Below are 57,671 nucleotides of genomic sequence, written 5' to 3' on the forward strand. Positions count from 1 at the left end.
ATGAAATCCGATTATTGCCAGCTTTACCCGATGCATGGGAAAGCGGTTCGGTAAGAGGAATATGTGCCAGAGGAGGTTTTGAAATCTCGATGGAATGGAATAATAAAAATCTGCAAAAAGTAACTGTTTATTCCAAAAATGGAGGAAAAACAATGCTTATTTGCGGAGGCAAAAAACAAAATGTTACTTTGAAAAAAGGTCAGAAATCTGAAATTGTCTGGTAAAATAGTTAACACGAATTTCTCAAATCTGCACGGAAAATAATTTGTGATAATTTGTGAAATTCGTGTTTGATTTTTATTGTATAATCGGGTTTCCAATAATCTGATCCATCACCCAGCTGGTGTGTGCAGCTGTAAATGCGTTTGACGGATGTTTATGATTTCCTAAAAGCTGATCCCGCATCTGTTCTGCATGATGCAGCTGAATATTTTCGGGATGAGGTATGTTATGAGCAGTTTCTCCTGTGACAGTTTTTAGGATTAATGGATCGTTTTCAAATATCGAAAAAGTAATTTTTCCTTCACTGCCATAAATTTCGACTACATCTTCTCGTTCGAATGTGCCAAAATTCCAGCTTCCGCTCCCTGTTATTCCCGATTCGTGAATCCAGTTTGCCACACAGGCATCTTTTGAAGTGTACAATCCCTGCTGATTTAAGCTAATGCCTGAAACTTCTTTTATGTCACCAAAATAGTGAATGAATAAATCCAGTCCGTGGCTGGCTAAATCATCAAAATAGCCTGCTGGTGCTACTTTTATGTCAGTTCTCCAATTGTATTCGCCAGAACGGTCCTGATCGCTTGCAGGTTTGCTCAGGTGCCATCTGATGTGTCTGATGTCTCCAATGGTTTTAGAATCAATCCATTTTTTCACTTGCTCAAATCTTGGCAGAGTTCTTCTGTAATAAGCGACAAATACTGGAATATTTTTTGCTTCAAACGCTTCGGCAATTTCCAGACAGTCTTGATAACTCGGTGCCAATGGTTTTTCTATACAGCATGGTTTTCCTGCTTCGGCAACTTTCAAGCCATAATATTTATGAGTATCGGGCGGTGTTGCAATATATACAGCATCAATTTCGGGATCGTTAATTAAGGCATCGGCATCCGTATAAAATTTTGAGATACCATGCCTTTTCGCGTAATCTGCAGCTTTTTCAGGATTTCTGCGCATTACTGCACCAATAGTAAAACCAGCTGTTTTTTGATAGGCGGGACCACTTTTTACTTCAGTAACATTACCACAGCCGATTATTCCCCATCGTAGAGGTTTTGTTATTTCGTTCATAGTTTTTGTGTTATTCACATCCATCGATACTACAGCTGTTTTCATCAGAAGTATTTTGAAGTTTCAATTTGGTTTCAAAATTTCCTTCTTCCCAAGTTTTTTCCAAGGTTTTCAAAAATGTGTCTGTTGGCTGTGCTCCGGATATTGCATACTTATTGTCGAATACAAAGAATGGAACTCCTGTTACTCCAAGTTTTTGTGCTTCCTGCTGATCGTAGCGTACTTCTTTTGTGTAAATATCAGTATCTATCAGCTGTTTTATTTCGTCAATAGGCAATCCGGCATTTTGGCCAATTTCCTGCAGCGTATTCCAGTCATTCACATTTTTTCCTTCTGTGAAGTAAGCTCTGAACAGCAATTCTTCTAATTCATTGGCAATATTGTGCTTTTTTGCCAAATGAATCAATCGGTGTGCGTTTAATGAATTGGCCAGAATCGATTTTTCAAAATGGAAATCTAAACCGGAAAGTTTAGCAGTCTGAGTAGTGTTTTCCAGCATAGATTCTGCCCAATCTCTGTCTCTGCCATATTTGTCAGCAAGATGGTCTGCAATGCTTTCATTAGGAGCTGCTTTAAATGAAGGATCCAATTCAAAACTTTTCCATTCTATTTCGACAGAATCTTTATTTTCAAATTGAGTTAGTGCTTCCTCAATTTTTCTTTTGCCTATATAACAAAATGGACACATTACATCGGACCATATTTGTACTTTTAATTGATTTTTCATTGTGTTTCTTTTCTTGGCATTGCCAGATTTTTAGAATGTAAAATTATAAAATAGTATTCTGAACGCTTTGTTTTTAAGTTTTTATTATAAGTTTACTCAGGGCTGTTTTGTGCTGCATTATTTTTTTTGCCAGGAAATTGATAGTTGAAATCCTTTAAATATAATTTGTCTCTTTTTTTGATTTTTGGTGTCGGTGAGAGTATTGCAGTTTCAGCTTCTTTTGAAAGTAATTTGTTCGACAGATAATTGGTTAAATACTTTTTGAGAATCTGTATTTTTTCTACTTCAATGGAATAAATGGTTTTCTTTCCGACATTTTTTACTTTTAAAAGATCTGCTTTTTTTAATTCTAATAAATGTTTGGATATGGTGGATTGTGCTAATGGAATCAGAGAAACAATTTCGCCACAGGTTCTGCTGTTTTTTGTCCACAGAAGTGTCATTATCTGCATACGTGTAGGATGTCCTAATGCTTTGCAGATTTCTGCAATTGCATTTGTTTCCTGATCGAAATCTTGTTTTTTAGTCGTCCCCATAACTCATTTATTTCATATCGTAATTTAGCGATAATAAATGAATTTCAGTGCTTTATGACGCTGTTTTTTCTGTCTTTTTTTAACAGGGTTTTCAATGCATAATTTTATATCAAAAAGGCCAGCTGATTGAGCTGGCCTTTTGTTTTATGCGCAATAATATGTTTATTTCAATAAATCTAAAACAAGTGAAGGGAATAAACCAATGATTATATTTAATGCAATAGCAATTATAGCTGCAACATGATAAATATATGCTTTGCCTGCGCGGGTTTCGTTCGGCTCTTTAGTGTACATGGCTAAGATTAATTTAAAGTAGTAGCCAACACTTATGATAGAGTTGATGACAGCAAATATAACTACTACTAAATAACCTGCCTGAATAGTTTGACTGAACAGGACCAACTTGGCAAAGAAACCAGCAAAGATTGGAATACCAGCCATAGATAGTAATGAACCTGTTAAGATAGCTGCTAATAATGGATTAGTTTTTCCTAAACCGTGGAAGTTAGCGATGTCTTCATTATCTCTATTCTTACACACATACAAAATAACACTGAACGCAGCAATACCAGATAATGAATAAGCAGCAGTGTAATACAATAAGTTTCCAGCAGCGTTAGAAATACTCAATAAAGCCATCAGCATGAAACCAGCATGCGAAATTCCCGAGAATGCCAGCATACGTTTTACATTGACTTGACGCAATGCCATGATATTGCCTACTGTCATAGAAAGTATTGAAATAATTACTACAACGATTTGTACTGAATAATTAATATCAGCATTCATGCCGGACAATAATTTATAAAGAGTTGCAATGGCTACTACTTTTGCCAATGTGCTCATTAAAGCAGTCGTAAGCGTTGGAGATCCTTCGTAAACATCAGGTGCCCAAAAATGAAATGGAACAGCAGCAACCTTGAATAGCATACCGATAGTAAGCAGAGATATTCCTATTGGAAACCAGATTGGCAATTCGGCTGATTGTGACATATCACTGATTTCAACAATATCAAAAGAACCCATTGCACCGTAAATCATACAGATTCCAAATAAAATAATCCCTGAAGCAAATGAACCCATCAGGAAATATTTCATTCCTGCTTCATTACTTTTTACTTTAGTTCTATTACTGGCGGCAAGTATATAAAGTGAAATAGAAAGTATTTCGATTCCTAAAAAGAACATAGCAAGATTTCCAAAAGAAACCATTGCTACTGCACCTGCTAATAAAAATATTTTTATCGCAATAAAATCAGATAGCTTGCTTTGGTGATTTTCATAAAAATTATGCCCTAAGGCAACCAGAAACACTGTCAGTATGATAAATAAGCTAGAAAATGAGACTGAAAACTTACTTACTACGATCATGTTGCTGTAGTAATTTTCAGGAGAATTAAATTCGGAAACAGTAAGTCCCAGAATCGCTAATAATCCAATTACAGTTATTGGAATAATTGCTTTTCTAAAATCAAAGATCTCAAAAATAAGGCTTAAAATACCTAATCCTATTATAGCTATTAATGTTGTCATTTATATTATGCTTTTTACTTAATTGTATTTATTAATAGTGTTTAAAATAGTTTCAAGACTTGGTGTAATCAAATCGTTGATTGGTTTTGGGTACATTCCAAAGAAAAACAATACAGCGATTATAAGAATCATTGTCAATGCTTCAGAAAGAGTAACATCAGCAAACGCTTTTATATTGGTTTCACCTAACATAGCATGCTGAAACATTTTAAGCATATAATAAGCTCCCAAAATAATAGTTGTTCCGCCTAGAATTGCAAACCAAATATTGATTTGAGAAAGACTGTATAATACGGTAAATTCTCCAATAAAATTAAAAGTTGTTGGTAAAGCCACTGATGCCAATACCAAAATTAAAAACATAGAAGTGAATTTTGGAGATTGGGAACGAATGCCACCCATCTCAGTAATTAATCTTGTTTCGTATCTTCTGAAAATAATTTCAGCGGCAAAAAACAGTCCTACTACAACAAAACCGTGAGCAATCATTTGCAAAACTGCTCCTCTGAAACCATCGAGGTTTAAGGCATAAGTTCCAGCTGCAATTAATCCAACGTGGGCAAGAGATGAATAAGCTAATAATTTTTTCAGGTCTTTTTGTCTCAATGCTACAATTGAACCATAAATAACACCAGCAATACCCACTCCGATGAAAATATACATGTATTCTTTAGCTGCTAAAGGTGCCAATGGCAATTGCCAGCGGATAAGGCTGTACAATCCCATTTTTAGCATAATCCCAGACAAGAGCATTGTTCCAAGAGTTGGTGCTTTTTGATATACATTGGCCTGCCAAGTATGGAAAGGAATCAACGGAATTTTAATAGCATAAGCAAGGAAGAAAGCCGTAAAAATCCATTTTTGTTCATTGATAGTTAAGTCTAATTTGTATAAATCTTCAATTAGGAAGCTTCCTGCTTTTTGATACATATAAACAAATGCTACAAGCATGAACAAAGATCCTGCAAGTGTATAGATAAAGAATTTAACCACCGCTTTTTTGCGTTCTTCGGCATCTCCATTGCCCCAAATCAGGGCGATGAAATAAATAGGAATCAAAGATAATTCCCAGAAGATATAATATAAAAGTCCATCACTGGCTAAAAATGTACCAGTCATTGCAAAAGACATGAACAGTATTAGAGCATAAATTGCTTTTGCATTTTTGAAATCGTTATCAAATGATGACAATATTATAATAGCTGTCAAGACAGTTGTTAATATAACCATTGCCAATGACAACCCATCTGCCTGCAAGGCAAACACAACTTTAGGTAATGTGATCCATTGGCTGTAATAGCTGATGTTTTCCCCTAAATTAAAATGATTTAACAAGACTATTGAACAACCTGCTGACGCTATTCCAAAAAACAAAGCCACTTTTGAAGCGAGCTTGTCACCAGCTAAATAAGTCGCAAATGCGCCAACTAAAAGAATGATTAATATTAAAGATACGTTCATAGTATTATAATTATTGAGCTAGAAATAAATAAGAAATAATGGCACACATGCCTAAAACAAATGCAAACAGGTATAGTCCAACACTTCCATTCTGTAATTTTTTACCTTGAAAGCTAAGTTCATTAGTAACTTTGCCAAGTCCAAAAACCAGTGATGAAATTCCAGTTTCTACATAGTCTCTAAAGAATTTTGACAATACATTTATCGAAGAAACAAAGATAGAATCATACAATTCATCAACATAATATTTGTTGTAAAGTACTTTTGTAACTCCTGTTATTTCTGAATCTTCATCAGGCACTTCATTTTTAGAAATATATTTAGCGTAAGCAATTCCAATTCCAACTAATCCTCCAACAACTGCAATTGCCATCAGCATATATTCTGTACTGCCTAAAGTATGTTCCTCATGAGAAGCTTGTGCAAACAATGGAGCCAAGTAATGATTTAACCAGCTATTGCCTGGCAAACTAATCAAACCTCCAATAGTTGCCAAAATAGCCAAAACAATTAAAGGAATAGTGATTAAAGCCGGACTTTCGTGCAGATGATGTTTTTGTTCTTCAGTCCCTCTAAACTCCTTGAAAAAAGTCAAGAACATCAATCGGAACATATAGAACGCAGTCATGATAGAAGCAACCGATCCAACAACCCAAAGCGGGATGTTATGATGGAAAGCTGTCATCAGAATTTCATCTTTAGAAAAGAAACCTGAAAATACTGGGACTCCAGAAATAGCTAATGATGAAATAAGCATTGTCCAGAAAGTAATTGGCATCGCTTTTTTCAAACCACCCATTTTACGCATATCCTGTTCACCATGCAAACCGTGAATAACAGATCCAGAGCCAAGGAATAAACAAGCTTTGAAGAAAGCGTGAGTGATTACGTGAAAAATGGCTACTTCATAAGCACCAAAACCTAAAGCCAAAAACATTAATCCCAATTGGGAAACGGTTGAGTAGGCAAGTACTTTTTTAATGTCATTTTGAACCAAACCGATCGTTGCAGCAACCAATGAAGTTACTCCTCCGATTACAGCAATAATGGTTTGTATTTCGTGTGTTAAATCAAATAAGAAATGCATTCTGGATACCATGAAAATACCTGCGGTAACCATCGTAGCAGCATGAATCAGAGCCGAAACTGGCGTAGGTCCTGCCATCGCATCAGGCAACCAAGTGTATAAAGGAATCTGTGCTGATTTTCCGCAGGCTCCGATAAACAATGCCAAAGCTGCAATGCTTAGCCAAAGTGTATCAAGATTTTTAGCTCCAGCGATTGCGGTTTGTAAAGAGGCAAAATCCAAAGTAGAGAATAAGCTTCCTAAGATAAATATACCGATAAGCAATCCCAAATCCCCGATACGGTTCATGATAAAAGCTTTTTTGGCAGCATCATTGTAATCTTGGTTTTTGTGCCAGAATCCAATTAGTAAGTAAGAACAAAGTCCAACACCTTCCCAGCCAATGAACATTACCAATAGATTGCTTCCAACTACTAGCGAAATCATGAAAAACACAAACAGATTCAGATAGGCAAAAAACTTATGCATATTTTCATCGTCATGCATATAGCTGATAGAATATAAATGAATCAATGACCCAATTCCAGTTACAAATAGAAGCCATAAAATGGATAACTGATCCAATAAAAAACCAAAACTCACGTTGAATTTACTAATCTGAATCCAATCAAATAATTGAATGCTGACCGCTTGGTGTGTTTGGCTGATCTGCAGAAAGAAAGAAATCGAAACAAGAAATGAAACCACTATCGACAGTGTTCCTATAATTCCAGAAACCGACTTCCCTAATGCCTTTCCAAAGAAAATATTAATTAAAAATCCTAAAAAAGGAGTTAACAGTAAGACTAAAGCTAAATTGGTATCCATTGCCATTTATCCTTTTAAGTTTTTTAAATTATCGATGCTGATTGATCCGATATTTCTAAATATCGAAACCAATATGGCCAGTCCTACAGCGACTTCTGCAGCCGCTACAGCCATTGAGAAAAATACGAATACTTGTCCCTGTGTGTCTTGGTGGTAAGTTGAAAAAGCCACAAACAATAAGTTAACGGCATTCAGCATAATTTCGATAGACATAAATACAATGATTGCATTACGTCTGTATAAAACTCCAAAAATACCAATGCAAAAAAGAGTTACACACAGGAAGATATAGTTCTCTATACCAATTTGAGTTAAAATATTGTTCATTATTTTTCTGATTTTTCTTTTTTAGACAATAGCACTGTACCAATCATTGCAACCAGTAATAAGATAGAAGCAAATTCAAACGGAACCATATACTCATTCAATAATGCTTTTCCGAGTACTTTTATCGATTGGTAATCTTCTCCCGTATAATCGTATTCTACAATTGGTTTAGAATCGATAAAGATTTTTATCAAAACCAGACAAACCAGACAAAAGGAAACAATTGCACCCAATCTCGTAAATCGAGGTTTATGGACTTCATCCGCTTCATTAAGATTCATAAGCATTATGGTGAAGAGCAATAAAATCATGATTGCCCCCGAATAAACAATGATATGTACGATTGCTAAAAATTGAGCGTTCAGCAATAAATAATGTCCAGCAATAGAGAAAAAACAAATCACTAAATAAATAGCGCTGTGTATTGGATTTCTGCTAAAAATGGTTAAAAATGCTGTTAGCAATGTGATTGCAGACAATACGCAAAATAAAATAAGTACTGTTGACATTAGTTAGCGTTTTTTAGTTGAGTGTTTTTCAAAGCCATTTCCAGAGGCATAACCAGCTTGTCTTTTCCAAAAATGAAATCTTCTCTTTCATAACTGGCAGGAACCAATTCTTTAGAAATGGTTAAGTAAATAGCATCTTTTGGACAAGCTTCTTCACACAGTCCGCAAAAAATACAGCGCAGCATATTGATTTCATATATCTCGGCATATTTTTCCTCTCTGTAAAGGTGTTTCTCATTCGCTTTACGCTCACCCGCTTTCATTGTAATCGCTTCTGCAGGGCAGGACAAAGCGCATAATCCACAAGCTGTACAGTTTTCACGTCCTTGTTCATCCCGTTTCAGCATGTGCTGACCGCGATATACAGGACTCATGACACGAACCTGTTCCGGATACTGAATCGTTGCTTTTCTCTTAAAAAGGTGTTTTATAGTAATGGCTAAACCTTTTACAATCGCAATCAGATACATGCGTTCCAAAAAAGTCATCTCCTTGTTGGAGACCATTTTTTTTCTTCCCGATAAGGATATAGTTTCTATTGACATTTTATATTTTTTATTTGTAGCTAATCCTGTTATCTATTTTATTCCCGATTTAAAAATAAGGCTTTTTAGCCGTAGTTTTTATTTATCGGGAGATACCGCTTCTATCAGGGCTAGTTCCGTTAACTAAGGAATTTTCTATTAAAGTCCGAAATAAACAGCAATTTCACTTCTCAAAATCACAACTCCGGTTATCATAATGTTGACAATCGCAAGCGGAATCAGAATTCTCCATCCCAAATGCATCAATTGGTCATATCTAAATCTTGGAATCGTCCATCGAACCCACATAATAAAGAAAATAAATCCGCATAATTTAGCAAACAGAGCCATCATTCCAATTATGTTTGCAATATTTACTCCCCAGTTTTCTACAGCCCATGCCATTCCTGGATAATTGTATCCTCCAAAAAACAGTACAGCCATAATAGTAGAGGAAATGAACATATTCGCATACTCAGCAAATAAATAGAATCCCATTTTCATCGAAGAATATTCGGTATGATATCCTCCAATTAATTCCGATTCACATTCTGCTAAGTCGAAAGGAGTTCTGTTTAATTCAGCAAATGAACAAATCAGGAAAATCAGGAAAGTCAATGGCTGGTATAAAACATTCCAGTGCCATTCTGACTGCTGTATTGAGATTTCTTTCAGGCTTAAAGTTCCTGTCATCATAGTCAAAGCGATTATAGATAATCCCATTGCTACCTCATAAGAAACCATTTGTGATGCCGCTCTGATAGCTCCCATCAAAGAGAATTTATTGTTTGAAGCCCAGCCACCAATCATGATGCCATAAACTCCCAGGGAAACAACACCAAAAACATACAATATAGCGATATTTACATCAGTTGCCTGCAATAATATATCTCTTCCAAACAAATGCAGTTTGTCTCCCCAAGGAATAACTGCACTTGTCATTAAAGCCGTACTCATTGCAATTGCAGGGCCTACAACAAATAAAAATTTATTAGGAGTGTTTGGGAAAAATTCTTCTTTTGCAAATAATTTTCCTCCATCGGCAAGCGGTTGAAGCAGTCCCCAAGGACCTGCTCTGTTAGGGCCAACCCTGTCTTGCAGCCATGCGGCTACTTTACGTTCAGCCCATGTCGAATACATCGCCATCAGCATCGTAAGAGCAAAAATTACTACTATAAACACTCCTTTTTCTATAACAAATGTACTTTCCATTTTTATGATTTTTGAGTGTTAGTGTCCAATGGATTTGAAGCCATGCTTATTTTTTTTCGGTCTTGGTCTCTGCCCAAAAGAATATTTTTCTCAGTAGCGATTTCTACTTTTTCCAACGGTCTTGTATAATTATTTTGATTGATAACAGAATCTTTTTCAAATTCACGTGGTCCTTCAATCACCCAGTCAGAAACTTCTTTTTTGTCAAAACGGCAAGTGTTGCAAATGAAATCTTCTACTTCGTGGAATTCATCTTTACGGCCAGTAACACGCTGAATTTCGTTTCCAAACATCCAAACAGTAGTTTTTCCGCAGCATCCTGGAGTTGTACATTCTCTGTGTGCATTATAAGGTTTGTTAAACCAGACTCTTGATTTAAATCTAAAAGTTTTATCAGTCAAAGCGCCAACTGGACATACATCAATCATGTTTCCAGAAAACTCATTGGTTATAGCTTTTGATATACAAGTAGAGATGTTTGCATGATCACCACGATCCATTACACCATGAACACGATCGTCTGTCAATTGATCAGCAACTTGTACACATCTCTGGCATAAAATACAGCGGTTCATGTGCAATTGAATATTTGGACCAATATCTTCAGGTTCAAATGTTCTTTTTTCTTCTATAAATCTAGATTCAGATTTTCCGTGTTCGAAGCTTAAATTCTGTAAATCACATTCTCCCGCCTGATCACAGATAGGACAATCTAATGGGTGATTAATTAACAAAAATTCCGTTACCGATTTTCTTGCTTCCTGAACTCTTGGAGATGCTTTACTGGCAATTTCCATTCCGTCCTGACAGCCTGTAACACAAGATGCCATTAGTTTTGGCATTGGCCTTGGGTCAGCATCACTTCCTTTGGTTACATCGACTAAACAGCAGCGGCATTTACCACCGCTCCCTTTTAGCTTAGAATAATAGCACATTGCTGGCGGAACAACATCTCCACCAATCATACGTGCAGCCTGCAAGATCGTCGTTCCTGCTTCTACTTCAATTTCTTGACCGTCTATCGTTACTTTCATATTATTAGTTGTTAGTTGTTGGCTGTCGGTTGTTCGTTTCTGGAATTCCATCAACTATTAACTATCAACCATCAACTTTTATACTGTTTGTTTTGTTACTAAATGCTTTACTTTCTCAAAAGGTTCAGCAACAAAATGGTCTCTGTTTTTTATTTTTTCAGGGAAACGGACATGGTATTCAAATTCATCTCTAAAGTGACGAATAGCTGCCGCTACCGGCCAAGCTGCTGCATCTCCAAGTGGACAGATTGTATTTCCTTCTATTTTACTTTGGATGCTCCATAGTAACTCGATATCTTCTTCACGTCCGTGTCCATTTTCGATTCTGTGCAATACTTTTTCCATCCATCCTGTTCCTTCTCTACAGGGCGTGCATTGTCCACAGCTTTCATGGTGATAAAAACGAGAGAAATTCCATGTATTACGAACGATGCAGGAAGTGTCATTATATACGATAAATCCTCCTGAGCCTAGCATAGATCCTGTGGCAAAACCACCGTCGCTCAAAGATTCATAAGTCATCAAACGATCTTCGCCTGCGGCAGTTTTATAAATTAAATGTGCTGGTAAAACTGGAACAGAACTTCCTCCAGGCACAAAAGCTTTTAGAGGACGATCAGAACTCATTCCGCCAAGATATTCATCAGAATTCATGAATTCGTAAACACTTAATCCTAATTCAATTTCGTAAACACCAGGGTTTTTAATGTGTCCCGAAGCTGAAATTAATTTAGTTCCTGTAGATCTTCCGATACCAATTTTAGCATAATCAGCCCCGGAATTATTTACAATCCACGGCACAGCAGCAATAGTTTCTACGTTGTTTACAACCGTTGGATTAGCCCAAAGTCCAGAAACGGCTGGGAATGGCGGTTTAATACGAGGATTTCCTCTTTTTCCTTCTAATGATTCGATCAATGCAGTTTCTTCACCGCAGATGTAAGCTCCGGCACCACAATGAACATGTAATTCCAGATCAAATCCTGATCCTAAAATATTTTTCCCTAAAAAACCAGCTGCTTTTGCTTCGGCGATGGCTCTTTCTAATATTTTGAAAACCCACATATATTCACCACGAATGTAGATATACGAACGATTGGCACCCAATGCATAACTGGAAGTAATCATACCTTCGATCAATAAATGCGGAATGTATTCCATCAGATAACGATCCTTGAAAGTTCCCGGCTCTGATTCATCGGCATTGCAGACTAAATGTCTTGGTTTTCCAGATTTTTTGTCAATAAAACTCCACTTCATTCCGGCAGGGAAACCAGCACCACCACGGCCACGCAATCCCGAAGTTTTTACTTCTTCGACCACTTCATCCGGCGTTAAGGTTTTTAATGCTTTTTCCACAGAAGCATAACCGCCGTTTGCACGATATACTTCATAGGTTTTAATCCCAGGAATATTGATTTTGTCTAATAATATTTTTTGTGACATATTATTTATCGTGTAATATTATTTTATCGTCTTTGCAGTCAGCGATTAACTGATCTACTTTTTCTTTTGTCAAATGTTCTTTGTAAAAATCTCCCAATTGCATCATTGGTGCATACCCACAAGCACCCAAACATTCAACTCCTCTTACTTCAAAAAGCCCATCAGCGGTTGTTTCTCCAATACCAACACCTAATTTTTCGCATGTATAATCCATTAAATCCTCAACTCCGTTCAAGCAGCAAGGTGAAGTCTGGCAAAATTCAAACATATATTTGCCAATAGGTCTTTGGTTAAACATTGTGTAAAAAGTTACTACTTCGTACACTTCGATAGGTTTGATTTGTAAAATTTCGGCAACTTTATTCTGTAATTCAATGCTTAGCCAATTGTCGTGAGCATCCTGAACTTCGTGTAAAACGGGAAGCAAAGCTGATTTTCTTTTGTCTTCAGGATAATGACTGATTAATTCATTGATGCGTGACATCAATGCTTCGGTCATATTTATTTCTTGTTTGTAATGTGTTCTTTCCATTTTTTTTAAATCTGAAATCTAAAATCGTTAATCAACAATCTGAAATCTTTTTACGCATCTAATTCTCCTGCAATAACATTTAAACTTGATAAAATAACAATCGCATCAGACAACATCGAGCCTTTAATCATCTCTGGATAAGCTTGATAAAAGATAAAACAAGGTCTTCTGAAATGCAATCTATACGGAGTTCGGCTTCCGTCTGTTACTAAGTAGAATCCTATTTCGCCATTTCCACCTTCAACAGGATGATAAATATCTGCCACAGGAACGGGAACTTCACCCATTACAATTTTGAAATGATATATTAAAGATTCCATATTGTGATATACATCTTCTTTTGGAGGAAGATAGTATTCAGGAACTTCGGCATGGTATTCATTTCCTGCTGGCATTTTGTCCAATGCCTGACGGATAATACTTAGACTTTCCCAAACTTCAGCGTTTCTTACACAAAAACGGTCATAAGTATCACCTGATTTTCCTACTGGAACTATGAAGTCAAAATCTTCATAAGAACTGTAAGGCTGTGCTACACGCACATCATAATCGACACCGGCAGCACGCAAATTAGGTCCTGTAAATCCATAAGCCATTGCTTTTTCGGCAGAGATAGCTCCAACATTTACAGTTCTGTCAATAAATATTCTGTTTCTTTCGAATAAGTTTTCAAATTCTTTCCAGGCAACAGGGAAATCTCTCAAAAAGTCATCTAATTTTCTAAAAGCTTCTGGTGACCAGTCTCTTTCGAAACCGCCAATTCTTCCCATATTGGTTGTAAGACGGGCTCCGCAGATTTCTTCGTAAATTTCGTATACTTTTTCTCTAAATTGAAACACATAAAGGAATCCAGTATAGGCTCCAGTATCAACACCAAGAATTGAATTACAGATTAAGTGATCCGTAATACGTGCCAGTTCCATTACAATAACTCGTAAATATTGGGCTCTTTTAGGAACTTTTATATCAAGAAGTTTTTCAAGAGTCATCCACCATCCCATATTGTTGATAGGAGAAGAGCAATAGTTCATTCTATCAGTAAGAGGAGTGATTTGGTAAAAAGGACGATTTTCGGCAATTTTTTCAAAAGCTCTGTGGATGTAACCAATAGTAGGTTCAGCTTCCAGGATTTTTTCACCATCCATTAACAGGATATTTTGAAAAATACCATGTGTTGCAGGGTGAGTAGGGCCTAAATTCAGAATAGAAAGCTCGCTTCCGTCTTCATTGTGGCGTTCTTTGATTATTTTAGCATAGCGATGCTCTGGTGGTAATAATAGTTCTGACATTTATCTAATGTGAAAAATTATATTTATTTTACTATTGGCTGATTGGTTGTTGTTCTTCCAAAATACCTGTCATCCTTATCTGTTCTTCCGCTGTCTTCCATTGGGAATTCCTTGCGCATTGGGAAAGAAACCATTTCGTCCATATTCAAAATGCGTTTTAATTGTGGATGTCCTATGAAGTTAATTCCGAAGAAGTCATATGTTTCTCTTTCCATCCAATTGGCTCCCAAAAAGATATTTGTAACTGTTTTGATTTCAGGGTTGGAACCGTTTAGGAAAGATTTAATTCGGATACGTTTGTTTTCGTACCAATTGTGTAAATGATAAACGACTGCAAATTGTCTGTTTTCTTCATTATCGGGATAATGTATGCCACATAAATCAGTTAAAAAATGAAAACGTAAAGCGGAATCATTTTTTAGAAAAAGAATAACGGCTGTAATTATTTCCGCATCTGCCTCAAATGTAAAAATGTCTCTCTCCTGGTTAAATTGGAAAACCTTTGAACCAAAATTTTCGATTAACTTCTCTTGAATTTCTGTTGTCTCTAATGCCATTTTTTTTATTGAATGTTATAAGATGCCAATAATTCTTTGTACTCAGGCGAACTTCTTCTTCTTACAGATTCGTTTTTCACCAATTCCTGCAGTTTCATAACGCCTTCTACAATTTGTTCTGGGCGAGGAGGACAGCCGGGAACATATACGTCTACAGGAATTACTTTGTCAATTCCCTGTAATACGGAGTAGGTGTCAAAAATACCTCCCGATGTTGCACAGGCACCCACAGCAATTACCCATCTAGGTTCTGCCATCTGTTCGTAAACCTGACGCAATATAGGAGCCATTTTTTTTGAAATTGTTCCCATTACCAATAACATATCGGCCTGACGAGGAGAAAAACTTACCCTTTCGGAACCAAAACGTGCTAAATCATAATGTGAAGCCATTGTTGCCATAAATTCAATTCCGCAGCAAGAAGTGGCAAAAGGTAAAGGCCAAAGCGAATTGGCACGTGCTAATCCAACAACGTCGTTCAGTTTTGTGGCGAAGAAGCCTTCTCCTACAACACCTTCTGGCGGGGCAACCATATTTACTTTTGAATCGCTCATTTTTAATATTGATTTCAGCTATTAGATAAACGAATTTAGGATCCGAATATCAATTTCTGTATTATGTATACTTTTTAATCTGTTTTGCTCTCTTTAAAATTATTCCCATTCTAAGGCTTTCTTTTTGATAATATAGAAAAAACCAACCAATAGCAACATCATAAAGATAATCATTTTTATCATTCCCTCGATGCCTAACTCTTTGAAATTCACTGCCCAAGGATATAAGAAAATTACCTCTACATCAAAAAGAACAAATAATATGGCTACGATGAAATATTTAACCGAAAAAGGGATTCTTGCATTTCCTACTGATTCAATACCGCATTCGAAATTTTTGTCTTTATTTTCAGATAATCTTTTCGGTCCTAATTTGCCAGAAATAATGATCATCCCCACAACAAATCCTACAGCTAAAACGAGCTGCATAAAGACAGGAATATAGTTTAATTGTTCAGATTGCATAATTATCAATTATTGATTTAAATTAAGATACAAAGATAGCTTTAGTGTAATTAAAACACAAGTTTTGTGACAAATTTAGTAGAAACATTAACTTAAAAAAAACCTAATTTTTAATGATTATAAATAACTGATTTTTGATGTATGCGCAAAAAAAAACGTTCCGATTATGTCGGAACGTTTTTTAGACGTTTTTGCAATAAAACAGTAAGCTATTTTAACACTAAAGTACTGCTACTTTAGCTGCAACTTTACCTTTTCTTCCTTCTTCTTCTTCATAGCTAACTCTGTCACCTTCACGCAATTCTTCTGCGCTGATGCCTGATGCATGAACAAAAATGTCTTTTCCTGTTTCTTCGTCTGTAATGAATCCGTAACCTTTAGATTCATTGAAAAATTTAACTGTACCTGTACGCATTGTAATAGTAATAATAATTTATAATATCGCAAATGTAATCTTTAATATAATACGAAAATCATTATGCTAATATTTTTTTTCTAAAATTATTGATATTCAAGTGTTTTTGTCTAATTGTTTGCATTTAATTTAATATGCAATTCATTTAATTGAGATTCGTCAATTGTGGATGGAGCATCTATCATTACATCTCTGCCAGAGTTATTTTTAGGAAAAGCAATGAAATCACGAATTGTTTCCTGACCTCCTAGAATGGCCACTAAACGATCCAGTCCAAATGCCAGCCCTCCGTGAGGCGGTGCCCCAAATTGAAAAGCATCCATTAAGAATCCAAATTGTGCCTTGGCTTCTTCTTCTGTAAAGCCTAAATATTTAAACATTAACTGCTGTGTCTCCTTGTCATGAATACGAATAGATCCTCCGCCTATTTCATTGCCATTTAATACCATATCGTAAGCATTGGCACGGACTTTTCCTGGATTGGTTTCCAGCAGGTGCATATCTTCTGGTTTTGGAGAAGTAAAAGGATGATGCATCGCGTGGTAACGGCCGCTTTCTTCATCAAATTCTAATAATGGAAAATCAACAACCCAAAGAGGTGCAAACTCTGCAGGATTTCTTAATCCTAAACGGGTGGCTAATTCCATACGCAATGCGCTCAGTTGTGCTCTTGTTTTATCGGCTGGCCCCGAAAGAACGAAAATCATATCGCCAGATTTTGCTCCGGTTGTATTGGCCCAATTAGTTAAATCGTCCTGATCGTAGAATTTGTCAACAGATGATTTGAATGTACCATCTTCGTTGCATTTTACATAAACCATTCCACTGGCGCCAACCTGTGGGCGTTTTACCCAATCAATCAAGGCATCAATTTCTTTACGAGTATAATTTCCTGCTCCTGGAACGGCGATTCCCACTACCAGTTCAGCTGAATTGAAAACTGGGAATTCTTTATGCTGAGCAAATTCGTTCAATTCACCAAATTCCATTCCGAAACGAATGTCTGGCTTGTCATTGCCATACGTTTTCATTGCATACTCATAAGTAATGCGTGGGAACTTATCAACTTCGATTCCTTTTATTTCTTTTAGCAGATGACGTGTCAGGCCTTCAAAAATATTTAAAATGTCCTCCTGTTCAACAAAAGCCATTTCGCAATCAATCTGTGTAAATTCGGGCTGTCTGTCAGCGCGTAAATCTTCGTCACGGAAACATTTTACGATTTGAAAATATTTATCCATGCCACCTACCATCAATAATTGTTTGAATGTCTGTGGTGATTGTGGCAAAGCATAAAATTGTCCTTCGTTCATTCTTGATGGTACAACAAAATCTCTGGCTCCTTCTGGAGTCGATTTGATTAAGTATGGAGTTTCCACTTCGCAGAAATCCAAATCCGAAAGGTATTTGCGAACTTCCATTGCCACTTTGTGACGGAAAAGCAAACTGTTTTTTACAGGATTTCTTCGAATGTCCAAGTAGCGGTATTTCATTCGGATGTCTTCACCGCCGTCTGTTTCATCTTCAATAGTAAACGGAGGAGTGAGAGCTGCGTTTAATATGTTTAATTCGGAAACTAAAATCTCGATTTCACCCGTAGGTATGTTTTTGTTTTTGGCCTCACGCTCAATAACAGTTCCTTTTACCTGGATAACAAATTCACGTCCGAGAGTTTTGGCTGCTTCAAAAACTCTCTTATCAGTACGGCTTTCGTCGAAAATAAGCTGTGTTATTCCATAACGGTCCCGCAAATCAACCCAATTCATAAATCCTTTATCGCGTGATTTTTGGACCCAACCCGCTAGAGTAACTTCGGTATTAATATTTGAGGCGTTTAACTCGCCACAATTATGACTTCTATACATGATCAAAATTTTAGACTGCAAAAGTAAACACAAAATTCAAATTAATATAGAAAAGTATGCAACTTGATGCATATTAAAATAGAATGTTTTGTTAATAGGTAAGATTTCACATAGAATTTCTTTAGATTTGAAGTATTCAAAACGATAAAACTTTCATTATGAAAAAATTTTTTATTTTAAGCATGCTTGGTCTCGTGGCTTTTAAGGGGATTTCTCAGGGTAATAACCAAATAAAATTTACTGCTAAAATCTCCAATAGAAACAGTGATACACTTGTTATCAAAGGAGCAAATAATTTTAGGCAAGTTATACCAATTAATAAAAACGAGCTTTTTGATACTGCTTTTGAAGCTCCAAAGGGATTTTATCGTTTTTCTGATGGAGTAGAATCGTCAACTTTATTTTTGAAACCAGGTTCCGAGGTAAACTTGACAATGAATGCTAAAGAATTTGATGAAACTATTGTTTACAAAGGAAAAGGTACTAGTGAAAGTAATTTTTTGGCACAGCAGGCTTTAAGAGACGAAAAATTTCAAAATGAAGCTTTCGCAAAAGAAGAGGCTGAGTTTACATCATTGTTAAAAGAAAAGAATAAATCTGATTTAGGTAATCTCGAAAAGGGTGATTTTGATCCTGAATTTAAAGATGCGCTAAAAAGATCATTTGAGCAATTTAATGAATATGCTGTCCAGGAATACAAAAATGCATCTAAGATGAACAGTTTTGTTGGAAAAGCCTCTCCTGATTTTGATTATGAAAATTATGCTGGGGGGAAAACCAAGCTGTCCGACTTAAAAGGCAAGTATGTATATATTGATGTTTGGGCAACTTGGTGCGGTCCGTGCCGGGCTGAAATTCCTTTCCTGCAAAAGATTGAAGAAAAATATCACGGAAAAAATATTCACTTTGTGAGCCTTTCTATTGATAAAGCCAGTGATCATGACAAGTGGAAAAAATTTGTCTTGGATAAAAAGTTAGGCGGAATTCAATTATTTGCAGACAAAGACTGGCAGTCCGATTTTGTAGTGAGTTATGGTGTGACAGGAATCCCGAGATTTATTTTAATTGATCCTAAAGGAAATATTGTAGACGCAGATGCGGATAGACCATCATCTGGGGAATTACAGACTAAATTAGATGTATTGCTTAAGTAATTTTTATTATCACAATTTTGCTGTTTTGGTAAAAACACCAGTAAAACCAGTGCTTAAGCTCTGGTTTTTTTGTTTCCAATGTTAAGCTTTTGCTTATGTTACGAAATTGTTAAGTAAAAGTTTTTTTAATGTAAATTTTGTTCTTAATTTTGAATAACAAGATGTAAACAATTAAAAATTAGCGATATGAAAAAGTTTGTGATATTGACAGCGATATTATTTTCTGGTGTAATTTTTGCACAAGATTCAAAACCAGTATTAGAGCCTTTCGGCAAAAAATTAAAAGCTACCTATTTTTATGAAAATGGGCAAATACAGCAGGAAGGATATTTCGAAAATGGCAAATTAGAAGGAATCTGGGTTTCGTATAATGAAGCTGGAGACAAAATTGCTTCTGGCGAATATGTGGCTGGAGTAAAAACGGGTAAATGGTTTTTCTGGTCTCAAATAGATGGAAAAAATAGTCTTAGTGAAGTAGATTTTTCCAATAATCAAGTTTCTAAAATAAAAAACTGGAGACAGGATGCTTTTGCTACTTCAAACTAAACAATACTACTAGTTAATTTGAAAAAAGGAGAAAGTCTTTATTGATTTTCTCCTTTTTTTATGTCTTTAAAATGCTCCAGATTTTTGTAATGCCTGAATAAATGATCATAGATAAGGGTATTTCTAATTTTTTTCCCGATTGATAAAAACATGCAAAGAAAGGAGGGTGCTGAGCGAGGTCTTTATTCAAATTTTATATCACTTATTTTTTCATTTTTATAATATAATTCATAATCTGAATCTTTTTTTTCTATTAAAATTGTAAAGTATAATTCAGCGGCAAATTTTTCGTAGCTAGTTTGCCCAAAATAAACAATACTTAATTTTGGCTTTTCAGTTGTCCCGAAATTAACTTTCATCTCAAAATTACTGTACCCTTCTTTATCAAATTCATTAAAATAATCTTTTTCGTAATTACTGTATGGGGGTAGCCAATCTCCTTTAATCTCATTCCCCTTTTCATTGTAAATTTTATCTTTTCTAAATGGTATTAATTCTGGATAACCTATAACTCCTGTATAGCCTTTATAATCTGCAAGTCTGTAGCGAATAAAAGTGAAAATGCACTTAATTTTGTTTTGTTAAAAATTGTAGATTTAATTTTTGTTTTAATCATTACTTTTCTTAAATCATCACTCGTCACCTTAAGTTGTCTGATTCCAAAAAACACTACTATTGTCAACTAATTTAGCTTTTAATATTTCAATTTTTGTACCTTCTTTTGTTGTTGTTACTTGTGCAAATAAATTCAAACTCATGCTTAGTAAGATCAACAATAGTATTTTTTTAAGCTTCATTTTTTAAAATTAAAATAATTAATTAACTCTTTTCTTTTTGTGATATGGATGTGTGATGGTTACTTCATTTTTTCAAACATACTCATTCCATTTCTATAAAAAAAAAAATAAAACCACCCAAAATCAAATTTCAGGTGGTTTTTTCATGAGTTTAAAAAACTATATTTTGACAGTCTCAGTTTTTCTTCTATCCCTCAGCCAATATTTAGTTCGTTTTACCAAATAAAACATAACCGGTACCATAACAAGAGTCAATACTGTTGCATAAGTCAATCCAAAAATGATTGTCCAGGCCAATGGTCCCCAGAAAATTACGTTGTCACCACCCATGAAAATGTGCGGATTCAAATCGGTTATTAACGAGAAGAAGTCGAAATTCAGTCCGATTGCCAATGGAATTAATCCCAAAACAGCAGTCAGAGCCGTTAATAATACTGGACGCAATCTTGATTTTCCAGATTCGATGATAACTTCTTTAATTTCTTCTAGAGTTAAATCATCATGACTTTCTAAATGATTATCCTCTACTTTTTTATCCAATAGTAAAACAAAGAAATCCATTAATACAATTCCGTTTTTCACCACGATACCCGCCAGCGAAATAATTCCCATCATCGTCATCAGGATTACAAAATCCATATTGGCAATGACATAACCATAAAATACACCACTGAAACTAAGAATTACAGTAAACAGAATTACCATTGTTTTAGAAACAGAATTAAATTGCAACACGATAATAATCGTAATTCCTGCCAGGGCCAAAAACAGCGCGTACATCAGGAAGCTCTGGTTTTTGCCTTGCTCTTCCTGCACTCCTGAGAATGAATAGGTAATGGTTTTTGGCAGTTGATACCCTTTTAAATCAGCTTCAATCTGCTTGGTAATTTCATCACCATTATAACCTGTCAAAACGTTGGAATACACCGTCATGATACGTTTCTGGTTCTTTCTTTTGATCTGGTTGTAAGTCGTCGTTTTTTCTGTCTGCGATACAGCAGAAATAGGTACTTGCATCATTTGACCATTTGCCTGATTACGGAAAGTTAATGACTGGTTGAACAAAATATTTTCGTTCTTGCGCTGATCATCCTGCATACGCATCGTGATGTTGTAATCGTCATCTCCTTCTTTGTAAGTCGAGATTTCCTGACCATATACGGAACGTCGCAAATTGAATCCCAGTTGCCCTGTCGAAACCCCTAAGCTACCGGCACTTTCACGGTCTACTTTAACCTCAAGCTCTGGGCTTTCCTTGTTGACATCAATACTTAGCCTCTCAATTCCTGGAATGTTTTTGGTATTTATGAAAGCAATCATTTTATCAGCTTCTTTCAGCATATCGTCATAATCAGTTCCTGTCAATTGAATACTGATAGGGTAACCTGCTGGCGGTCCATTGGCATCTTTTTCGACAGTAACGGTGGCTCCTGCTATTGCTTTTACTTTCCCTCTGATTTCTTCCAAGATATCGGCGGTGTTGATTCCTCTTCTGAATTTAAATTCGGAGAAATTCACCGTTACCTTTCCTTTGAAAGGCGTTTCCGAAGCAGAACCTGCATCTACGTTTGGATTTCCTGCACCAACACCCACTTGTGATACGATAGATTCGGCCAAGTAGTTTTTATTTGTTTTTGGATCTACATATTTACTTAAGACTTCGATAACCTGTTTTTCTACGAATAAGGTGGCCTTATTGGTTTTTTCAATGTCTGTTCCTTGCGGGTATTCGATATAGGTAATTACCTGATTTGGAATGTTATCCGGGAAAAACAATACTTTTCTAGGAAATATACCCAAAAGAATAAAAGAGAAAAATAACATTGCAATGATTCCTGCCAATGCATACCAAGCTCTTCTTTTGGTAAGGATTTTGGCCAGAAAGCTTTTGTATTTATCTTCCATTCTTGGGAAGAAGCTGTGCTGGAAATCCTGCGTCCATTGATATAGTTTCAATTTATAAAGCCACATCAATCCAAGAGAAATGATTGCCAGATGGCCAATAGCTTTTGCCAGTTTAGAATCATAAATGTTTCCAAGCAGGACAAAAATAACTGCAATAATGGTAAAAATGATAGAATAGGTTTTAGCCGATTTTTTGCTGACATTCCTGTCTTCAATATCCATAGATCCTCCTGTCATTGCAGCATTGACAACCATTGCTACAAATAATGATGCCGATAAGGTTACCGTTAATGTCATTGGGAAATACTTCATGAATTTACCCATCGTACCGGGCCATAAGGCAAATGGAAGGAAAGCCATTAATGTAGTTGCTGTTGATGAGATAACCGGCCAGGCAATTTCGCCTATACCTATCTTGGAAGCTTCCACACGATTCATGCCTTTTTTCATATTGGCAAATACGTTGTCAACTACCACAATACCGTCGTCCACCAGCATTCCCAGTCCCATGACCAATCCAAAAAGTACCATGGTGTTCAGCGTTAATCCAAAGGCTGATAAAATACTGAACGCCATCAGCATGGATAAAGGAATGGCTGCTCCCACAAATAGTGAGTTTCGTAGCCCCATTGTAAACATCAAAACTATCATTACCAGTACAATACCAAAGATAATGTGGTTCGAAAGTTCGTCAACCTGATGTTCAACTCTTGATGATTGATCATTGGTCAATTCGATTTTTAGGTTCGAAGGTAAATAGGATTTTTTAGCCTCTTCGATTCTTTCTTTTACCTGCTCAATTGCCGAAATCATGTTTTGATTGGAACGTTTCTTCACGTTAAGCATTACAACTTCGGTTCCTTTCTCACGGGCATAGGTAGTTTTTTCTTTTTCCTTGAATTTAACAACGGCAATGTCTTTTAAATAAACAGTTCCTCCATTGTGTTTTACAATAACATCTTCCAGTTCTTTCGGATCTGTTATTTCTCCCACAATTCGGATGTTGTTTCTAGAGCCTTGTGAAATTAAATTTCCTCCCGAAAGAGTCATATTTTCATATTTAACTGCATTTTGAATATCATCAAAAGATACTTGCGCTGCTGTCATTTTGAAGATATCGACAGCAATTTCAACTTCCTTGTCATCAACACCAAGAATATCGACTTTTTTTACCTCGGGGATTTCTTCAATGTCGTCCTGAAGCAGTTCTCCATATTTTTTAAGCTGCTGTGTGGTATAGTTTCCCTGAAGGTTAATGTTCAGGATTGGCACTTCTTCCGAAATATTCAATTCAAAAACACTTGGTTCTACTTTACTGCCATTGTCAAGATTAGGCCAGTCGGTATCTGCCTTTACAACATCGACCTTGTCTTTTATCTTGGTTTTGGCCTGATCAATGGTAACTTCGTCGGCAAATTCGACAATAATCATCCCGTAATCCTGAAAGGAGCTGGAGGTAATTTTATCTACTCCGCTAATGTTCTTGATTTCCTTTTCAAGCGGTTTGATAATTAATTTTTCTACATCCTCAGCCGAGTTTCCAGGGAAAACTGAAGAAATGTAAACTTTGTTTTCTATGATTTCCGGAAAATCTTCGCGGGGCATTGTTATATAGGCAATAACTCCAGTGATTACAATCAATAAAGTCAAGATGTACACTGTAACGCGATTTTTGACAGCCCAGCTTGATATTCCGAATTCTATGTTTTGGTGTGACATATTTAAAAGTTTATTGTTTGTTGTTTATTGTTTTTTCGTTTGCGGATAACCATAAACGATTAACCATAAACCACAAACTGTTTTAGAAATTCAATTTCATCCCGTCCGAAATGGTGTTCGCTCCTTCGGTAACTATTATTGCATCAGCATCTAGACCGCTTAAAATTTCGGTTACGTTATCAGAGGATTTACCCAATTGAACAATTGATTTTTTGGCAATTCCTGATTTCCCATTTGAATTAACAACCGTATAAACAAAATTGTTTTTCTTAGCGTCTTGCTGAATCACATTCGTTGGTACAACTACAGCATTTTTGCTTACATAATCGATAACTTTTAGCTTGGCAACTTGGTTTGGACGTAACAGATTATCAGGATTTGGAACACTTACTTCAATACCGAAGCTTCTGTTGTTTGGATTGATGAAATTACCAATCTGGCGAACTTTTCCTTTGTATGTTTTATTCAATGAAGTTAAAAACACATCAACTTCGGTTCCAATTTTTAGTTTCCCTATATAGGTTTCAGGAATAGAAGTCGAAACATACATGTTGCCTAAATTCACAATTCGCATTAAGCCTTGCGGACTTGGAGAAACCACTTCCCCTTTTTCTACATATACTTCGTCAATAGTTCCCGAAAATGGTGCTTTGATTACGGTTTTTGCAATTTGAGCCTTGATTTGTGCAACGCCTTTCTGAGCCGAAATCATTTGTGTTTGCGCCTGAAGGTATTGTATTTCGGAACCAATTTTTTGACTCCATAGATTTTTCTGGCGTTCAAAAGTTGTTTTGGCCAAAGCGTACTGGTTTTCGGCACTTGCTAATTGCTGACTCATACCACCATCGTCAGTGCGACCCAATACTTGTCCTTTGGATACTCTTTGACCCGCTTTTACATTCAATGCAACTAAATTGCCTGGAAATTCTGGCTGAATCAATACATTTTCATTGGTATTGATACTTCCTTGTATTTCAAGGTAATGATTAAAGGTAGTATCTTTTAATTTTATTGCAGTTACCAAGGCTACTACTTCCTTGTTTACGTCCAAAGTTGCCAAAGCTTCATCAATTTGAGTAAGCTGTGATTGCAGTTCGGCCTTTTTTGCAGTTATGGCCTTAATGTCCTTGGAAGCTATAATTGAATCGATCGATTGGTTTTTGTCTGATGAACCACAGGCAATTAAAAGAATTGATAAAGTGGTTATTATAATTGCTTTTTTCATATATCTATTATTTATTGAAATCGTTAGTTAGTTGTAATTTTTTCTAAACTGGCTTTTTTGTTGATGATGTTCACCATTGTTTGAATATATTTCTGTTGCGCGGTATACAATTGGCGTTGTGCATCATTGAAATCAAAACTGCTTGAAAGCCCTTCGGTGAATTTGATCTGCTGTTTTTTCTCGATTCTTTCCGATAGCTGCAGATTGCTTTTGGCAGTTTCGTAATCGGCAATGCTGTATTCGTATTCCGTTTTTGCGGTAGCATATTGCAATTTCAATTTTTGTTCCGTTTCGCTCAGCTGGGTTTTGGCTTGATCCAAGGCGATTTTGGCTTGCTGTGTTCTGGAACTTCTGGCCAGACTGCTAAATATGGGGACATTTAAGCTCACCCCTAGATTGGAGTAATTAAACCAGTTCTGGTTTTTGGAAAAAAAATCGAATTGGTCTTTAAATGCAGTGTACCCGAAATTAAAATTGGCCGATAATGATGGCAATGCCTTGCTTTTTTGAAGCTTGTATTCGAGAGTCCTTTGCTCTTCAAAATTGGTTGCTATTTTGTAACTGATATTGTTATTGATATCAAATTCTGTTTTTGAAAACGCAAGATCCATGTTTTGAATAGTCAAATCGTCTAACCTGTCTGTCAAGGTAATTTCTGCATTGATATCAATTCCAAGATTTATTTTTAGCATTTTATAGGTAATATCCAATAACCTTTTGTTGTAGTTTAAAGTGCTTTCCAGCGAACCCAAGGTGATTTCCAGCTGCTCAACACTTTCTTCCTCGATTAATCCATTTTTATAGGTAGCTCTTGTGTCGTTCAATGTTTTTTGTAATGATGCGATGTTTTTTTCAAGGATTGCTATGTTTTCTTTGGCAAGCAAAACATTGCCGTAGGAGTTAATAACCATTTCCTTGACATCAATATCAGTTCTTCGCTTGGCGTTTTCATAATATTTCAAATACGTTTTGGAAGCTTGAAGTGCTACAATATAGGAGCCGTCAAAAATAAGCTGACTCAAAGTAGATCTTGCCACCATATTGTATTTGGTTCCAAAAGCAACTTCGGCATATTCGCCTGGATTTCCTCCAAAAAATTCTGCAGGAACTACTGATTTTTGCAATACAAAATTATCGGTAAAGTCGACTCCGGCATTAATTTGAGGAAGTCCCATTGCCGTGGTCTCCCATTTTTTTTCTTTGGCTGCTTCTATATCGCGTCCCGAATTGATTGCAGTATAGTTGTTCTCAAGTGCATGGTCAATTGCCTGCTGTAAAGTAAATGAATAGCTTTTCTTCTGCTCGCTATTATCTTGGGCATGAACGCTCAAGGCAAATAGGCTAAAGGCTAGTATAAATAGATTCCTCATTATATATTGGTTTTAAGTAATTGTTTTTCGAGTTCGGCAATTCCTTTTGGGGTTGCCATTGCTCTAGTGTGATATTCCAGTGCTTCCAATTCCAGTCTAACGGAATCTTTTTCGGAAATAGTATTTTCCTTAATACTAAAGATTAAAATGTAATAGAATTTTACATAAATAGCTATGTCCAAGTCTTTTCGATATAATCCCTGTTCAATGCCTTTTTCTATATTTTGCCTAAAGCACATATTGCATTCATCAATTTCCCGAGACATTACTTTTTGATAGATTTCGGGGTAATGTTTCTTTAATTGATATAACGGAGAAGTATCTGTCGCCTGAAACATCTCCTTAAACATTTTTCGAATTTCAAAATTCTCTTCAATTGCGTTGTGATTTTTGGCTACAATGGTGTTAATGACTTCGTGAACGGTTTTATGAACCAATTCCGTGCTTTCATCAATCAATATTTCCTTGTTGCAAAAATATTTGTAGATTGTTTTTTTCGAAATGCACATTTCACTGGCAATATCATCCATGGTAACGCTTTTAAAACCTAGTTTTAAAAACAGATCACTGGCCTTGGATATAATTTTGTCTTTCATTGAATTGGGTTACTGGTTATTAATGGTTTTGCTATTATTGATTTTTGAATTCCAGGTTGGCAATAAGTTTAATGTCGGATCCCACTGCATAACCATTGTGACTTGTATACGAATTATAATGTAAGCCAAAATCTTTTGGGTTGATATTTCCAACAATTTCAAACGATGCGTTTTTGGTTCCGTTGTAGTCACTGTATCCAATAAATTCGGCATCCAATTCCACGACTTTGGTAATGTTCTGAATGGTCAGATTGCCTTTAAGGAAATTGATGCTTTTATTTACTTTTTGAAAAGAAGTCGATTTAAACTGAATTACAGGTGTTTCGTCTTTCTCAAAAAAGTCAATTAATTTTAGATCCGAGTTGCTCTCTTTGTCATTTACATGCAATGAAAATTCGATAGAGGCATTTTCTACTTCGTTGTTTTGTATGGCAATATGCCCTTTAAAATTATTCTTGGTTCCAGACATGTAGTCAATCAAAGAGCGTCTTGTTTTTATCAATACGTCCGATTCACTAGCATCAATTTTCCACTCTTTTTTCATAATTACTGTCTTTTTGTAATTTTTTTGTAATGCAAATATAACAAAGGAAACTAGAAAAACAAAAAAAGTTTCCATTGCTTAAAATGTATTCTATTAAAAATTAGGTGATTATATAATAAATAATGAACGGCTGTCAATTTTTATCGTGATAACTGACAAAATCAGGAGTAAATGATTTCTTCATACAATTCGGATAATCTTTTCCGCAAATGCAAAACAGCATACCGCTTTCGCGAGAGCAATGTATTGACCGAAATACCGGTTTCTTCGGATATTTCCTTGAATGACAAACCATCTAATTCGTTTTTTTCAAAAACTTCTCTTTGTTCCAGTGGCAGTTCAGATAATGCATTTTCCAGTTCGACCCACATTAAGGAGCGCAAATATTCTGTTTCGGGAGATGGGGATGTCTGCTTGCTAAAAAGCATTTCAGAAATATCATTGAGCATCTCGTCATCGTCGTTTAGGTAAGAGGGTAGTTCTTCTTCATGTTTCTTTATTTGTTTATTGATTATCATGTTACGGGCTACGCGATACAGCCATGCAGTTACCTGCTCAATCGGATTCATCGCCGTATCCACTTTTGCCAGCTGGTAAAAAACGTCCTGCAGAATGTCTTCGGCATCTTCCTTGTTTGAAACGCGTTTACGAATAAACGCGTCCAATCGAGGTTTGTGAGCTGTTACCAGCTTTCCGACATCTTGCGGTTCTTTATTACTCATTATCTTTTTTGTCGAAGTCAGTACTGTCGAAATCAAAATCTTTGTCACCAAAGAAACGTCTTCGGCCAAATCTTCCGCCACACATGTTTTCTTTGCGTTTTTCAACAAATTCTTTGCGCTCTTCGGGAGTCATGCTCATCCATTTTTCGCGAATGCCGTTTTTATGGCGCATACCTCCAAATCCCGGACCGCCATGATGCCCGTGACCGCCAAACAGCAGACGGGAAAGAACAAGTAAGCCCAATGCCTGCCAGAAACTGATAATTCCTAATCCGAATATGCTTGGCATCAATGCATTCCACAACAGCATGACTGCAAAACTGAATCCTGTGCCTGCTGCAATGACGAGCAATATTATTCCTGCTATTTTAAAACCTTTTCTTTTCATGGTATATTTTTTTTGTTTTTAAATTCATTTTAAGAAGCCTTCTATTTATGTAGACAAATGAACTTGATAAATATTTTACGAGAATCGAGTTTTTTTTAATTTTTTTTTGAATGCGAAAATAATTCCAAATAAAATTACTGTAATATGTTAGTTAATAAGGTGGTTCAAAAAAGAATATTTTCTGACCGAGCTATCCTAATTCTTGTGGATTTGAATGATTTTTTACAATTTTAAAAAGTATTAAAAAAGCGCAAAGCCGAAATATGTTGAGCAGGGAGTTGCTAAAAATAAATACCATGATATTTTTCTTTAGCATAAAATGGTGAGTTAAATGATTTAGAAATTAAAATATTTCACAAAATTTTTTACGTACGGTTTTTTTACGTACGTTTGTAAAAGCTAATACGGCTTCTAGTAGTCAAAAAAAAAATCATTTAAAATTCAAATGGGATAAGAACGAAACGAAATTTTAAGTTTAATTAAAAAATAAATTTAAAAATGTTAATTCGAATAACTTAAAATAACTTAAAAGAAGAAAAAGGAAACAGAAAAAAGTGCGAAAAATTTATAAAAGGACTTATAAACATAATAGACAAATTTAATATAGTTAACATATGGCAACATTAATTAATGACCGTATAGATGTTCGTATTAGCAAAGAACAAAAGGAATTGATTAAGTATGCGTCAGCATTGCGTGGTTTTAAAAACGTCAGTGAGTTTATTGTTACTTTTGTAACAAATGAAGCGAATAAAATTGTAAATGAAAATAATAGTATTTTGAATACTTTAGAAGATAAAAAAATATTTATTGATACAATTTTAAATCCCCCTATGGCAAACGACAAACTTAAGAATGCTCAAATTAACCATTCAAAATTAGTCGAATCAGATGAGCCTAAAATTAGAATTATTAAATAAATTACACGTAAAAAAAGAATTTAGTTGTGGTAAAGAGTTATTAGATGGTTATATAAGAACCCAAGCAAAACAAGATTATAATAGAGACTTATCAGTTTGTTATGTTTTAAATGAAGTAAAAACTAAAAGAGTAGTTGGTTATTATACTTTATCCAGTAATACAATTAGCAGGTCTGAATTTCCAGAAGATTTAGCCGAAAAATTACCGTCTTCATACATTAATTTGCCCACGATATTATTAGGTAGATTAGCCGTTGATAAAAGAGACAAAGGGAATAGATATGGAGAGTTCTTACTAATCAATGCTTTAAATAAAGCTGTTGAGTTATCGGAGAGTCTAGGAGTAATAGCCGTAGTTGTTGAACCAATAGACGATGAAGCGAGAGACTTTTATAGTGCTTATGGGTTTACATTAATTCCTAGTAATGGAAAAATGTTTATAACAATAAAAACAATAAAGACATCCAAAATAATTTGAAAACTCTGAAAAGACAAAAAGCCTAACTAGGCTTTTTGTCTTTTTTAATAAGGTTTAGAGTGTTTGAAATATAATTTACAAATCCAGATGAATAAATCTCTCTCAACGAATTATTAGCTTTCCAGCATAAATAATTAATTTGTAATAGCAGGTAATTATTCTATTTTTCTGATTTTATACTTATTAATTAAATAGAGTGAGGCAAATTCTTCTGCATTAAATCTTCGGTTAACAAATCTCCATAATGAAAAGAAAAATAGTAAAATAGAACTAATGAGAATAGGCGTACAATGGAAATAATAGCAAGCTGCAACAATGCAGACAATTGTGAAACTTCTGAAAAAGTTTGAGTCCGCCTCTAACCGCTGTGTAATTGTCATTAATTGCGGGTCATCTTTTGAAATAATAATCTTTATCCAATCATAAAACTTAATATCCTGATGATAACTTTCATTTTTGAAGCATTCGCCTTTAATTTTTTTTGCTTCTTCAATCAATGCTAATCCTCTTGATTCGGGCATGTTTTTAAATAATTTTCTAAGCAGGCCTTTTTTGCTGTAAAACTGAATAATCATCCAGTCATTCAGATTTTTTTCCACAAACCAGAAAAGGCGTATAGTATGTGTCCAACTATATAGGAAGTTATTGCGTAGTATACCCATGATGGACTTGAAAAATTATGACATTGATTAAATGTATTGACAGTAACAATGTATACAACACAAAATCCAGGTAGAAGGACGGAGAAAAAATCAACTAATCCAATAAAAAAGTCAGCGGGTTTAAAATCCATATGTTATAGCGGTTAAGTATTACGTAAATATTCTATATGTTATTGTTATTGAGGTTGCTCAATCTCCAAATATAATCATTCCATTCCCGTAAAAAAACAAGAAACCGCCAAAAATCAGATTTCTGGCGGTTTCTTTATCACAATTAAATTCAGGTATTATAGTGTATGCTTCGGATTAAAACCATCCTCGCTTAGTTCTTTATGATCGTAATCGGCAGTCATTTCGGCTTCGTAATCGATTTTTTCGTCTTTAGTCAATCTAGCTTTGATTTTCTCCATGATTTCATAAATCACAGGAACGATAATCAAGGTTAAGAATAATGACGAAATCAATCCTCCGATAATTACCCAAGCCAGACCATTTTTCCATTCAGCACCAGCTCCAGAAGCCAATGCAATTGGAAACATACCGAAAACCATCGCAATTGTCGTCATCAAGATCGGACGCAGACGAGCGTGGTTCGCCTGAATCAAAGCTCTTCTGATGGTTTCACCAGCCGCTCTTCGCTGGTTGGTGTAATCCACAAGCATGATCGCATTTTTACACACCAGACCAATTAACATGATGATACCCAAAATGGTAAATATATTCAGTGTATTATTGGTTAACGCTAAAGCCAGCATCGCTCCAATGAACGAAAGCGGAATAGCAAACAATACTACAAACGGGTGCATAAAACTGTCATACAAACCAACCATTACAAGGTAAACCAAAATAATAGCGGCCAATAAAGCGATTCCCAAAGTACCAAAACCTTCGCTTTGATTTTCCTGATCACCTCCCCAAATGTAGCTTACCCCAACTGGTTTTTTAAGTTTATCCAGTTTTGCCTGCCATTGGGTTACAATTGTCCCAGTTGGAACCCCAACATTTTGACCTTGTACCGTTACCGATGCCGATTTGTCACGGCGTTCCAATTGGCTTGGTCCAGAACCTTCAGTAATTGAAGCAAACTGCGACAGTTTGATCTGCTGTCCAGCACTGTTAACGAAAATCAGATTACTCACATCAGTAATATTTTTTCTGTCAAAAGCATTGTATTTAATGTTGATGTCATATTCATATTCACCAGCTCTGAACTTTCCGTCAGTGTTGCCGCTGTAAGCTGTCTGCATTGTCATACCTACAGTCTGAAGTGTAAGTCCTAATGCTGCCATTTTATCACGATCCACCTGTACGTTGATTTCAGGATTTCCATCTTCAACAGTCAGTTTAATTTCGGTTGTTCCAGGAATGCTGCGTAATTCTGCTTCAGCTAATTTGGCGAAAGCCATAGCAGTTTCGGTTGAAGGTCCTGTAACAATCAATCCTAATTTAGCATTTTCTGCAGTACCTAAAATACCAACTGGTACTGTTTTTACTTTGGCACCAACCAATACTTTTTCCAGTTTACGTTTGATTTTTGCTGCATATACAGAAGCAACATCCGAACGTTTTGTGTGGTCAATCATTTTTACATCAATCTCTGCTTTGTAAGCAGTCGCCTGCGATCCTCCCATACCTTCGGAAGTCTGCCCTACAGTTGTAATCTGGCTGGCTACATATTCTTCGTTTTTCAAATAGGCTTCAGCTTTTTGAGTCATGAAGTTGGTTTGTTCCAATGAAGCGTCTTTCGGCATTTCGATCTGAACCAAAAACTCACCGCTGTCAGAAGAAGCAAAGAATTCTCCACCAATAAATCCGCCGCTCATCAAACCGATAGTCGAAGCAAAAAACAAGACCACAACAACAGCAATAGTTTTGATGTAATGATCCAGACACCAGTTTAATAATTCGGTTACCCAGTTTGTAAAACGTGTCAAAAGGCTTTCGAATCCAAGAATGGTTTTTCCAAATAAATTTTTACCTTCAATATGTTCCAATTTTCCAAAACGGGAAGACAGCCAAGGAATAATAGTGAATGAAGCCAATAAAGACAGCATTGTAGATATAATTACAGTAACACAGAATTGGGTAATAATGTTTGACACCAATCCTGAACTCATTGCAATTGGCAGGAACACTACCACAATTACCAAGGTAATCGAAGTTACCGTTCCCCCGATTTCTGCAGTACCGTCAAAAGAAGCACGGATACGGCTTTTGCCCATTTCCATGTGCCTGTAAATGTTTTCCAGAACCACAATCGCATCATCGACAAGAATACCAACTACAAGTGAAAGTCCTAATAAACTCATCAAGTTCAAAGTATATCCTAAAAGATAAATTCCGATAAAAGTTGCTATCAGCGAAGCAGGAATCGAAACCATTACAATTAATGAGTTACGAATACTGTGCAGGAAGAATAACATTACAAATGCTACCAGGATTACCGCAATCAATAAATCGTGTATTACAGAATCGGCTGCTTCTAGTGTATAATCAGTACTGTCTTTTGCAATTTTTAAAGACAGTTCGTTTGTTTTATATTCAGTTTCTAATTTAGAAATTTTAGTTTTCAAATCGGCACTTACCGCAACGGCATTTGCATCTGATTGTTTGATTACCTGCAGAATGATCGCGCTTTTTTGATCTACTCTTGAGATTTTTTCTGCTATTTTTTGAGCATCCTGAACATCAGCAATATCCTGTAAACGGATTTCGATTCCGTTTTTAGATGAAACAACCAAGTTTCTTAATTCATCTACACTTTTGTATTTACCCGCTAAACGGATTAATATTTTTTGATTTCTGGTTTGAATATTACCCGTTGGGAAATCCAGATTCGAAGATAAAATCATTTGCTGTACCTGCGGAACCGAAAGCCCGTAACCCTGCATTTTTACTGCGTCAAGGTTCACCTGAATTTCACGTTCCTGACCACCAATGATGTTTACCTGCGCGACACCCTGCACACGGGATAAAACAGGAGCAATCTTTTTATCGATCAAATCATAAAAAGCTGCTTCGTCCATTTTACCATTGGCACCAATAGTCATAATTGGTAAATCACTCAAAGAGAATTTGGTTAAGGCTGGAGTTTCGGCATCATCTGGCAAGTCACTCACAAGCGCATTGACTTTACGCTGTGCATCATTCATCGAAATGTCAATTTTTGCATTCGATGTCAGTGTAACCGATACGATTGATAAACTTTCGTATGATTTGGAATCAATTTTTTTGATGTTTTCCAAAGAGGCGATACCATCCTCAATTTTTTTGGTAACGGTATTTTCCACCTCACTTGGAGAAGCTCCAGGATAAATAGTAGAAATCGTAATAACATTCTGTTCGAATTTAGGAATCAGCTCGTAGCCCAATTGGCTGTAACTGAACAGTCCTCCAAGAGTTAGTATCGTGAAGAGAACGATAATTAACGAAGGACGTTTTATGGATATTTCTGCTAATTTCATTTTTTGTTGCTTTATGCTTTATGCTGTAGGCAATAAGCTTAATGCTTATGGCTTATAGCTTAATGCTTTAAATTATTTAATAATTTCTACTGCGTTACCATCCTGAAGATTAATCTGACCTGTAATAATAACAGTTTCACCATCAGATAGTCCATTGATTATTTCAACCTTGTCGCCTAAAATTCTTCCAGCAGTTACTTTTTTAAGTTTAGCGATTCCGTTTTCAACCACAAATATCTGATTGCTGCTTACACTTCCAACGAAAGCATTTCTAGGAACTACTTTCAATTCTTGTTTTTGTTTTGTTCCAAAGTTGGCAGTTCCGTACATTCCTGCTTTAATGCTGCTGTTAGCATTGTTTGTGATTTCAATTTCAACAGGGAAGTTTAGGCTTTCATCTGCTTTTGGAGCGATAAAAGTAATTTTGCCAGTGACAGATTTATCAGGAAAAACACTTGAAGTTACAGGTACAGTATTTCCAATTTTCAAACCAGCAACCTGGCTTTCGTTCACGCTTACTTTTAATTTTAATTTGGAAACATCCACAATGTCAAACATTTGTGTAGGTGGCATTCCAGCTAGAATTGTTCCTGGTTCAATAAATCTTTTGTTAATGAATCCTTTGATAGGTGCTTTTACTTTAGTGTCACCTACGTTGATGTTCGCTTGGGTTAAGTTTGCTTGTGCATTTGTTAACTGCAGTTTTGCCTGATCCAATTGCTGTTTGGTAACACCTCCGGTCTGGTAAGCGTTTTCATATCTTGCATAATCATTTTTAGCATTATCATAAGCCGCTTTTGCAGTATTAGCATTTACATTAATTACGTCACTTCTAACGATTACCAATGTCTGTCCAACATTTACATAGTCTCCTTCATCAACCAGAACTTTAATTACTTTTCCTGATTTTTCGGCAGAGAAAGTAAGTTCCTGTGTAGGTGCGAAGTTTCCGTTAGCAACAAAATCCAATGCAATATTTTCTGTTTTTACTTGAGCAACTTTTACAGAAACTGCTGCATTTTTTTCGGCAACAATATCAGTTTTAGCTTTGTTTTCTGCCTTGTTTTTCGATAAAACATAACCAATTACTCCTAAGGAAGCAGCGATTGCGATTATTGTAAGTATTGTCTTTTTCATTTTAGTTATTTATTAATGTTTTAAGTTGTCCTTTAGATTTAATTAATGCTACTTCGGCTATTTTATAGTTTAAGATGGCTCTTGTATAATTGTTCTGTGCTTCGAGTGATGCATTTTGTGCATCCAGTAAATCAGTCAATGACGCTAATCCCTGCAGATAATTATTTTTAGTGTTTTTCAGTATTTCTTGTGCCAGTCTCATATTTTCTTTCTGGTTGGTGATTGTCACAAAGTTGTTCTCAATCTGTGCTTTTGCATTTCTGTAATCAAGATCAAGCGAAAGCTGTGTGTCTTTGATGTCTTCCTGAAGTGATCTGATCTCTACATCTGCCTGTTTTATTCTTGCTCGGGTTCCAAAACCATTAAAGATTGGAATTCTTAAATTTAGTCCAACTGCTGAGTAATCAGACCAGTAAACTCCGTCCTTTGGTTTTGCGAACCAAGGCATCTGCGGTCCCTGTCCTAAATAATTGTAACCTGCGACCAAAGAAAGTGTTGGGTAAAGTTCTGCTTTGATAGCTGTCTTGTTGTATTCTAATAATTCTTCATTTTTTTTCAAAAGCAGGTATTCTGTTCTGTTTTCCGTATTTGGAGCTTCTGCAAATGTTTCAGGAGTTATATTGTATTCTGTCTGCGGAATCACAAATTGTTCAGAAATTGGCATTCCCATATAGAATTTCAATGCGTTTTCCTGTAGTTCCAGCTGATTTTTTACTTGCTGGCGTTCCGTGTCAATGTTAGACATTTTTACGACAATTCGGTCCAAATCAGTTTTTTTGGCTAATCCATTGTCAAATTGTCCTTTTACAATGTCTCGAACCTTTGTAGTATTTACATAGTTACTGTCCAATAATACCAATCTTTCGCGCTGTACATATATTGAATAATAATTATTGGCAACTCTTTCGATAACTTGTTCTTCAGTTAACTGATTGTTTATCTGGTAAAATTCCCGAGTTGATTTTGCAGCTCTCAATCCAGTAAAAACGCTCAGGTCAAAAAGAGCCTGGTTTAACGAAACGCCTGCGCCTGAAGTCCAGTCCTGCCCAAAGGAGGCTTGAATTGTTGTTCCCGGTGCACCAAAAGCCGCACCGTCTATCACATTGGTCTGTAAAATAGGATTGTAAGTTAAACTTCCGTTTGCGGTAATCTGTGGTAATGCTCTGGAGCGGATTTCCTGTATTTTGTATTCGCTTTTTTCTACTTCTAATCTGGATTTTTTGGCATCAGCCTTATTTTCCAGCGCATAATTTATGGCGTCTTTTAAGGTCAAGGTTTTTACCTGTGCGTTGGCAGTTAGTCCAATTGTGCACAAAAGTATTAGGGTTATTTTTTTCATTGAATGTTTATATATAAGAGTTTTGTAATTGTTTTTCTAATTCGACAATCCCTTTTGGTGTCGCCATGGCTCTAGTGTGATATTCCAAAGCTTCCAGCTCCAGTCTTTGAGATTCCCTTTCAGAACTGGTGGTGCCATGAATGCTGAAAATGAGTGTGTAATAAAAATTAACATAGATGTCAATGTCTAAATGTTCTCGGTACAGACCTTCTCGGATTCCCTTTTCAATATTGTGTTTGAAAGCCTGATTACATTCGTTCAGTTCCCTCGATATTACTTTGTTGTAGATATCGGGATAATGTTTTTTCAGCTGATAAGCTGGCGAAGCTTCTCCAGATTTAAACATTTCCTTGAACATTTTTCTGATTTCAAAATTTTCTTTTATTGCATTGTATTGTTTTATCGCGACACTGTCAATACTTTCATGAATTGTTTTATGAACCATTTCGGTACTTTCGGCGATAAGGATTTCTTTGTTGCAGAAATATTTGTAAATCGTTTTTTTTGAAATGCACATTTCTCCAGCAATATCATCCATAGTGACACTTTTAAAACCAAGTTTTAAGAAGAGTTCTGTGGCTTTTGATATAATTTTTTCTTTCATTTTATGATAACTTGTTGTAGTTAAATTTCAGTAGTACAGTAAAAGTTAGTTATTAAATGAGTTTTGGTTTTTTTGCTTTTATGAGAACTGGTTATTCTTAATGCGTGAATTCTAAATTGGCTATGATTTTTATGTCTTTGCTTATAGGTACGCTTTTGTTTTGTCTGATCATTTTGTAATCAAGCCCAAAATCTTTACGGCTGATGTTTCCGGTAATTTCAAAAGATGCTTTTTCGACTCCATTGTAATTTTTGAACCCGATAAATTCAGTATCCAGCTCAACTACTTTTGTTACGTTTTTGATAGTCAGAAAGCCTTTCAGGAAATTAATGTTCTTGTTTATTTTTTGAAAAGAAGTCGATTTGAATTTTATCAGAGGTGCTTCGTCTTCATCAAAGAGATCAGTAAATTTTGCTTCTTTATTCTTTTCAGCCGAGACGTTTTTTTTATCATTTACATTCAATGAAAATTCTATTGAAGCATCTTCAACCTCGTTGTTTTGTATGGCAACATGTCCTTTCAAATTGTTTTTGTCACCAGGCAGGTAGCCAATTAGAGAATGTCTAGATTTTATTATAACGTCTGATTCGTTTGAATCAATTGCCCATGCATTTTCCATGATTCGTATTTTAAGTAAAGTTGTTCCTTGTTTTTATCTTTTTACGGAAACTTTAAACACTAATAAAGTTTCTTTTGTTTTTGCAAATGTAATAAGGAAACTTTAAATACCAACAAAGTTTCCAATGTTTTTTTTCGATGAATATTATAAATAAAAATTATAGTTCCATTTTACAATGGTTTACAGCTTAATAATTAACATTTGAATTGTATCTTTGAACTTTAAATCCAAGCAATGAAAGCTTCGGAAAAAGTAAATCTGACTTATTTATATGCACGCAATTCCTCAGTATCAAGAATTTTTTATTGCTTATTTAGAAAATCAAAAAATTAATAAAGATCCAGAAAACCTTTATAAACCAATAGATTACATATTGGGATTAGGCGGAAAAAGAATGAGGCCTGTGCTGACTTTGCTCGCTGCTGAAGTCTTTGATGCCGATTATAAAAAAGCACTGCCTGCAGCTATGGCTGTTGAAGTTTTTCATAATTTTTCGCTGGTACATGATGATATTATGGATGATGCTCCCTTGAGAAGAGGCGAGCAGACTGTTCACGAAAAATGGAATCTGAATACCGGAATCCTTTCGGGCGATGCCATGCTCATTTTGGCTTATCAATTTTTTGAAAAATACGAGCCAGTAGTATTTAGGGATTTAGCAAAACTCTTTAGCAAAACGGCTCTCGAAGTTTGCGAAGGACAGCAATGGGATGTGGATTTTGAAACCCGTACCGATGTAACTATCCCCGAATATCTAAAAATGATTGAACATAAAACGGCCGTTTTGGTAGCTGCTGCTATGAAAATGGGGGCGATTATTGCAGATACTTCTGTAGAGAATGCGGATTTAATTTATAATTTCGGACTTAATTTAGGAATAGCTTTCCAGCTGCAGGATGATTATCTGGATGCTTTTGGCGATCCGGAAACTTTTGGAAAACAAGTGGGCGGAGATATTATAGAAAATAAGAAAACGTATTTGTTTCTGAAGGCAATGGATTTTTCAAATGACGAAGAAAAGAAGCAATTAGCACATTTGTTTTCTATCCAATCAGAAGAGAATGAAGATAAAATAGCCCAGGCGAAAATGATTTTTGAAACAAGCGGCGCATCTGCAGCTACTCAAAAAGCAATTGAACAATACACTTTTAAAGCTTTTGAAACTTTAGAAAAAATGAATTTAACCGAAGATAAAAAAGCCGTGTTGAGGTCATTTGGCGAAAGCTTAATGCTCAGAAAGGTTTAAACAGTATGAATACCAAGCTGGAAGCCGTTTTTTTTAATGATGTAAATAGCAGCCGCAGCAAGCAGATGCTTTTTGCAGGAATGTTCCCTTTTTTTACTCTTTTTGCACTTGGGATTGACAGTGTCGGCTTTAAAGAAAATTGTTTTGATGGCAGGCAGCTTACAAATGTCCTGGCAATAATTTATTTCTTTTTTTTCTTTTTCTTTTCTGATGCCTATTTGCGGAAATTGATGTTTGTAATGGTTTTTTTGTCCTATATAGGAGAATTGATTTTTTGCAAATTGCTGGATATGTATCAGTATAGAACTGCTGCTATTCCTTTGTATGTTCCTTTTGGGCATGCCATTGTGTATGCCTCGGGCTATGTTTATGCCCATACCAAATGGGCTGTCAGTAATGATACTGTGTTAAAAAAATATTTTGCTATTGCATTTGCATTGCTTTTTGTGTCAGTGGGAATTTTTCTGAATGATCAGTTTTCTTTAATTTTCGGTGTCTTTTTCTTTTTGCTCCTAAAGAGAAAACGATGGCAGAGTGTATACTATTTTATTGCTGTCTGTGTTATATTTATTGAGCTGGCTGGCACATATTTTCAATGCTGGAAGTGGGTTCCCAAAACATTTGGCCTGATTGCAGCTGTTAATCCCCCAATGGGAGCGGTTTTTTTCTATGCTGGTGGCGATGTGCTATTAGTAAAAATTGCAGCATTCTGGGAATCCAAAAAAACGAATGCTCTTTTAATAAAAAAATAAAATCCAAAAGCTGTCAATATGTATATTACCCCTTTAAATAGTGATTTGTTGTTTGAAGAAGCTCAGAAAGAGTCTTTGTATCTAAAGCTTATTGAGCAGCTCAATAAAGATTTTAATCTGGCCAATGAAGGAGTTGATTTTCCAATAAGCATTTTGCCCGGAGAGTTAAAAATCCAGTTACACGAAAAAATCTACAGAATGATTCAGTTTAAATTTGCCGAATATTTAAATCTGCTTTATATCATTGATGTCCCCGAAGATCAGATAAAAAAACTGGATGGCAGTGATCTAATAATTCTTGCCGAACAGGTTTCTTTTTTAATCCTAAAAAGAGAATGGCAGAAGGTTTGGTTCAGGAATAAGTATAAATAAGTTTCTAAGCTTCTATAGTTTGGTTGGAAGACTTTTTTTGATACTATTTAATTTTCGATAGGTTTTTGAAGCACAAGTATGGAAGAATTCTATGCAAAATCGTCCTGTTTGTCATTCCGCAGGAATCTTAAGCTGGTTCCTCACTTTGTGTAAGATTTCTATGGATAGCAAAAATGCGTGAAAAAACTATAGGCTTATGTCTGTGCTTTTTGTTTTTGGAAATAGCTTAGAGACTTTGCCTCTCAGGAGCGTTGCTTTTCTAAAAATACGCTCTAACAAAAGGCATTACTGCATCTCCATAAACATTGTCATTTTCGTCAAACAATACATTATAAGCGAGACCCACGGTTACATTTCCGGTCCGGTAACCTGCTCCAAGAAATAATGCCGTATTCCAGAAATTATCTGTATAACTGTTATAGCCATTATAGGCATCATAATGATTATTGACATAAGACTCATTTAAGTTTATAGAAAACTGAATCTCCGGAATTGGGTTAATGAATGTTAGAAAACTGACGCCATACACTCCAGAATCATAATATCCTTTGGAAGAAACATAGCTTGCCTGGAGACCAATGCCTGTTGCTAGATAGGGGTTAACATTATAAATAGCACTGGGAGCAACGGAAATATCGGTATAGCCACTGCCAAAACTCAAGCCAAAACCGCCTCCAAACTGCACTTTTTCCCAAAAAGAACTTCTCGCAGCAGGCATTTGCTGGTATTGAGCTATTACGTTTTCGTAAAACAATATAGTAAAAAAGACGAAAAGATACTTTATTGGGGAGGTAAAGGTTGATTTTTTCATGCTTCTGGCTTTTTTAACAAATTTTTACGTAAAAGTACGTAAAAAAATAGATTTAAATAAATTGCTTTATCGTATTTTTGCCAGACTATTTTAACAAAAGTATATTCAATAACGATATTATGGATAGGTTTTCATTTTTAAACGCAGCTCATACAGAATTTTTCGCTCAATTATACGATCAATATTTAGAAAATCCGGATAGTGTAGAACCTAGCTGGAGAAGTTTTTTTCAAGGTTTTGACTTTGGAATGACTACTTATAATGATGAAAATCCAGTTCAGCGGATTGTTGAATATGTAGAGAGTAATGCTGACTGCAGTCTGGTTTCAGATAAACTGCAAAAAGAATTCAATGTTTTAAAATTAATAGATGGATACCGTACCCGCGGGCATTTATTTACTAAAACAAATCCAGTTCGTGAACGTAGAACATACAGCCCTACTTTAGATATTGAAAATTTTGGATTAACAGCAGCAGATCTTTCAACTGTTTTTGATGCAGCTCAGGTAATTGGTGTTCCGCCTTGTTCATTGCAGGATATCGTAACACGGCTGAAAGCTATATATTGCCATTATATTGGAGTAGAATATATGTACATCAGGAATCCTGGTGTTGTAAAATGGATTCAGGACAAATTGGGTGTGAATAATAATCAGCCTAATTTTTCTGTTGAGGAAAAGAAAACTATCTTAAATAAATTAAATCAAGCGGTTTCTTTTGAAAACTTTTTGCATACCAAATACGTAGGGCAAAAACGTTTCTCATTAGAAGGAGGAGAATCTGTAATTCCTGCTCTTGATGCTTTGATTGAAAAAGCAGCTGAACAAGGTGTAGAGCAGTTTGTAATGGGAATGGCTCACCGCGGCCGTTTGAATGTATTGGCTAATATTTTTGGAAAATCAACTCAGGATATCTTCAGCGAATTTGACGGAAAAGATTACGACCAGGAATACTTTGACGGAGACGTAAAATACCACTTAGGCCTTACTGCTGATAAAGTAACTAAATCCGGTAAAAAAATAAACATCAACTTAGCTCCGAATCCTTCGCATCTAGAAACTGTAGGTGCTGTAATAGAAGGAATTACAAGAGCGAAACAAGATAAATATTTTGCTGATGATTTCTCTAAAGTATTACCAATTGCTGTTCACGGTGACGCTGCAATAGCAGGTCAGGGGATTTTGTATGAAATTATTCAGATGTCATTACTCGACGGATATAAAACAGGCGGTACAATTCACATTGTAATCAATAACCAGGTTGGTTTTACAACGAACTATCTGGATGCCCGTTCCTCTACGTATTGTACAGATGTTGCCAAAGTAACACTTTCGCCGGTATTGCACGTAAATGCTGATGATGCAGAAGCTGTCGTACATGCAGTATCTTTTGCTCTGGATTACCGAATGAAGTATGGCCGTGATGTATTTATCGATTTATTAGGTTATAGAAAATATGGACATAACGAAGGTGACGAGCCTCGTTTTACACAGCCGGTTTTATATAAAATTATTGCAAAACATCAGAACCCAAGAGATATCTATGCCGAAAAATTATTAGCAGAAGGAGTTATTGATGCCAGTTTTGTAAATGCTTTGGAAAAAGAATACAAAACTAATCTTGAAGAAAATTTAGAAGCTTCCCGTAAAAAGGATTTGACAATCATTACACCATTTATGCAGAATGAATGGAAAGGATTCAAGCAGGTTTCTGATGATGTTATGCTGCAGAAAGTAGATACTTCTTTTGCAAAAAAATCATTAGATTCTATCATAAATACAATATCAACCTTGCCATCAGACAAGAAATTCATTAACAAAATAACTAAAATTGTTTCCGATAGAAAAGCTGGATACGAAAATAATACTATCGATTGGGGAACTGCTGAAGCATTAGCTTACGGTTCACTTTTGACTGAAGGATTTGATGTACGTATTTCTGGTCAGGACGTGGAGCGTGGTACATTTTCTCACCGACACGCCGTAGTTAAAGTAGAGGATTCTGAGGAAGAGGTAATTTTGTTGAATGCTATCGAAAACAAAAAAGGAAACTTCAATATTTTTAATTCACATTTATCTGAATACGGTGTTCTTGGTTTTGATTATGGTTATGCTTTAGCTAATCCAAATGCATTGACTATTTGGGAAGCACAATTTGGTGATTTCAGTAATGGAGCACAGATTATGATTGACCAGTATATTTCTTGTGGTGAAGACAAATGGAATAACCAGAACGGATTGGTAATGCTGTTGCCACACGGATACGAAGGACAGGGAGCTGAACACTCTTCAGCAAGAATGGAGCGTTACCTGCAGCTTTGTGCCAGACATAATATGTATGTAGCAGATTGTACAACACCAGCCAACTTCTTCCACTTGCTGAGAAGACAAATGAAAACAACTTTCCGTAAGCCTTTGGTGGTATTCTCTCCAAAGAGTTTATTGCGTGATCCAAGATGTGTCTCTACGGTTGAAGAATTAGCATCAGGAAGTTTCCAGGAAACTATCGATGACAATGCAGTGAACAAAAAAGAGGTAAAAACATTGGTTTTCTGTACAGGTAAATTCTATTATGACATTGTTGCCGAAAGAGAAAACAACGGAAGAAAAGATGTTGCAGTTGTTCGTATAGAGCAATTATTCCCATTCCCAGCTGAGCAGATTAAAGAAATCATTGCTAAATACCCAAATGCTGATGATTATGTTTGGGCACAGGAAGAGCCTAAAAACATGGGAGCTTATAGTTATATGCTGATGAATTTCAATTTTATCAAATGGAGACTGGCTTCATTAAAAGCCTATTCAGCACCAGCTGCAGGAAGCTACACCAGAGCAAAACGCCGTCATGCAGATGCTATTAGAATGGTATTTGATAAAAATTTATTTAGATAAAAAAGTTTGTGGTTTTTAGTTTGTAGTTTATTTTTGAACGCAAACAAGAGCCATAAACAATTAACCACAAACAATAAACTAAAAGAAATATGATTTTAGAAATGAAAGTCCCTTCACCAGGGGAGTCAATCAAAGAAGTAGAAATTGCAACATGGTTAGTAAAGGATGGAGATTATGTAGAAAAAGACCAAGCTATCGCTGAGGTTGATTCTGATAAAGCTACACTTGAATTGCCAGCTGAAATGAGCGGAATTATCACGCTTAAAGCAGAAGAAGGTGACACAGTAGCGGTTGGGGCTGTAGTGTGTCATATCGATACCGACGGAGCAAAACCATCAGGTTCAGTTTCGGCACCAGCAGCAGCTCCTGCAGCTGAAGCGCCAAAAGCAGCACCTGCGCCAGTGGCTCCAGCTCCTGTAGCAGCACCTGCGCCAGCAGCATCTTATGCAGCAGGAACTCCATCTCCGGCAGCTAAAAAAATATTAGAAGAGAAAAATATTGCTCCAGCAACTGTAACAGGAACTGGAAAAGGCGGAAGAATCACTAAAGATGATGCCGTAAATGCCGTACCTTCAATGGGAACTCCAACAGGAGGAAACCGTGGTCAGGAACGTACAAAATTATCAATGCTGCGCCGTAAAGTAGCGGAAAGATTGGTTTCGGCTAAAAATGAAACGGCAATGCTGACTACTTTCAATGAAGTAAACATGACGCCAATCAACTTAATCCGCAACGAGTACAAAGACGCATTCAAAGCAAAACATGGCGGTCTTGGTTTAGGATATATGTCTTTCTTTACTAAAGCGGTTACTAGAGCATTAGAATTGTACCCAGATGTAAACTCTATGATGGATGGTGATTATAAGCAATCATTTGATTTCTGTGATATTTCTATTGCAGTTTCTGGTCCAAAAGGGCTTATGGTTCCTGTAGTTCGTAATGCTGAAAACTTGACTTTCCGCGGTGTTGAAGCTGAAATTAAAAGATTGGCATTGAGAGCTCGTGACGGACAAATCACAGTTGACGATATGACAGGTGGAACATTTACAATCACTAATGGTGGTGTTTTTGGTTCTATGCTGTCTACTCCAATCATCAATCCTCCACAATCTGGAATTTTGGGAATGCATAACATTATCGAGCGTCCAATCGCTGTAAACGGTAAAGTGGAAATTCACCCAATGATGTACGTAGCGCTTTCTTATGACCACAGGATCATCGATGGACGTGAGTCTGTTGGTTTCTTGGTTGCCGTGAAAGAAGCTTTGGAAAACCCATTAGAATTATTGATGGGTGGCAATGCTAAAAAGGCATTGGAATTGTAATCGAGCAAATTTCTTAAAATAAAGAAATCCGTTTAGAGTTTTTTCTAAACGGATTTTTTGTTTATTTGTGCAGCTAACCAAAAATTATTTATGTCATCAAGCAAAAAACAAGCTGCTATCGGCTTCATCTTCATTACAATGTTAATTGATATCACAGGATGGGGAATTATCATTCCGGTTATACCAAAACTGATTGAGGAGTTAATACAGGGTGATGTCAGCGAAGCAGCAAAATATGGTGGCTGGCTGACATTTGCTTATGCGATAACCCAATTTATGTTTGCGCCTCTAATTGGTAATTTAAGTGATAAATTTGGTCGGAGGCCAATTATTTTGATTTCGCTTTTTGCTTTTTCACTCGATTATATATTGCTGGCATTTGCACCAACAATTACCTGGCTGTTTGTAGGCAGAATAATTGCTGGACTAACTGGTGCGAGTATTTCTACAGCTTCGGCTTACATTGCTGATGTAAGCACACCAGAAAACAGAGCGAAAAATTTCGGGATGATTGGTGTGGCATTCGGGCTTGGGTTTATTATTGGGCCTGTTATTGGTGGTGTTTTGGGACAGTATGGGTCGAGAGTTCCGTTTTATGCAGCGGCAGTTTTGTGCATGCTGAATTTTTTATACGGCTATTTTATTCTGCCCGAATCCTTATCGAAAGAAAATAGAAGGCCACTGAATTTAAAACGAGCCAATCCAATTGGAACTTTTTTAAATCTAAAGAAATATCCATCACTTTATGGATTATTATTTGCTTTGTTTTTGATTTATGTTGCAGCACATGCAGTAGACAGCAATTGGAGTTATTTTACGATGTACAAATTTAGCTGGAACGAAAAAATGGTTGGGATTTCGCTGGGTGCCGCAGGAGTTTTAGTAAGTCTTGTACAGGGCGGGCTGATACGATGGACTAGCAGAAAATTAGGAAATGAGAAAAGCATTTATATTGGAATTGCTTTATATGCTATCGGAATGTTTTTGTTTGCTTTTGCTTCAGAGAGCTGGATGATGTTTCTATTTCTAATTCCATATTGTCTCGCCGGAATTGCGGGTCCATCCTTGCGGGCAATAATTTCTACCCATGTTCTGCCAACAGAACAAGGAGAAATTCAAGGTACAATTGCCAGTTTAATGAGTGCAGCGACAATTATAGGTCCACCAGTAATGTCGAGCCTTTTTTATTATTTTACTCATAAAAGAGCACCATTCGAATTTGGGGGAATGCCTTTTATTTTGGGCGGATTACTGATGATAATCAGCGGTATTGTTGCTTATTTTTCGTTGAAAAAGTATGCTATTTCAAATAAAGACAATGATTGTAATAATCAATAATTGCTTTTCCTTTTAGTAAAACATCAGCTCCAATAATGCCGTGAACAGGCTTTGCCTTGTAAGCAGTTAAAGCTTCATTTACATGGGATAGATCAAAAATAACCAATTCTAATCCTGAGTCTTTCCAATTGCCTAGTTTAATCTTATTATTAGCAGCCATCTGGGTCAGCATGCCAGTGGCTCCAGCGCCAGACGCCTTGGTTTTGGAATCCTGTGCTTTTAATTGAAAAACAGAAATACCTTCAAATCCAATACAGCTGTTCGAAGCACCTGTGTCCAGAATAAAATTTCCCTTAATACCATTGATTTTTGCCTTAATCAAAAGATGCTGTGTTTTGGTTACTTTAAATTTTATCTTTTTGTAGTTTGCTTTTTTTAATTTTTCATGCAGGTTTTTCATACTCAATATCTGTAAAGTTAAAAACAGTATTACTACGCTTTGATTGTTATTTTTCTTTCTGAATACGTTTTGCAATAAGTTTGTACAAGATAAAACTTCCAAAAATTATGGATGAGATAACTAATCCCAGCAGTATATAATTGTTTTTGTCTTTGTCCTCTATGCCACCATAATATACAAATGAAGCCCAGTAATAAGGTGATTTTTTTGAATTTGAAATTTTATTGTCATTCAGAAAGTCAATTTTTGCCTGATGATTGGATTCAAAATAAGAATTGTTTTTTTTGATGCCTTTGTAAAAGTAACCCATAAATACAGAGGTAGTGTAATCATTTATTTTCCAAAGAGAGAATAATAAGTTTTGTGCGCCTGCAAATTGAAATCCTTTTGCTAAGCTCATAGCACTTTCGGATTGGTAAGGTTTTCCAATTTCTGTTTGGCAGGCACTCAGAACGACTAAATTAGGTTTTATATTTAGATGATATAACTCAGAATATAAGATTTCACGATAGAAAAATTTGATACTGGCTGGGGTTTCAATGTCACCGGCAGTTGCATGAGTTGATAAATGCAATATTGAATATTTGGCCGCATTATTTTTGAAATTTTGATAAGTGGCATCGCTATTTTCAAAAAAACGGCCTTTAAAATTGCTTTGTATAGATTTCAATTCTTTTTTTGAGTACGTTAAGGCATGATTTGTTTTCTCAAAAACCGGAAAAATTCCCAAAACAGTTTTTTCTTTTTCGCGAAATGGCTTTGTTTCCAAATAAAAACTGGCCGAATTATTGTAGGCAATATTAAAATCATTTAAAAGATAATGCATTTTTTCAAAATGCAATGTATTTGATTCTTGTGTGATCAATGCCTCAAAGGGCAGAAAATTTAAAATACCATCAGGGATTATGATAAGATTTTTATAAGTTGATTTTGCTGGAAGCAAGAGGTTTTTATATGCTTGAGCTGCCGTTTTATTATATAGCCGTATGTTGTTAGTGATGTTATCCGGATCATTAAAAAAATCTAAATATTGCAGTATGGTTTCCTCACAGGCTTTCTTAACGCAGAAAGATTGAAGGGAAATCTGATTGTTTTTTATTGTGAATGCATACACGGTTTTTTCGCCCCAAAAATACTCGACCATAACAGCATTGTCTTTTTCTAGTTTAGAATGCAAGGCATTAATGCTGATTGTTGTTTTATTTTGCTTTGTACGCAAAGGCTGGTATTTTTGTACTGTCAGCATTGTTTCGTTTTGTTTTTTGACAGCCTTGTTTATTTTGTCAATATCTGCGAATTCTCCTTTTTGCTGTTCTTTCGATATTTCGTTACTCCAGAAGCGCAATTCTTCTATTTTTTGCTTTTCTATTCTTGAAGCAGTTCTGTTTTTGTAAATTTCATTTTTTAAGGTCCGTGATTTGGTATGTTCTACCAACTGGAAAGCTTTGTCTATGTATGCACGGTCTGCGTTTTTTTCAAATAATGATTGATATATGAGAATGCATTTTTCGACACGATTTCTGTTTTTAATCTGGGTAGCAGTTTTGGAATTTTCATACAGCATAAGTGTCTGGAACAATTTTTCGATATGAAAAGCGAGTGCATAGCTTTTCAATGCTTTTTCGGGCTGTTTTTGAGCTGTAAACAAAACAGCTTGAAGATCTAAAGCGTCAAGCAGGATAGTTTCGGCATAAAGAGAGCTTTCTTTAGGCAATATGCTCTTCTCTTTTGAGTAATTTGATATTAATGTAGCAAAAAGGGTTTGAAGTACTTTTTGGGCTTCGGTCAGCTTATGCTGGCGAAGCAGCAGATCAATTTCTTGCAGATAGAATTCTGCCTTTTTCCGCGGTTTTTTTTTGGGCAGGCTTTCAAAAACAGTTTTAGCTTTTGCAAAATAATCAAGAGCTTCATTTGTGTGATGCTTCATTTTAATCCTATGCAGATTTATATAGGTGTCTAATAAAGCTTCGGATTGTGGATTGCTGTTTTTTAATAATGGAACAGCTTTTAAAAATGCTGCTTCAGCATTTAGAGCATCTTTATCTACTGATCTCAAAAGGTAATTCTGCCCCAAAGCATTTAATAATAATCCTCTCTGATTGGCAGTCAATTTTTCGGTCTGTATTGTTCTTTCAATTAGATTTATTGCTTCAGTGGTTCTGCCTGAGTTTTGGTACACAGCAGACAAATTAAGAATTGCTATGATTTTCTGCGCATCATTCTTTTTAACCTTAGCAATATTGTAATAGCTGTTAATCGTTTTTTCGGCATTATTGTAATCTCCTGTTGTGATGTATAAATTTCCAAGCGGCTTCAGGCAGTTTTCAATTATATCGTAATCTGTAAGCTGATATTTATGATATGTCTTCCATGCTTTTTCATAACTGGCAATAGCATAGCTGGTTTTGCCAAATTCATTTTCAAAAAAACCTTTATTGCAGTTTAAAACAACGATTGATAACAGTGCTTCTTTTGTTTTCTCGTCTTGGCTCTTCCAAAAAAGTGTTTCGACTGTATTTAGATTTTTAATGCCTTCTAATGAGGGATTTGCCATGAAATAATTTATGGCGTTATAAGTGATTTCTTCTTGAGGATGATTTTGGCCAAAAAGACTCAGTGTAGCAAAAAGAAAAAATAATATATTGTTTTTTATCATAACATATTGGTTGTCTGATATTTAATAATAATAGTTTGAAATGGATAAAATAAAGTGTTAAAACTCTATTTTTCATTGTGCCAAAAGTACTCAAAACTTCCAATAGCATAAACTGCCAATAGTTAAAATTATTATCAAAAAATAAGTTTGCTGTAAGCTCTGTCACTTATTTCAATTTGTCTGTAATCTTTTTTTTGTGTACTGATGTTCTTTGAACAATCCGTTTGGATAGCTCAGTTTTTAAAGTAATTTTGCATTATTAAATTTTACATTTGGAAGCACAAGCAATACTTACCGACACCCATACCCATTTATACTCTGAAGAATTTGATGTGGATAGAAACGAAATGATGCAGCGTGCTATTGATAATGGCGTTACCCGCTTTTTTGTTCCTGCGATAGATGCAGCCTGTACTCAGAGCATGTATGATCTGGAGCGCAACTATCCCAACAATGTGTTTCTGATGATGGGATTGCACCCAACATATGTAAAGGATAATTATCTGGAAGAACTCCAGCATGTAGAAAACGAATTGGCCAAAAGGAAATTTGTGGCGATTGGTGAAATTGGTATTGACCTGTATTGGGACAAAACACATCTGTTTCAGCAGCAGACAGCTTTTAGAAAACAGATTCAGCTGGCCAAACAATACAAACTTCCCATTGTGATTCACTGCCGGGAAGCTTTTGATGAAATTTTTGAAATTCTTGAAGAAGAAAAATCACCCGAATTGTTTGGAATTTTTCATTGTTTTACAGGAAACTATGATCAGGCATTGCAGGCCATATCATACAATATGAAATTAGGCATTGGGGGAGTCGTTACTTTTAAAAACGGAAAGATAGATCAGTTTCTGGATAAAATTGATTTAAAACATATTGTCCTTGAAACAGATTCTCCTTATCTAGCTCCGATTCCTTTTCGAGGCAAACGCAACGAAAGCAGTTATTTGATAAATGTAGCCAATAAATTAGCTCAAATATATGGCGTTTCTGCAAATGAGATTGCAACGATAACAACTGATAATTCCATCGAAATATTCGGGATTTAATATAGAATTTCTGTAACTTTAATATTTTTTTTGTTCTTTTGTCCAACTAAATTGAAAACAAAAATGAATAAATTTGATGCGATCCGGTCTTTTTATGATTCCGAAATAAACGAAGGAATAATAAAAGTAATTGATCATCCGATGATGAAAGCTTTGATGAACTTTTGTTTTCCAGGAGTTGACGATGAAATCTGGAAAGAGCAGCTCCGTAAAACACACTCTATTCGTGATTTTCAATGCAATTTTATTTATCATGGGGTGCAGCAGGTTTTGGAGAAAAGTTCCGAGGGATTAACTACTTCGGGTTTTGAAAAACTAGAAAAAAACACAGCTTATCTTTTTGTATCAAATCATAGAGATATTGTCCTAGATACTACATTGCTGAATGCTTCGCTGTTTGAGTATGGCTTGGATATGACTTCATCGGCTATTGGTGATAATCTGGTCAAAAAATCTTTTTTGAAAATCTTAGCAAAATTAAACAGGAACTTTTTGGTACAGCGCGGGCTGTCCCCAAGAGAATTGTTAGTAAGCTCCAAGCTGCTGTCCGAATATATGGCACAGCTGCTGCTGCATGAAAATCGTTCGGTCTGGATCGCACAGCGAGAAGGAAGAACCAAAGACGGAAACGACGAAACCAACCCTGGAGTTTTAAAAATGATCGCCATGGGATCGGATGAGCCTAATATAATGGACTATTTTAAGAAAATTAAAATTGTTCCAGTTTCCATTTCTTATGAATATGATCCTACAGATGCTTTGAAAATGCCACAATTATTGGCCGAAGCTAATAATGAGATTTATAAGAAGGAGAAAAATGAAGATTTTAAGACTTTGCTCAGTGGTATTATTGGTCAGAAGAAAAGAATACACATTCATGTTGGAAATGTACTTGACAAAGAAATTGATGACATTATCAGGAATGTAGATACTACTAATAAGCAAGTACAGGCATTGGCACAAGTTATTGACGATTCTATTCTTAGCAATTACAAATTGTGGACGACAAATTTTATCGCTTATGATATTTTGAACTGCTCCAGCCGGTTTTCTCATCTATATACTGAAAACGAAAAACTGCTTTTCGAAAGAAGACTAGAAATGAGAATCGATCATGAGCATCCTGTTGCCAAGCAGAGCTTTTTGGATATGTACGCGAATCCAGTTGTAAATAAATTAAAATATGTTGACGCACTTGCACTCTAAGCCAAGAATTCTTTTGATTTATACCGGTGGAACTATTGGTATGAGCAAGGATTTAGAAACTGGAGCTCTCAAAGCTTTTAATTTCAGTAAGCTTCTTCATAATATTCCCGAATTAAAATTGCTCGATTGCGAGATTGATACTTTTTCTTTCGAAAATCCTATAGATTCATCCAATATGAATCCCGAACATTGGACAGGAATTGCCAATACAATCGAAAATCATTATCATAAATTTGATGGTTTTGTGGTTCTTCACGGTTCCGATACAATGTCGTATTCGGCCTCTGCATTGAGTTTTATGCTCGAAAATCTTTCTAAGCCCATCATATTTACAGGTTCTCAGCTGCCTATTGGTGATTTAAGAACCGATGCCAAAGAAAATTTAATCACTGCAATTCAAGTTGCTTCACTTCGGGAAAATGGGAAGCCAGTTATCAAAGAGGTATGTCTTTATTTTGAATATAAATTATATCGCGGAAACCGGACAACTAAGATAAATGCCGAACATTTCCGAGCATTTATTTCTCCTAATTATCCTTTCCTAGTTGAATCAGGAGTACATTTAAAAGTCAATTCTGAGTTGTTCTTGCCCGTAAACGAAGTAAGTGTGTTGAAAGTTCATACACGTATGGATAACAATGTAGCCATCATCAAAATGTTTCCAGGAATAAGTGAAACTGTACTCTCGGCGATTTTGAATATTCAAAGTTTGAAAGGGATTGTCATGGAAACCTACGGAGCCGGAAATGCCCCGACCGAAGATTGGTTTTTGTCGCTTTTGCAGAATGCGGTTAATAGAGGATTGCATATTGTCAATGTTACACAATGTGCTATAGGAAGTGTGAGTATGGGACATTACGAAACCAGTACCACGATGAAAAAACTAGGAATCATTTCCGGGAAAGATATCACCACGGAAGCGGCGATTACCAAATTAATGTATTTACTGGGGCAGAATATACCGCAGGAAGACTTCAAAAAGGTATTTGAAACTCCATTAAGAGGAGAAATGCAATAATATTGAATTTTTATTTTCGAAAGTCATTTTTTTTAGTGTTATTTGCACTCCGAAATAAAGAGAGGTGTCCGAGTGGTTGAAGGAGCTAGCCTGGAAAGCTAGTATATGGGTAACTGTATCGAGGGTTCGAATCCCTTCCTCTCTGCAAAAAGAAAACGTTCAATCTTAAACAGGTTGAGCGTTTTTTTATGATATTTGTATATGCATAACGTTTTGGCAGATTTTAATCCTTATTTGCCACTAACCTCTCAGACTAATGATGCGATTATTTCTTGGCTGTTTTCTTTTTTTGTCCATTTTTAGGGGATTTTCTCAAGATAAGGAATTCTCAATTGATACGCTGCACGTTAAAATTGACAGTCTTTACAGGGAAGATCAGTTTTATGCTGGGCTCAATTATAATTCTATTGTAAAAAAGCCTGATGGTCTATCTCAAGATAAAATTTCATTTGGGTTTTCTGCCGGTTTTCTTAGGGATTTTCCATTAAACAAAAGCAGGACTTTTGCTATTGCTCCAGGAATTGGTTTTTCATTTAATAATTATATCCAGAATATGGCTATTGTGGGAACGAGTAATAGTCCTATTTATGGTATTATACCGTCCAATGTTAATTATGATAAAAATAGATTTGAGCAATTTAGGGTAGAATTGCCACTTGAAATCCGATGGCGTGATTCTACTCCCGAAAGCTTTCAGTTTTTTAGGCTATATGGTGGTTTTAAAGTAAGTTATTTATTGTATGACAAATCTGTTTTTGATGATAACAATCAGAAAATCGTAATTAAAGGGAATAAAGATTTTGAAGAGCTGCTTTATGGTGTTTATATTTCGATGGGATATAGTGCCTTTAATCTGCAGGTATATTATGGACTGAATTCTTTTTTTAAATCTACTGCTCAAATTGATTCGTCACGGGTTACGATGAATGTTTTGAGTCTTGGTGTGGTTTTCTATATTTTATAACCACAAAAAAAGAAATGCTATCTGTGGGATGCTTCCTAATAGTACTCCAATAACTATTTCGTTTGGGGTATGAGCTCCCATTACCAGACGAGATGAAGCTACAACTCCATTCATTAGCAGTAAAAAAGGAACAAGATATATGTTTCCCATCTGTAAATGAATGTTTAATCCAAAAGCAAAAACGGTTAAGGCCGAAAGAGCAAGCATGTGCAGGCTGGCTTTGAACTTGAGATACAGCAGTCCAAGTGCAAATAACGTGCTAAATAAAGCGCCTATAAAGAAAAAATGCAATTCTGGATAATACTCAAGCGGAATGCTTCTTCGCAGCAATATAATAATCAGAAAACTTTGAAAAATCAGCGGTATCTTGCGCTGTTCTAAATCGGCAATCATGATGCTGTCTACCTTTCCCGTATAACGAAGCAGGTAATATAAAGCCATCGGAACTATAATAGTTACAATGGAAATCTGCCAAAAAAAAGGAATGATTTGCTTTATGCTAAAATCAGTGCTGTGGCATACAAAATACAAAATACAAGCTTGTACAGGAGTGAAAAGCGGATGAAATATATAGGAAAATATGGGAAGTATCTTTTTCAATTTTAAAAAGCAGATTTCAAGAAGTTAGTTTTCGGAGAGGTTAATTACAGTTTTTTCCTCATCCGGGCAACTGGGATTTCCAGCTGTTCACGGTATTTGGCTATGGTTCTTCTTGCAATCGGATATCCTTTTTCTTTTAGTATTTCGGCCAAAAGGTCATCTGGAAGCGGATTCTTTTTGTCTTCGTCTTCGATAGTATTCTGTAAGATCTTTTTGATTTCGAATGTCGATACATCTTCGCCCTGATCATTTTTCATGGCTTCGGAAAAGAATTCTTTTATCAGCTTGGTTCCATAAGGAGTTTCTACATATTTACTGTTTGCAACCCTCGAAACGGTGGATATATCCAGTCCGATCATATCGGCAATATCTTTTAGAATCATTGGTTTCAAACGCGTTTCATCGCCGTCTAATAAATAATCTTTCTGATAATGCATAATGGCATTCATCGTTACAAACAAAGTGTCCTGACGCTGTTTTATAGCATCAATAAACCATTTTGCCGAGTCTAATTTTTGCTTGATAAACTGTACGGCATCTTTTTGGGAACTTGATTTATCCTTCGATTCTTTATAAGTCTGCATCATTTCCTGATAATCTTTGGAAATATGCAGGGAAGGGGCGTTTCGGCCGTTTAAGGTAAGTTCGAGTTCGCCGTCAACGATGCGGATAGCAAAATCGGGTACTATGTTTTCGGTGATTTTGGTATTTCCGGAAAAAGATCCTCCAGGTTTTGGATTGAGCCTTTCAATTTCGTGAATGGCATTTCTGAGCTGTTCGTTGGAAATATTAAGTTTTTGAGTCAGTTTATCATAATGCTTTCTCACGAAAGCATCAAAATGCTGATCGATTATAGCTGTTGCGAGATCAATAGATTCTGTTGGTGTTTTGTGTTTGAGCTGTAACAGTAAACATTCCTGCAGGTCACGTGCACCAACGCCGGTAGGTTCCAGTTCGTGAATGATATTCAGAATCGTTTCTACTTGTTTTTCAGAAGTGTAAATTCCTTGGGTAAATGCCATGTCGTCAACCAAATCCGGAATGCTTCTTCGAATATATCCCGTGTCGTCAATACTTCCGACCAAAAATTCGGCAATATCGCGCTCTTCGTCATTTAGTATAAAAGTATTTAGCTGATTGATGAGATCCTGATGAAAACTTATCGCTGCCGCAAAAGGCGTTTCCTTGGTTTCATCGTCATCACTGTAATTGTTGGTTTGTGTTTTATAATCAGGAGTGTCGTCGCTGTTTAAATATTCGTCTATGTTAATGTCTTCCGAATCTATTCTGTCCGCTTCGGAATCTTCATAATCATCGTATTCTTCCGTGTCGAACTCGTCTTTTTCATAGTCATCCTCTTCTTTTCCAGATTCCAGAGCAGGATTCTCGTTCATTTCCTCCAGCAGCCGCTGTTCAAATGCCTGCGTTGGCAGCTGAATTAACTTCATCAGCTGGATCTGCTGTGGAGATAATTTCTGAGATATTTTTAAATTTAAAAATTGCTTTAGCATATTGAGGGTCTGAAGGCTTAAGGTTTAATATTGTTTAAGTGTTTAAAAGTTTAAGATTGTTTAAACATTTAAAGCTACCGTTAAACAAATTTAAAAAACTTTAAACAATTTTAAACCATTCAAACAGCAATAAACTTTTTAGAATTCTGCATTCTGAGGTGTTCTTGGGAACGCAATTACGTCACGTATGTTTGTCATTCCGGTTACAAACAGCACCAGTCTTTCAAATCCAAGTCCGAAGCCTGAGTGAACAGCCGAACCAAATCTGCGGGTATCCAGGTACCACCATAATTCTTCTTCGTCAATTCCTAAGGCTTTCATTTTTTCGACCAAAACATCAAAACGCTCTTCTCTCTGTGAACCGCCCACGATTTCGCCAATTCCAGGGAAAAGAATATCCATTGCACGTACTGTTTTTCCGTCCTCGTTCAAACGCATGTAGAAAGCTTTGATATTGGCAGGATAATCAAATAAAATTACCGGTGATTTAAAGTGTTTTTCTACCAGATAACGTTCGTGTTCCGATTGTAAATCAGCGCCCCATTCGTTAATGATGTATTGAAATTTTTTCTTTTTATTTGGAGTAGAATCTCTTAAAATGTCAATTGCTTCGGTGTAGGAAACACGTTTGAAATTGTTTTCCAGTACAAAGTTTAGTTTTTCGAGCAAAGCCATTTCGCTTCTTTCAGCCTGTGGTTTTGATTTTTCTTCTTCCAATAAACGGCCTTCCAAGAATTTCAAATCATCAGGACATTTTTCAATAACATATTTAATCACATATCGGATAAAATCTTCGGCAAGATCCATATTGTCATTCAAATCGTTGAAAGCAACTTCCGGTTCAATCATCCAAAACTCTGCCAAATGACGGGAAGTATTCGAATTTTCGGCTCTGAATGTTGGTCCGAAAGTATAAATCTGTCCCAAAGCCATTGCAAAAGTTTCGCCTTCTAATTGTCCTGAAACCGTTAGGTTTGTATGTTTTCCGAAGAAATCTTTTTTGTAGTCAATATTTCCTTCTTCATTTTTAGGCAGATTATCCAGTGGCAGCGAAGTCACCTGAAACATTTCACCAGCACCTTCTGCATCTGCACCTGTAATTATGGGCGTGTTTACATACACAAATCCTTTTTGCTGAAAATAACTGTGCACCGCATACGATAAAACCGA

The 57,671-nt window shown here is 35.8% G+C and carries 54 protein-coding genes and 1 tRNA gene (2 of these 55 only partly in view); 16 read left to right on the plus strand and 39 right to left on the minus strand.

What is annotated here, in order from left to right:
• Window positions 1-224, plus strand: partial view of a glycoside hydrolase family 95 protein gene (locus tag ABEG11_RS08475; protein WP_348823737.1) — the 3' end only. It extends 2,185 nt beyond the left edge of the window; only the last 224 of its 2,409 coding nucleotides appear in the window; its start codon lies beyond the left edge, outside the window; its stop codon occupies window positions 222-224.
• 73 nt (window positions 225-297) lie between these two features.
• On the opposite strand, the gene ABEG11_RS08480 is transcribed toward ABEG11_RS08475, so the two are convergent.
• The 19 genes from ABEG11_RS08480 to aspS all read right to left on the minus strand — a co-directional run bounded on the left by ABEG11_RS08480 (window position 298) and on the right by aspS (window position 18,170).
• Window positions 298-1,335 (minus strand): Gfo/Idh/MocA family protein, encoded by a 1,038-nt coding sequence (locus ABEG11_RS08480; protein ID WP_435302837.1) that lies wholly within the window; start codon window positions 1,333-1,335, stop codon window positions 298-300.
• Window positions 1,301-2,017: a DsbA family oxidoreductase gene (locus ABEG11_RS08485; RefSeq protein ID WP_348823738.1), complete on the minus strand. Its 717-nt coding sequence runs from the start codon at window positions 2,015-2,017 to the stop codon at window positions 1,301-1,303. The genes ABEG11_RS08480 and ABEG11_RS08485 overlap by 35 nt, the downstream gene beginning before the upstream one ends.
• Window positions 2,018-2,109: 92 nt before the next feature.
• Window positions 2,110-2,553, minus strand: a complete 444-nt coding sequence (locus tag ABEG11_RS08490; protein WP_348823739.1) for an ArsR/SmtB family transcription factor — start codon at window positions 2,551-2,553, stop codon at window positions 2,110-2,112.
• A gap of 162 nt (window positions 2,554-2,715) precedes the next feature.
• Window positions 2,716-4,086, minus strand: a complete 1,371-nt coding sequence (locus ABEG11_RS08495; RefSeq protein WP_348823740.1) for an NADH-quinone oxidoreductase subunit N — start codon at window positions 4,084-4,086, stop codon at window positions 2,716-2,718.
• An 18-nt stretch (window positions 4,087-4,104) separates the two neighbouring features.
• Window positions 4,105-5,547 carry a complex I subunit 4 family protein gene (locus ABEG11_RS08500; protein ID WP_348823741.1) on the minus strand — a complete coding sequence of 481 codons (1,443 nt, stop codon included), beginning with the start codon at window positions 5,545-5,547 and terminating at the stop codon, window positions 4,105-4,107.
• Between the two features lie 10 nt (window positions 5,548-5,557).
• On the minus strand, window positions 5,558-7,441 hold the full coding sequence (nuoL, locus tag ABEG11_RS08505; RefSeq protein WP_348823742.1) for an NADH-quinone oxidoreductase subunit L: 1,884 nt from the start codon (window positions 7,439-7,441) through the stop codon (window positions 5,558-5,560).
• Between the two features lie 6 nt (window positions 7,442-7,447).
• On the minus strand, window positions 7,448-7,768 hold the full coding sequence (gene nuoK / locus ABEG11_RS08510) for an NADH-quinone oxidoreductase subunit NuoK (RefSeq protein ID WP_100432422.1): 321 nt from the start codon (window positions 7,766-7,768) through the stop codon (window positions 7,448-7,450).
• Entirely contained in the window at window positions 7,768-8,277 is a 510-nt protein-coding gene (locus tag ABEG11_RS08515) for an NADH-quinone oxidoreductase subunit J family protein (RefSeq protein ID WP_348823743.1), read from the minus strand. The genes nuoK and ABEG11_RS08515 overlap by 1 nt, the downstream gene beginning before the upstream one ends.
• The gene (locus tag ABEG11_RS08520) at window positions 8,277-8,822 is read right to left on the minus strand and encodes a NuoI/complex I 23 kDa subunit family protein (RefSeq protein ID WP_348823744.1); all 546 of its coding nucleotides are present in this window, start codon (window positions 8,820-8,822) and stop codon (window positions 8,277-8,279) included. Before ABEG11_RS08520 ends, ABEG11_RS08515 begins: the two co-directional genes overlap by 1 nt.
• Before the next feature lie 138 nt (window positions 8,823-8,960).
• Complete coding sequence (gene nuoH / locus ABEG11_RS08525; RefSeq protein ID WP_348823745.1) at window positions 8,961-10,013, minus strand: NADH-quinone oxidoreductase subunit NuoH; 1,053 nt, start codon at window positions 10,011-10,013, stop codon at window positions 8,961-8,963.
• Window positions 10,014-10,015: 2 nt separating this feature from the next.
• On the minus strand, window positions 10,016-11,047 hold the full coding sequence (locus tag ABEG11_RS08530; protein WP_348823746.1) for an NADH-quinone oxidoreductase subunit G: 1,032 nt from the start codon (window positions 11,045-11,047) through the stop codon (window positions 10,016-10,018).
• A 78-nt stretch (window positions 11,048-11,125) separates the two neighbouring features.
• Window positions 11,126-12,493 (minus strand): NADH-quinone oxidoreductase subunit NuoF, encoded by a 1,368-nt coding sequence (gene nuoF, locus ABEG11_RS08535; RefSeq protein WP_348823747.1) that lies wholly within the window; start codon window positions 12,491-12,493, stop codon window positions 11,126-11,128.
• A gap of 1 nt (window position 12,494) precedes the next feature.
• Window positions 12,495-13,025, minus strand: coding sequence for a complex I 24 kDa subunit family protein (locus tag ABEG11_RS08540; RefSeq protein ID WP_348823748.1), 531 nt, complete (start codon window positions 13,023-13,025; stop codon window positions 12,495-12,497).
• Between the two features lie 50 nt (window positions 13,026-13,075).
• The gene (locus ABEG11_RS08545; protein ID WP_348823749.1) at window positions 13,076-14,314 is read right to left on the minus strand and encodes an NADH-quinone oxidoreductase subunit D; all 1,239 of its coding nucleotides are present in this window, start codon (window positions 14,312-14,314) and stop codon (window positions 13,076-13,078) included.
• A gap of 23 nt (window positions 14,315-14,337) precedes the next feature.
• The gene (locus tag ABEG11_RS08550) at window positions 14,338-14,871 is read right to left on the minus strand and encodes an NADH-quinone oxidoreductase subunit C (RefSeq protein ID WP_348823750.1); all 534 of its coding nucleotides are present in this window, start codon (window positions 14,869-14,871) and stop codon (window positions 14,338-14,340) included.
• Window positions 14,872-14,876: 5 nt separating this feature from the next.
• A complete protein-coding gene (locus tag ABEG11_RS08555; RefSeq protein WP_348823751.1) occupies window positions 14,877-15,425 on the minus strand; it encodes an NADH-quinone oxidoreductase subunit B in 549 nt (182 codons plus the stop codon).
• Window positions 15,426-15,524: 99 nt separating this feature from the next.
• Entirely contained in the window at window positions 15,525-15,890 is a 366-nt protein-coding gene (locus ABEG11_RS08560; RefSeq protein ID WP_348823752.1) for an NADH-quinone oxidoreductase subunit A, read from the minus strand.
• A 220-nt stretch (window positions 15,891-16,110) separates the two neighbouring features.
• A complete protein-coding gene (locus ABEG11_RS08565; protein ID WP_115814005.1) occupies window positions 16,111-16,305 on the minus strand; it encodes a cold-shock protein in 195 nt (64 codons plus the stop codon).
• A 110-nt stretch (window positions 16,306-16,415) separates the two neighbouring features.
• Window positions 16,416-18,170, minus strand: coding sequence for an aspartate--tRNA ligase (aspS, locus tag ABEG11_RS08570; protein WP_348823753.1), 1,755 nt, complete (start codon window positions 18,168-18,170; stop codon window positions 16,416-16,418).
• Between the two features lie 158 nt (window positions 18,171-18,328).
• Here aspS and ABEG11_RS08575 point away from each other — a divergent pair, with 158 nt between their 5' ends.
• Together ABEG11_RS08575 and ABEG11_RS08580 are read left to right on the plus strand one after the other, a co-directional pair.
• Window positions 18,329-19,324 carry a TlpA family protein disulfide reductase gene (locus tag ABEG11_RS08575; protein ID WP_348823754.1) on the plus strand — a complete coding sequence of 332 codons (996 nt, stop codon included), beginning with the start codon at window positions 18,329-18,331 and terminating at the stop codon, window positions 19,322-19,324.
• 186 nt (window positions 19,325-19,510) lie between these two features.
• The gene (locus ABEG11_RS08580) at window positions 19,511-19,870 is read left to right on the plus strand and encodes a toxin-antitoxin system YwqK family antitoxin (protein ID WP_348823755.1); all 360 of its coding nucleotides are present in this window, start codon (window positions 19,511-19,513) and stop codon (window positions 19,868-19,870) included.
• A 644-nt stretch (window positions 19,871-20,514) separates the two neighbouring features.
• Here the strand turns inward: ABEG11_RS08580 and ABEG11_RS08585 are convergent.
• The 8 genes from ABEG11_RS08585 to ABEG11_RS08620 all read right to left on the minus strand — a co-directional run bounded on the left by ABEG11_RS08585 (window position 20,515) and on the right by ABEG11_RS08620 (window position 29,136).
• Window positions 20,515-20,667 (minus strand): hypothetical protein, encoded by a 153-nt coding sequence (locus tag ABEG11_RS08585; protein WP_348823756.1) that lies wholly within the window; start codon window positions 20,665-20,667, stop codon window positions 20,515-20,517.
• Window positions 20,668-20,826: 159 nt separating this feature from the next.
• The gene (locus ABEG11_RS08590) at window positions 20,827-24,291 is read right to left on the minus strand and encodes an efflux RND transporter permease subunit (RefSeq protein ID WP_348823757.1); all 3,465 of its coding nucleotides are present in this window, start codon (window positions 24,289-24,291) and stop codon (window positions 20,827-20,829) included.
• Window positions 24,292-24,373: 82 nt separating this feature from the next.
• Window positions 24,374-25,516 carry an efflux RND transporter periplasmic adaptor subunit gene (locus ABEG11_RS08595; protein ID WP_348823758.1) on the minus strand — a complete coding sequence of 381 codons (1,143 nt, stop codon included), beginning with the start codon at window positions 25,514-25,516 and terminating at the stop codon, window positions 24,374-24,376.
• A 23-nt stretch (window positions 25,517-25,539) separates the two neighbouring features.
• Entirely contained in the window at window positions 25,540-26,886 is a 1,347-nt protein-coding gene (locus ABEG11_RS08600) for a TolC family protein (RefSeq protein WP_348823759.1), read from the minus strand.
• On the minus strand, window positions 26,886-27,482 hold the full coding sequence (locus tag ABEG11_RS08605; protein WP_348823760.1) for a TetR/AcrR family transcriptional regulator: 597 nt from the start codon (window positions 27,480-27,482) through the stop codon (window positions 26,886-26,888). Before ABEG11_RS08605 ends, ABEG11_RS08600 begins: the two co-directional genes overlap by 1 nt.
• A gap of 34 nt (window positions 27,483-27,516) precedes the next feature.
• Window positions 27,517-28,026 (minus strand): YceI family protein, encoded by a 510-nt coding sequence (locus tag ABEG11_RS08610; RefSeq protein ID WP_348823761.1) that lies wholly within the window; start codon window positions 28,024-28,026, stop codon window positions 27,517-27,519.
• Window positions 28,027-28,187: 161 nt separating this feature from the next.
• Window positions 28,188-28,748, minus strand: coding sequence for an RNA polymerase sigma factor (locus tag ABEG11_RS08615; protein WP_348823762.1), 561 nt, complete (start codon window positions 28,746-28,748; stop codon window positions 28,188-28,190).
• Window positions 28,741-29,136 (minus strand): hypothetical protein, encoded by a 396-nt coding sequence (locus ABEG11_RS08620; RefSeq protein WP_348823763.1) that lies wholly within the window; start codon window positions 29,134-29,136, stop codon window positions 28,741-28,743. Before ABEG11_RS08620 ends, ABEG11_RS08615 begins: the two co-directional genes overlap by 8 nt.
• A gap of 614 nt (window positions 29,137-29,750) precedes the next feature.
• Here ABEG11_RS08620 and ABEG11_RS08625 point away from each other — a divergent pair.
• Together ABEG11_RS08625 and ABEG11_RS08630 are read left to right on the plus strand one after the other, a co-directional pair.
• The gene (locus tag ABEG11_RS08625) at window positions 29,751-30,056 is read left to right on the plus strand and encodes a type II toxin-antitoxin system TacA family antitoxin (protein WP_348823764.1); all 306 of its coding nucleotides are present in this window, start codon (window positions 29,751-29,753) and stop codon (window positions 30,054-30,056) included.
• Entirely contained in the window at window positions 30,028-30,534 is a 507-nt protein-coding gene (locus ABEG11_RS08630; protein WP_348823765.1) for a GNAT family N-acetyltransferase, read from the plus strand. The genes ABEG11_RS08625 and ABEG11_RS08630 overlap by 29 nt, the downstream gene beginning before the upstream one ends.
• Before the next feature lie 155 nt (window positions 30,535-30,689).
• Here ABEG11_RS08630 and ABEG11_RS08635 read toward each other — a convergent pair whose 3' ends face one another.
• The 6 genes from ABEG11_RS08635 to ABEG11_RS08660 all read right to left on the minus strand — a co-directional run bounded on the left by ABEG11_RS08635 (window position 30,690) and on the right by ABEG11_RS08660 (window position 38,359).
• On the minus strand, window positions 30,690-31,196 hold the full coding sequence (locus ABEG11_RS08635) for a hypothetical protein (RefSeq protein WP_348823766.1): 507 nt from the start codon (window positions 31,194-31,196) through the stop codon (window positions 30,690-30,692).
• Between the two features lie 287 nt (window positions 31,197-31,483).
• Window positions 31,484-34,660, minus strand: a complete 3,177-nt coding sequence (locus ABEG11_RS08640) for an efflux RND transporter permease subunit (protein WP_348823767.1) — start codon at window positions 34,658-34,660, stop codon at window positions 31,484-31,486.
• Between the two features lie 72 nt (window positions 34,661-34,732).
• The gene (locus tag ABEG11_RS08645) at window positions 34,733-35,797 is read right to left on the minus strand and encodes an efflux RND transporter periplasmic adaptor subunit (RefSeq protein ID WP_348823768.1); all 1,065 of its coding nucleotides are present in this window, start codon (window positions 35,795-35,797) and stop codon (window positions 34,733-34,735) included.
• 1 nt (window position 35,798) lies between these two features.
• Window positions 35,799-37,136 carry a TolC family protein gene (locus ABEG11_RS08650; protein ID WP_348823769.1) on the minus strand — a complete coding sequence of 446 codons (1,338 nt, stop codon included), beginning with the start codon at window positions 37,134-37,136 and terminating at the stop codon, window positions 35,799-35,801.
• 7 nt (window positions 37,137-37,143) lie between these two features.
• The gene (locus ABEG11_RS08655; RefSeq protein ID WP_348823770.1) at window positions 37,144-37,740 is read right to left on the minus strand and encodes a TetR/AcrR family transcriptional regulator; all 597 of its coding nucleotides are present in this window, start codon (window positions 37,738-37,740) and stop codon (window positions 37,144-37,146) included.
• A 97-nt stretch (window positions 37,741-37,837) separates the two neighbouring features.
• A complete protein-coding gene (locus ABEG11_RS08660; RefSeq protein ID WP_348823771.1) occupies window positions 37,838-38,359 on the minus strand; it encodes a YceI family protein in 522 nt (173 codons plus the stop codon).
• 271 nt (window positions 38,360-38,630) lie between these two features.
• Here ABEG11_RS08660 and ABEG11_RS08665 point away from each other — a divergent pair, with 271 nt between their 5' ends.
• The 3 genes from ABEG11_RS08665 to ABEG11_RS08675 are packed head-to-tail and all read left to right on the plus strand — an operon-like array spanning window position 38,631 to window position 40,729.
• Window positions 38,631-39,605: a polyprenyl synthetase family protein gene (locus ABEG11_RS08665; protein WP_348823772.1), complete on the plus strand. Its 975-nt coding sequence runs from the start codon at window positions 38,631-38,633 to the stop codon at window positions 39,603-39,605.
• Window positions 39,606-39,610: 5 nt separating this feature from the next.
• On the plus strand, window positions 39,611-40,357 hold the full coding sequence (locus ABEG11_RS08670) for a hypothetical protein (RefSeq protein WP_348823773.1): 747 nt from the start codon (window positions 39,611-39,613) through the stop codon (window positions 40,355-40,357).
• Window positions 40,358-40,375: 18 nt separating this feature from the next.
• Complete coding sequence (locus ABEG11_RS08675; protein ID WP_348823774.1) at window positions 40,376-40,729, plus strand: hypothetical protein; 354 nt, start codon at window positions 40,376-40,378, stop codon at window positions 40,727-40,729.
• 259 nt (window positions 40,730-40,988) lie between these two features.
• Here the strand turns inward: ABEG11_RS08675 and ABEG11_RS08680 are convergent, their stop codons facing one another.
• The gene (locus ABEG11_RS08680) at window positions 40,989-41,540 is read right to left on the minus strand and encodes a hypothetical protein (protein ID WP_348823775.1); all 552 of its coding nucleotides are present in this window, start codon (window positions 41,538-41,540) and stop codon (window positions 40,989-40,991) included.
• A 119-nt stretch (window positions 41,541-41,659) separates the two neighbouring features.
• Between ABEG11_RS08680 and ABEG11_RS08685 the strand changes: the two genes are divergently transcribed.
• The 3 genes from ABEG11_RS08685 (at window position 41,660) to ABEG11_RS08695 (ending at window position 47,094) form a co-directional block, all read left to right on the plus strand.
• Entirely contained in the window at window positions 41,660-44,431 is a 2,772-nt protein-coding gene (locus ABEG11_RS08685; RefSeq protein WP_348823776.1) for a 2-oxoglutarate dehydrogenase E1 component, read from the plus strand.
• Between the two features lie 89 nt (window positions 44,432-44,520).
• Window positions 44,521-45,756, plus strand: a complete 1,236-nt coding sequence (gene odhB / locus ABEG11_RS08690; protein WP_348823777.1) for a 2-oxoglutarate dehydrogenase complex dihydrolipoyllysine-residue succinyltransferase — start codon at window positions 44,521-44,523, stop codon at window positions 45,754-45,756.
• Window positions 45,757-45,846: 90 nt separating this feature from the next.
• Window positions 45,847-47,094 (plus strand): TCR/Tet family MFS transporter, encoded by a 1,248-nt coding sequence (locus ABEG11_RS08695; RefSeq protein ID WP_348823778.1) that lies wholly within the window; start codon window positions 45,847-45,849, stop codon window positions 47,092-47,094.
• Here ABEG11_RS08695 and ABEG11_RS08700 read toward each other — a convergent pair.
• Together ABEG11_RS08700 and ABEG11_RS08705 are read right to left on the minus strand one after the other, a co-directional pair.
• Window positions 47,057-47,494 carry a retropepsin-like aspartic protease gene (locus ABEG11_RS08700; protein WP_348823779.1) on the minus strand — a complete coding sequence of 146 codons (438 nt, stop codon included), beginning with the start codon at window positions 47,492-47,494 and terminating at the stop codon, window positions 47,057-47,059. The genes ABEG11_RS08695 and ABEG11_RS08700 overlap by 38 nt on opposite strands.
• Before the next feature lie 46 nt (window positions 47,495-47,540).
• A complete protein-coding gene (locus ABEG11_RS08705) occupies window positions 47,541-50,150 on the minus strand; it encodes a CHAT domain-containing protein (RefSeq protein ID WP_348823780.1) in 2,610 nt (869 codons plus the stop codon).
• Between the two features lie 272 nt (window positions 50,151-50,422).
• Here ABEG11_RS08705 and ABEG11_RS08710 point away from each other — a divergent pair, with 272 nt between their 5' ends.
• From ABEG11_RS08710 to ABEG11_RS08730, 5 genes are all read left to right on the plus strand, one after another.
• On the plus strand, window positions 50,423-51,202 hold the full coding sequence (locus ABEG11_RS08710; protein ID WP_348823781.1) for a TatD family hydrolase: 780 nt from the start codon (window positions 50,423-50,425) through the stop codon (window positions 51,200-51,202).
• A gap of 63 nt (window positions 51,203-51,265) precedes the next feature.
• Window positions 51,266-52,408 carry a 1-acyl-sn-glycerol-3-phosphate acyltransferase gene (locus ABEG11_RS08715; RefSeq protein WP_348823782.1) on the plus strand — a complete coding sequence of 381 codons (1,143 nt, stop codon included), beginning with the start codon at window positions 51,266-51,268 and terminating at the stop codon, window positions 52,406-52,408.
• On the plus strand, window positions 52,398-53,426 hold the full coding sequence (locus tag ABEG11_RS08720; RefSeq protein ID WP_348823849.1) for an asparaginase: 1,029 nt from the start codon (window positions 52,398-52,400) through the stop codon (window positions 53,424-53,426). The genes ABEG11_RS08715 and ABEG11_RS08720 overlap by 11 nt, the downstream gene beginning before the upstream one ends.
• A 58-nt stretch (window positions 53,427-53,484) precedes the next feature.
• A tRNA-Ser gene (locus ABEG11_RS08725) sits at window positions 53,485-53,571 on the plus strand.
• Between the two features lie 111 nt (window positions 53,572-53,682).
• Complete coding sequence (locus tag ABEG11_RS08730) at window positions 53,683-54,390, plus strand: porin family protein (protein WP_348823783.1); 708 nt, start codon at window positions 53,683-53,685, stop codon at window positions 54,388-54,390.
• Here ABEG11_RS08730 and ABEG11_RS08735 read toward each other — a convergent pair.
• The 3 genes from ABEG11_RS08735 to asnS all read right to left on the minus strand — a co-directional run.
• Window positions 54,385-54,990, minus strand: coding sequence for a hypothetical protein (locus ABEG11_RS08735; protein ID WP_348823784.1), 606 nt, complete (start codon window positions 54,988-54,990; stop codon window positions 54,385-54,387). The two genes, ABEG11_RS08730 and ABEG11_RS08735, sit on opposite strands and share 6 nt — an antisense overlap.
• A 44-nt stretch (window positions 54,991-55,034) precedes the next feature.
• Window positions 55,035-56,501: an RNA polymerase factor sigma-54 gene (gene rpoN / locus ABEG11_RS08740; RefSeq protein WP_348823785.1), complete on the minus strand. Its 1,467-nt coding sequence runs from the start codon at window positions 56,499-56,501 to the stop codon at window positions 55,035-55,037.
• Between the two features lie 138 nt (window positions 56,502-56,639).
• Window positions 56,640-57,671 carry the 3' portion of an asparagine--tRNA ligase gene (asnS, locus tag ABEG11_RS08745; protein WP_194641469.1) on the minus strand. Its footprint extends 402 nt past the window's final position, so the window shows 1,032 of its 1,434 coding nt (coding positions 403-1,434); its start codon lies beyond the right edge, outside the window; the stop codon is at window positions 56,640-56,642.

The sequence above is a fragment of the Flavobacterium aestuarii genome, assembly GCF_040049115.1.
In the GTDB taxonomy this organism is placed as follows: Bacteria; Bacteroidota; Bacteroidia; order Flavobacteriales; family Flavobacteriaceae; genus Flavobacterium; species Flavobacterium aestuarii.

Bases quoted from the DNA above. Each gene is read 5' to 3' on its own strand.
- ABEG11_RS08480 (WP_435302837.1), bottom strand. From the start codon at position 1,335: ATGAAAACAGCTGTAGTATCGATGGATGTGAATAACACAAAAACTATG.
- ABEG11_RS08485 (WP_348823738.1), bottom strand. From the start codon at position 2,017: ATGAAAAATCAATTAAAAGTACAAATATGGTCCGATGTAATGTGTCCA.
- ABEG11_RS08490 (WP_348823739.1), bottom strand. From the start codon at position 2,553: ATGGGGACGACTAAAAAACAAGATTTCGATCAGGAAACAAATGCAATT.
- ABEG11_RS08495 (WP_348823740.1), bottom strand. From the start codon at position 4,086: ATGACAACATTAATAGCTATAATAGGATTAGGTATTTTAAGCCTTATT.
- ABEG11_RS08500 (WP_348823741.1), bottom strand. From the start codon at position 5,547: ATGAACGTATCTTTAATATTAATCATTCTTTTAGTTGGCGCATTTGCG.
- nuoL (WP_348823742.1), bottom strand. From the start codon at position 7,441: ATGGATACCAATTTAGCTTTAGTCTTACTGTTAACTCCTTTTTTAGGA.
- nuoK (WP_100432422.1), bottom strand. From the start codon at position 7,768: ATGAACAATATTTTAACTCAAATTGGTATAGAGAACTATATCTTCCTG.
- ABEG11_RS08515 (WP_348823743.1), bottom strand. From the start codon at position 8,277: ATGTCAACAGTACTTATTTTATTTTGCGTATTGTCTGCAATCACATTG.
- ABEG11_RS08520 (WP_348823744.1), bottom strand. From the start codon at position 8,822: ATGTCAATAGAAACTATATCCTTATCGGGAAGAAAAAAAATGGTCTCC.
- nuoH (WP_348823745.1), bottom strand. From the start codon at position 10,013: ATGGAAAGTACATTTGTTATAGAAAAAGGAGTGTTTATAGTAGTAATT.
- ABEG11_RS08530 (WP_348823746.1), bottom strand. From the start codon at position 11,047: ATGAAAGTAACGATAGACGGTCAAGAAATTGAAGTAGAAGCAGGAACG.
- nuoF (WP_348823747.1), bottom strand. From the start codon at position 12,493: ATGTCACAAAAAATATTATTAGACAAAATCAATATTCCTGGGATTAAA.
- ABEG11_RS08540 (WP_348823748.1), bottom strand. From the start codon at position 13,025: ATGGAAAGAACACATTACAAACAAGAAATAAATATGACCGAAGCATTG.
- ABEG11_RS08545 (WP_348823749.1), bottom strand. From the start codon at position 14,314: ATGTCAGAACTATTATTACCACCAGAGCATCGCTATGCTAAAATAATC.
- ABEG11_RS08550 (WP_348823750.1), bottom strand. From the start codon at position 14,871: ATGGCATTAGAGACAACAGAAATTCAAGAGAAGTTAATCGAAAATTTT.
- ABEG11_RS08555 (WP_348823751.1), bottom strand. From the start codon at position 15,425: ATGAGCGATTCAAAAGTAAATATGGTTGCCCCGCCAGAAGGTGTTGTA.
- ABEG11_RS08560 (WP_348823752.1), bottom strand. From the start codon at position 15,890: ATGCAATCTGAACAATTAAACTATATTCCTGTCTTTATGCAGCTCGTT.
- ABEG11_RS08565 (WP_115814005.1), bottom strand. From the start codon at position 16,305: ATGCGTACAGGTACAGTTAAATTTTTCAATGAATCTAAAGGTTACGGA.
- aspS (WP_348823753.1), bottom strand. From the start codon at position 18,170: ATGTATAGAAGTCATAATTGTGGCGAGTTAAACGCCTCAAATATTAAT.
- ABEG11_RS08575 (WP_348823754.1), top strand. From the start codon at position 18,329: ATGAAAAAATTTTTTATTTTAAGCATGCTTGGTCTCGTGGCTTTTAAG.
- ABEG11_RS08580 (WP_348823755.1), top strand. From the start codon at position 19,511: ATGAAAAAGTTTGTGATATTGACAGCGATATTATTTTCTGGTGTAATT.
- ABEG11_RS08585 (WP_348823756.1), bottom strand. From the start codon at position 20,667: ATGAAGCTTAAAAAAATACTATTGTTGATCTTACTAAGCATGAGTTTG.
- ABEG11_RS08590 (WP_348823757.1), bottom strand. From the start codon at position 24,291: ATGTCACACCAAAACATAGAATTCGGAATATCAAGCTGGGCTGTCAAA.
- ABEG11_RS08595 (WP_348823758.1), bottom strand. From the start codon at position 25,516: ATGAAAAAAGCAATTATAATAACCACTTTATCAATTCTTTTAATTGCC.
- ABEG11_RS08600 (WP_348823759.1), bottom strand. From the start codon at position 26,886: ATGAGGAATCTATTTATACTAGCCTTTAGCCTATTTGCCTTGAGCGTT.
- ABEG11_RS08605 (WP_348823760.1), bottom strand. From the start codon at position 27,482: ATGAAAGACAAAATTATATCCAAGGCCAGTGATCTGTTTTTAAAACTA.
- ABEG11_RS08610 (WP_348823761.1), bottom strand. From the start codon at position 28,026: ATGAAAAAAGAGTGGAAAATTGATGCTAGTGAATCGGACGTATTGATA.
- ABEG11_RS08615 (WP_348823762.1), bottom strand. From the start codon at position 28,748: ATGAGTAATAAAGAACCGCAAGATGTCGGAAAGCTGGTAACAGCTCAC.
- ABEG11_RS08620 (WP_348823763.1), bottom strand. From the start codon at position 29,136: ATGAAAAGAAAAGGTTTTAAAATAGCAGGAATAATATTGCTCGTCATT.
- ABEG11_RS08625 (WP_348823764.1), top strand. From the start codon at position 29,751: ATGGCAACATTAATTAATGACCGTATAGATGTTCGTATTAGCAAAGAA.
- ABEG11_RS08630 (WP_348823765.1), top strand. From the start codon at position 30,028: ATGAGCCTAAAATTAGAATTATTAAATAAATTACACGTAAAAAAAGAA.
- ABEG11_RS08635 (WP_348823766.1), bottom strand. From the start codon at position 31,196: ATGGGTATACTACGCAATAACTTCCTATATAGTTGGACACATACTATA.
- ABEG11_RS08640 (WP_348823767.1), bottom strand. From the start codon at position 34,660: ATGAAATTAGCAGAAATATCCATAAAACGTCCTTCGTTAATTATCGTT.
- ABEG11_RS08645 (WP_348823768.1), bottom strand. From the start codon at position 35,797: ATGAAAAAGACAATACTTACAATAATCGCAATCGCTGCTTCCTTAGGA.
- ABEG11_RS08650 (WP_348823769.1), bottom strand. From the start codon at position 37,136: ATGAAAAAAATAACCCTAATACTTTTGTGCACAATTGGACTAACTGCC.
- ABEG11_RS08655 (WP_348823770.1), bottom strand. From the start codon at position 37,740: ATGAAAGAAAAAATTATATCAAAAGCCACAGAACTCTTCTTAAAACTT.
- ABEG11_RS08660 (WP_348823771.1), bottom strand. From the start codon at position 38,359: ATGGAAAATGCATGGGCAATTGATTCAAACGAATCAGACGTTATAATA.
- ABEG11_RS08665 (WP_348823772.1), top strand. From the start codon at position 38,631: ATGCACGCAATTCCTCAGTATCAAGAATTTTTTATTGCTTATTTAGAA.
- ABEG11_RS08670 (WP_348823773.1), top strand. From the start codon at position 39,611: ATGAATACCAAGCTGGAAGCCGTTTTTTTTAATGATGTAAATAGCAGC.
- ABEG11_RS08675 (WP_348823774.1), top strand. From the start codon at position 40,376: ATGTATATTACCCCTTTAAATAGTGATTTGTTGTTTGAAGAAGCTCAG.
- ABEG11_RS08680 (WP_348823775.1), bottom strand. From the start codon at position 41,540: ATGAAAAAATCAACCTTTACCTCCCCAATAAAGTATCTTTTCGTCTTT.
- ABEG11_RS08685 (WP_348823776.1), top strand. From the start codon at position 41,660: ATGGATAGGTTTTCATTTTTAAACGCAGCTCATACAGAATTTTTCGCT.
- odhB (WP_348823777.1), top strand. From the start codon at position 44,521: ATGATTTTAGAAATGAAAGTCCCTTCACCAGGGGAGTCAATCAAAGAA.
- ABEG11_RS08695 (WP_348823778.1), top strand. From the start codon at position 45,847: ATGTCATCAAGCAAAAAACAAGCTGCTATCGGCTTCATCTTCATTACA.
- ABEG11_RS08700 (WP_348823779.1), bottom strand. From the start codon at position 47,494: ATGAAAAACCTGCATGAAAAATTAAAAAAAGCAAACTACAAAAAGATA.
- ABEG11_RS08705 (WP_348823780.1), bottom strand. From the start codon at position 50,150: ATGATAAAAAACAATATATTATTTTTTCTTTTTGCTACACTGAGTCTT.
- ABEG11_RS08715 (WP_348823782.1), top strand. From the start codon at position 51,266: ATGAATAAATTTGATGCGATCCGGTCTTTTTATGATTCCGAAATAAAC.
- ABEG11_RS08730 (WP_348823783.1), top strand. From the start codon at position 53,683: ATGATGCGATTATTTCTTGGCTGTTTTCTTTTTTTGTCCATTTTTAGG.
- rpoN (WP_348823785.1), bottom strand. From the start codon at position 56,501: ATGCTAAAGCAATTTTTAAATTTAAAAATATCTCAGAAATTATCTCCA.